Here is a 47,783-nt window from a genome sequence, read left to right on the forward strand (position 1 = left end):
CACAACGACGTCATCGAGATCAGCGACGAGATCGCGAAAATCTGTTGCCTCCACTGTGCATCCTGGAGTATCGGCTTTGGGGTAGAAGTAGAGGACCACCCGTAACCCCACAAAGTCCGACAGGCTGATCGTGACGCCTTCGTCGCTGGGGAGGGAAAAATCAGGAGCGAGGTCGCCTTCATTCAAACGGTTGTGGGTATCCATAGTTTTTAAGTTTACCTACTTCTCTGCAAAGCGAATAAGCTTAAAGCACGATATAGTGAGAATATAGTTATTAAATAGCAATAACCCCGATCAACGAGGAGTTTAGAAAAACCGTGGCTCGAAATATTGATGATATCCAGCGGGAAATCGAGCGTAGCCGGCGCCAGCTTGCCGCTACTCTTGACGAAATCGCCAACCGCACCAAGCCCGCCCACTTGGTCGAAGATGCAAAGCAGTCCCTGAGCGCGCGCCTCAATGATCCGCAAGTACAAAAAGTTCTCGGCGTTGCCGGTGCAGTTGTGTGCGGCATCGTCGTTGTGAGCTTTGTTGCAAAACGCCGGCGGAAAGCAGAAATTCGCGAGCTCAAGGAACTCCTTGCCACCCGCTAAAGATTAAAAACCCTGCCGGAACCGGCAGGGTTTTATTTCTTTGCCAGGGAGCACCCCAGGTGATGGCGATGTGCGGCAATAAAACGATATCCCGCCCCGGCGAAAGGGGTGTGGTCGACCACAGGGGCGAGATGCGGCCACGGGAAAACCATATGGCGCATCAACGCGGCGATAGCGTGGTTTTCTACTAGTTCGGCACCACCAGGCTCGGCTATATAAATGGCGGTCTGGCTGGGATCAGCGTTGAGGGGGTGGGGACACGTGGTAGCAGGGATGAGAGCCATATCGTTTCTTGCGATGCGCTGGCGGGCGAAGTGAGCGAGCCGAGTGCACAATCTGCAGTCGGGATCATATAAAAAGCTAGCGGTCATTACACTAACTGAGCCCCGCGCGAGAGCATTTCTTTATAGGCGGCTGCCCCAGATTCTTCGCTCACAGGGGCACAGAGATCACTCAGGACGCGCACCTCGAAGTCGTGCGATAGAGCATCTAAGACCGTCGCTTTAACGCAGTAATCGGTGGCAATGCCGCAAATATCGAGGATCTCAATATCACGCTCGCGCAACCACTGCGCTAATGGCTGAGAGGTATCATGAGATTGGCCCTCAAAACCGGAATAAGCAGGCTCATACTGGCCCTTGAGAAAAACCTCATGAAGGTAGATCAGTACCGAATCGAGAGCCGGGTGAAATTCCGCTCCCTCGGTACCAGCCAAGCAGTGCACCGGCCACGTTTGCTCAAAATCGGGCTCGGCGGCGAAGTGTCCCGCGGGTTCAATATGCCAATCTTTGGTGGCAACCACCGCATCGTAAGTGCGGTGGCGCTCAGCGAGATGATCTGCAATGGCTTCTGCTACCAGCTCCCCCCGGGCGGTAGCTAAACTACCACCGGGGCAGAAGTCATTTTGAACGTCAACAATAATGAGGGCTCGTTTCATATCCCCCACTCTAGGTCAAAAGTCCCAGCTGGGGGTAAAAAAAACTAAGGAAGTTGGCAGAGAGGGGTAGTATCGGCTCGCCCGTTGATCGTCGGGGTAGTCAGGAATGCACACGACCACCAACCACGCTGCTCAATCAATTGACGAACCTCACGCCACTTCTCATCACTGATATGGGGGGTGCGCGAAAGAACGAAGCCAGAACTACGGTTCGGGCTACCGACAATAGCCATAGAATAATCAGGGGCTAAATAGGTTATCCGGTAATTCCCGGGACGATTGGGCCGCTGGAAGGGGATGCCACGGAAATCCACCCGGAGGGTGGCGTCGCTACGAATTTCGGCAGAGCCATCAACAATCGAGGGCCCGAAAACGGTCGAGCAGCGATTAACCACACTGACGGCATCCTCACGGATACGCTCATATGTGGCCGTGGTATCAGTCAGGCACATGATCGTATACGGCTGTGGAATGGCGGCTAGCTGATACCACGTTCCCTGATAGCGGTCGAGATCTACAGTGCCTCCAAATTCCGGTAGCGGGGGGCCGGGTGCGGGGAAGAGCTGCGCATAGAGATCGGAGGAGCCACCGGCGAAACGGCCCCCATTAAAAATGTCTTGAGCATGAGTTGGTGTGATTAGACCTGCGCTCATCACGAGGGCGGCACAGATACTCGGTAGGCGACGCTTCATAGAAAATCCTTTCGAAGGGAAAAGCTTATAAACCTTAAGCTTACACAAGATATGAGAGAAGACTCGTGCGTTAAACTGGCCACATGACTGTGACAATAGCGAGTGTGAACGTCAACGGAATCCGTGCAGCGAGTAAAAAACGCAATGAGTCCAATCACGGCATCAACCCATGGTTGAATGACACTGAGGCCGATATCGTCCTCATCCAAGAAGTACGCGCAACCGAGGCTCAAACCCGTGCGGCTCTCGCCCCAGCCCTCGAATCGGGATGGAATCTAGTTATGGCGGAATCCCTCCTACCCGGCACCAAGGGGCGCGCTGGGGTGGGTATACTCTCCCGCGGCGAGCTTACTAATACCTCGATCGGATTCGGAAACTTTAGTGAGGCGGGTCGCTGGATCGAGGCCGATACTCTGGGCATTCATATTGCTTCGCTCTATCTCCCATCCGGCGAAACCAACTCCCCGAAATTAGATGAGAAATACACTTTCCTTGATGAGTTTGCCGATATTCTCAGCGAGCGGGCCAAGAGCCACCCAAATATGGTGATCGGTGGGGACTGGAATATCTGCCACCGTTCAGAAGATCTCAAAAATAATAAGCCCAATGAGAAAGTATCCGGCCACCTCCCCGAGGAGCGCGCTTTTCTTGATCATGTATTTGGTTCCTTCCCCGATGCCACCCCTCAAAATAAAGAGCGACTATGGCAATGGCAAGGAACTGTGAATTACAGCGCAAAAACTATGTGGCAACCAGCACAGGATCCGCAATGGTTTGATATCAGTCGCCGCCTGGCTCCTGAGGTGCCAGGCCCATATACCTGGTGGACATACCGCGGCCAAGCGTTTAATAACGACGCCGGGTGGCGCATCGACTACCAAGCAGCAACGAAGGCAATGCTCGACCGAGCAGAAAAATGTTGGGTAGAGAAGGCCCCCAGCGTTGAGCAACGTTGGTCCGATCACGCACCCTTGCTGGTGCGATACGCATAAGGGCGGCATAAAGAAGTCCGCTCGGGCTCCAACCCAGCGGACTGTTTCTTTGGTGCGCCATCAGGGACTTGAACCCCGAACCCACTGATTAAGAGTCAGTTGCTCTGCCAATTGAGCTAATGGCGCAAGAGTGCGTAATTAATCACGCAACGAAGAAAGACGCTACACCACATATTTTTAATTAGGCAAATCCTCAAGATCGTCTCGGGCTGAATATAATGAAGACCTCGTTGGATTCATATCCAACGAGGTCTTGACGTATCTGGTGCGCCATCAGGGACTTGAACCCCGAACCCACTGATTAAGAGTCAGTTGCTCTGCCAATTGAGCTAATGGCGCAAGGTTGCGCTAAGCAACGAAGAAAAATATAACAGTTTCTTCCATTCCGCGCAAAAGTGCTCGTCAGAGGAGGTATTAGAGATAAGAGCGATAGCGGCTGGAAATGGGCCAGGGACTTAGAAGCTGCTATCGCCTCAACCTCGGTGTGCTTGTCCATCTTCACACCAGAGTAGTGGATAATAATAAAGTGCAGTTCATTGTTTAGGATGTTTAGGATGGATATCTAAATCAATAATCCACCTATAAACGCACTCTATTCGTCCAGTAAGTCCCACGTCGTCGAAGGAATCCCGCATTTTTATGGCTTTTACGCGCGCAATTTCCACCCTCTTATTAGCAGGATTGGTGATGGTTCAGATCACTGCGTGCACCATTGATCAAAAGACCGATGGTGCAGCCCAGTCCGTCGCGCCCACCACGTCTGTCGTTGTCGCCCAAGCGCCCCAAGCGAGCGTTAAGGACGGAGCGAGTAAGGTCCCGCCCAATAAGCCCGTGTTAGTGAAATCACTCGGTGACGGACTCTCGTCGGTAACTATGACCAATGAAGAGGGGTATCAGGTCAAAGGCGAGATGGATGCAGATATGATGGGGTGGACCACAGCCGAAGATCTCGGATTCAATCGCGAATATACACTGGTTGCTACTGATAAAAATGGAGAAAAAACAACAGCTGCTTTCTCCACCATCAAACCCAACTCCCTGGTGAACACCTCTCTGGCCCCGCTCGACGGCGCCGAGGTGGGCGTGGGGCAAACAATCGCCGTCATTTTTGATTCCTACGTGGAAAACCGCAAGGCTGTGCAGGACGCTATTCGTATTACGACCGAGCCAAAGGTTGACGGGGCATTTTATTGGATCTCTAATCAACAAGTGCGCTGGCGACCCGAAACATTCTGGGAACCAGGAACCAAAGTGTCGGTGGATGCGAATCTCTACGGTATTGAGCTTGCCGATGGTGTCTATGCCAATAATGGCAATAAGGCTGACTTCACCATTGGTTCCCGAGTCGAAGCCATTGTCGATGATTCAACGAAGGCGATGACCATTTTCAAGGACGGTGAGGCTGTAAAGACGATGCCCGTCTCCTTGGGCTCCGATAAATGGCCGACCCCCAATGGCATCTATATCATCGGAGATCAGTATGAATCCTTGTTAATGGATTCATCAACGTTCGGATTATCAGTCGCAGACGGGGGATACCGCACCCCGGTATCCTATGCCACCCAAATGTCCTATTCGGGTATCTTCGTCCACGCCGCCCCCTGGTCACTTGGGGCTCAGGGAAATTCCAATGTTTCTCACGGCTGCGTGAATGTCAGTACCGAGAACGCTGCGTGGTTCCAGAACTTTGTTAAGCGTGGAGATATAGTCACGGTGAAAAATACCAAAGGCGGTATCCTCTCCGTCTACGACGGTCTGGGTGATTGGAATATCGAGTGGGAGCAGTGGAAGGCTGGCAACGCCTCCATCTCCTAGTACAAAACTCCCCCTTTAGAGATGAGGGGGAGTACAAAAGTGGCCCCCGTGCATATACGGAGGCCACTTCTATCTATTGGGGGTGGCTGACGGGGCTCGAACCCGCGACACCCAGGATCACAACCTGGTGCTCTACCAGCTGAACTACAGCCACCACGCTACCGTTTAAAGCAGCGAGGACTATATTAACCCGAGCCTTCTATTTTTCCAAAAATGACTGGTAGCGTGCGGTGGCAGCCTCCTGTGCGGCTGAGATATCCGGTGACGATAGATCGGTGCTCATCAAGCTGCGGCGGTAGTAATCTAGTTCTCGAATAGACTCCACGATATCGGCCAACGCGCGGTGCGCGAGCCCCTTTTTCGGCTGATGAAAATATACCGGCGGGGCCCAGCGACGGGAGAGCTCTTTGAGAGTTGAGACATCAATCATCCGGTAGTGCAGAGCTTTATCTAAGCGCGGCATATAGGCGCGAATAAAACTGCGATCGGTGGCAATCGAGTTTCCCGCAAGAGGTGCTGGGTGCTCTGGATCGCAGTGCTGAGCAATAAGGTCGAGGATGGCCTCCTCAGCTTCGGCCATCGTCACAGGGGAGTCCATGATGTCCTGAAGCAGCCCCGACTCGGTATGCATAGTGCGTACAAAATCATCCATATGCGCCAGTTGAGCGGAATCGGCGTGAACAACGATATCGACGCCGTCGCCGATGATATTGAGCTCGGCATCGGTGATGATCGCTCCAACTTCAACGATAGTGTGAAGGTTAGGGTCGAGCCCGGTCATCTCCAGATCGATCCACACCAAGCGGTTATTTTTCGCAGCTATTTCACTCATACTTTTCTACCTTAGTAACTTTGCCAGACAACAATGACATAGACAGCCGTTTCTTCGGCAACGAAGCAGGTAGGCTTAGGCAATGAGATTCCCATTGGCAAGAACCAAAAACCAAGAATCTAGAACCAAGAGCCAAGAACTCTGACACGTAGCGACACGTAGCTACACGTAGTGACAAATAGCCGAGACACCATATCAAGACCTCAAGGAGAATATAATGAGCTTACCTGCACCCACCTTAGAATCTCGGGCGCTCATCACCGGCGCAAGCCAAGGGATTGGGCGTCAGATGGCCAAAGATCTGGCCGCGCGGGGCTATAATCTCATCTTGGTTGCCCGGCGCTCAGATGTTCTGGAAGAACTAGCGGAATCTTTGCGTAAACAACACGCGATTACTGCAGAGGTCTATCCCTGCGATCTCTCCGATACCGCCCAGCGCGCCCAGATGATCGAAGACGTATTCACCCAGCCTATATCTATCGTGATTAACTCTGCTGGCATCGCCAGTTTTGGCCCTTTTATCTACCAGGATTGGGAATACGAGACTGCGCAATTTGAGCTCAACGCCCGAGCAGTATTCGAGATCACTAAGGCCGCCGTAGACAATATGCTCAAGCGCGGATCCGGAGCTATCTGCAATGTAGGCTCCGCGGCCGGCAATATCGCCATTCCCAATAATGCCACCTACGTATTCACTAAAGCGGGTGTGAATGCATTCACCGAGGCTCTTCACTATGAGCTTAAACCTCTTGGCATAAGCTGCACACTTCTTGCCCCTGGGCCGGTGCGGGAGGCCACTATTGATCCTAGTGAGCAGTCGATTGTGGACAAGGTCGTCCCCGATTTTCTGTGGACCACCTATGAATCGTGTTCGGAGGAGACCTTGGAGGCAATGGCGAACAATAAGCGTCGCGTTGTCCCGGGACCGCTATCTAAGGCTATGAATACGCTGTCTCAGATTATCCCGGGGGCAGTTCTTAGCCCCGTAATGGGATGGTTCTATTCCAAGATGGCTTAGCTTGAGACAAAAAATCCCGTGGGCTGAACCCACGGGATTTTTCTATGGTGCCCCCAGAGGGACTCGAACCCCCGACCAATCGGGTAGAAGCCGACCGCTCTAATCCACTGAGCTATGGAGGCAAACTCTGCTAGCTAGACTAACCCACAACCCGTGCGGAACAAAAACTTCCCAGCCCTAGATACCTAAAGCCACTCATTGAGATTAGGGTGTTAAGCATGCAGGAACAGAAATCGGGGGCACAGGTGCGCCCCATGTGGCCACTGTATGTGTTGTGCTTCTCTGTGGCGGGCCTCATTGGGGCGGTAATCGCTTGGGGTTTTCTTTCGGAATCGCTCGCGGCCCTCGGCATTCCGGATCCAGGCCCCGCCACCACAGCAGGATTTCCTTTCTTAAGGGCAGCGGCATGGTTTCTCGCGGCCCTAAGTTCTGGATCTTTCCTTTTCTCGGCCTTTTTACTCAGTCCCAGAAAGCACGATCTCTACCAAGCTCCGCTTACTGTAGACGGTGTAATCGCAGCCCGTACCGGCATGGTGGCGGCGTGGTGTTTTAGCGCTGTTGCTTTAGTGATGGTGCCCATGGTGCTCTCCGATATTTCGGGGCAACCCTTTATTGAGGCGCTGCGCCCTGCTAACTGGCCAGTGGCAATTTCCCAAGTAGCGGAATCCCAAGCGTGGTTGGGTTCAGCCGTTATTGCAGCGCTGGTGGGGATAGCAGCATTCTTCTCCAAGAATTGGCGCTCTCAACCGCTTTTATGCGCCGGAGCTCTCTTGATTGTCTTGCCACTCGGTTTGGAAGGGCACTCGGCCGCGGGCGGAGATCATGACTACGGTACTAACTCATTGCTGTGGCATTTGCTTTTTATGCAGCTCTGGGTGGGCGGGCTCATGGCACTCATAGCCCACGGCCGCAGACTGGGGCCCCAGATGGTCCAAGTAGTAGGTCGCTATTCCCATATCGCCCTCGTCTCGGTGATCATGTTGGCACTATCAGGCTTTATCAATGCCGCTATCCGGGTACGCCCTGAGCACCTTCTCACCACCGGCTATGGGCGTGTCATAGTAGCTAAGGCGGTATTAATAATCGCCCTCGCACTGTTCGGTTTCTGGCATCGTCAGCGCACCATACCTGCTTTAAGAAGTGGGGATCACACCCCGTTTCTGCGTGTGGCTATCGGTGAGGCAGTAGTCATGGCGGCCACCATCGGGGTGGCAATCTCACTAGGCCGAACGCCACCCCCGCCACCACGTGTTTTCGATCTCAGCCCTATGGCCTTGGAGATGGGCTACGACCTCACCGTCAAACCCACCATCATCTCCATCTGGACGGTCTGGCGTTTCGATATTATGTTCTCCTTCTTCGGCCTGGTGCTCATTGGCCTCTACCTCTGGGGTCTGGTTCGAGCCAAAAAGAAGCAGATTCGATGGTCAAAATTCCGCACCATGTGGTGGATGCTGGGCGCAGGAGCTCTGGTGATCTGCATGAGTTCTGGAATAGGGCTCTATATGCCGGCGCTCTTCTCCATGCATATGGTGACCCATATGTTGTTGTCCATGGTGATTCCTGTATGTCTAGTTCTGGGCGCTCCTTTGCGCCTGTTAATGAGTGTCACCGAGCCAGGGCACGGGGGAGTGCGAGAATGGGTTGAAGCGTTACTGCAATCACGTATTCTCACCGTAATCATGTACCCAGCCGTCAATACCATTCAGTTCACTGGATTCTTCTACGTGCTTTATATCACCCCGTGGTACGACTATGTGGTATCCGAACACGCCGGCCACCTGTTGATGAACTGGGTCTTTCTCATCTCTGGCTATATTTTCTACTGGGAGATGATCGGTGAGGATCCCAAGCCGCGTGAAAATTCTGTGCTCTCGCGGCTCTTGTGGCTGGTTTTTGCGATGCCCTTCGATCTCTACTTCGGGGTATACCTCATGCAGCTGTCGACCATTCTGGCCGAGGACTTTTATGCATCACTTAATCTTCCTTGGGGCGTGGACTTGATGCACGATCAGAATGTAGGTGGCGGTATCGCGTGGGGTTCCGGTGCCTTCCCGCTCATCATTGTTTTCGGAGCATTGTTTAGACAATGGCTCAAAGAAGACCGCAAGCAGCAGCATATCTACGACGAAAAGGCGGATCAAGATGATGACGCTGATTTAGAGGCCTATAACCAGATGCTGGCGTCGATACGCACGAACGACGGGAAACCCCAAGGCTAGGAAAATCTCAAGCTGGCATATTATCCACAGGATCCAGTCACACCTACTGACTCGCCGCGACGTGGGGATCACAATCAACGACACTGAGGGTATCGAAAACTCTGCTCAATCAGCAGCTCACGCAAGGGATGGCGCTGGGCAGTGTGGAAACGGGCAGGGACGGTGATCCACTATTCGTATCCCATGAAAGGGGATTAGATCCTTATGCTCAGCACAACCACTATCGTTGGAAATCTCACCAGCGATCCCACTGTCTATCATTTCCCGTCCGGCGCAATGCTCACCAAATTCCGCATTGCTTCCTCTCGGTATCGTCGCGACCCACACCACGCCGATACCGGCAACTCCGAGACCGCTAGAGATTCTGCTCAATCCGATCACAGCCGGGTCGAGAATTCTGGGTTTATCAGCTATAACCAGCTCTATATTGATGTAGAGTGCTGGGGAAACTTGGCCCATAACGCTCATCTCGCCCTAGGGGAGGGTGGTAAGGGCACTCAGGTGATTGTACTCGGGGACCTCATCCACAAAGAATGGGAGCGGGAAGGCAAGACCGAATCTCGGATTGTGGTTCGAGCAACACATATCGGGGTGGATATGCGCAAATATGCCTGTCGCTATCACCGCAGTGAGTTGGATAAAGCCCGGAGAGCCGAAACCGTGAGCATTGAGCCAGAGAGCGAACAGATTGTGCGCGACGTCATTCAGCTCGATGAGGTTAACGCTAAGGAAATCACAACCCCTACGAGTAAAGGGAGAGCTCATACGCCAACCGTTGTGAGTGCCTAGGCATTGCCCATCTATAAGACCGACATGAGGTATCGGTCTTATAGATGATGTGGTGCGCTTTTTTGGGTAGTGATGTACTGTTTTGGGTGATCTGATAGTTATAAAACGATTGACATATAAGGGGCAGATAACGTGGGTGAATTCATCTATACGATGAAGAATGTGCGCAAAGCCATTGGCGATAAAGTCATCTTGGACAATGTGACCATGGCTTTCTACCCAGGCGCAAAGATCGGTGTGGTAGGACCTAATGGTGCCGGTAAATCCTCCATCTTAAAAATCATGGCCGGGCTCGACCAGCCCTCCAATGGTGAGGCATTCCTCGACCCAGGTGCGACCGTTGGTATCCTCCTGCAGGAACCACCCCTGAACGAAGAAAAGACCGTCCGCGAGAATGTGGAAGAGGGTCTGGGCGAGATCTTTGAAAAGAAAAATCGTTTCGAGGCCATCGCCGAAGAAATGGCCACTAATTACACTGATGAGCTCATGGAAGAGATGGGTAAACTCCAGGAAGCTCTCGACGCTGCCGATGCCTGGGAAATCGATTCTAAAATCGAGCAAGCTATGGAAGCTCTGCGCTGTCCTCCCTCTGATGCGCCCGTCACCCACCTCTCCGGTGGTGAAAGGCGCCGTGTTGCTCTAGCCAAGCTGCTCCTCTCTGAGCCAGACCTGCTGCTTCTCGACGAGCCCACTAACCACCTCGACGCTGAATCCGTTCTGTGGCTCGAGCAGCATTTGGCCAAATACCCAGGGGCCGTTTTGGCGGTTACCCACGATCGGTACTTCCTAGATCACGTAGCTGGGTGGATTTGTGAGGTCGACCGCGGCAAGCTCTACCCCTATGAAGGTAACTATTCCACTTACCTCGAGAAGAAAGCTGAGCGCTTAGAAGTTGCTGGTCAAAAGGACCGTAAGCTGCAAAAGCGCCTGAAAGAAGAGCTTGCTTGGGTACGTTCCGGTGCGAAAGCTCGTCAGGCGAAGAATAAAGCGCGTTTGGCTCGCTATGAGGAAATGGCTGCTGAGGCCGAGCAATATAAGAAGCTCGACTTTGAAGAGATTCAGATTCCTACTCCACCCCGCCTGGGTGCCCAGGTGGTGGAGGTCAAGGACCTAGTCAAGGGCTTCGATGGTCGCACCTTGATTAAGGATCTCTCTTTCACGCTTCCGCGCAACGGTATCGTGGGTGTTATCGGCCCCAATGGTGTGGGTAAGACTACTCTCTTTAAAACTATCGTGGGCCTCGAGAGCCCCGATGCTGGTGAAGTAAACGTGGGCTCCACCGTGCAGCTGTCCTATGTGGACCAGGGACGTGAAAATATCGATCCAGAGAAAACCGTATGGGAAGTAGTCTCGGATGGTTTGGACTATATCCACGTAGGCCAAAACGAGATGCCCTCGCGAGCCTATCTCTCCGCATTTGGTTTCAAGGGCGCCGACCAGCAAAAACCTTCTAAGGTTCTCTCCGGCGGTGAGCGCAACCGTCTCAATCTAGCGTTGACTCTTAAGCAGGGCGGCAACCTGATTCTGCTCGACGAGCCCACCAACGACCTCGACGTTGAAACCCTGTCCTCTCTGGAAAATGCTCTCCAGCAATTCCCAGGCTGCGCCGTGGTGATTTCGCACGACCGCTGGTTCCTAGATCGCACCTGTACCCATATTCTTGCCTGGGAAGGCAATGTTGCCGAAGGCCAGTGGTTCTGGTTCGAAGGTAACTTCGAAGATTACGAAAAGAATAAGGTGGAACGCCTCGGCCCCGAGGCCGCCCGCCCTTCGCGGGTAACGCACCGCAAGCTTACCCGCTAATGGATAACCGCCGTGAACACCCACGGCGGTTCTTTTTAAACCCAATCAGCCTCAACACTGTTAGCCTAGAGAGAGATTAATAACAGATGAGAAAGGCTCCACCTACGTTATGACCAGTGATAGTCACCACGGTGTACATATTGAAAAAATACCCACAAGATGGGGCGATTTTGATCAATTCCACCACATCACAAACTCTGCCTATATTGAATTGGCTCAAGAGGCTCGCCTCATTTACGCACAACGCGAATTTGGCAAGCGCGGACTCGATATTCCAGCTGCATTTGTGCGCAAGATTGAAGCTGAATACCTCCGACCCATCCTTTCCAATACCAAAGAGGTGACAGTAGAAACTCAGGTCATCGAGATTGGGAATACCTCCTTTTGTACTCGGCAAGTCATTAGAGATGCCGATGGGACAGTGGCATGCACCATCGACGTTGTTCAAGTGGCCGTCGATATTGTCACGGGGAGCCCGCGTCAGCTTAAAGATAGCGAAGTTAAGGTTCTTTCTCTTGCATAACAGCAATATATCCCTCGTTGTTACCGGAGGTTTAGGGGGACTTCGGTCCCTCATTGAGCGAGCGATACTTTTTGATGAGCACACATTCGTACGTCTTCAGCAAGTTGAATCAGGTGTCGAAGCTTTTGTACCCACGGGTTTTGGGGTACTTATCTCCAGAAGGGTGTCGGGCAGTATTAGCCGGAGTGGGGCGGTGCTGCGCGCTGCTGACCTTTTCGGGCAAGGACCATACCCTACTCACGATGCCTCCTGGTCCGCGGGTGCGCTGCCTCGCGTCGAGGATTTTCAGCTGATCGACGAGATCCCCGCCGCTGCGGTTTATCAGCTCGCTACTCAAGGAAGCGCGCTGGCCCGACAATTCTCTGGTCCGCTTGGGCCGCCACAATCGCTGATGAATCAAACCGTTATCACTGTGAGCAATGCCCACACCCAGGTAGAGATACCAATGCGGATGATTTTTGCTCTCCAAGCATTCGGACTCATTCCCACTGATAGCGCACCTATTGATATTCCGCGACACCTTCGCGTCTCCGGCTTAGGGGTGTGGATACGAGTAGACGCCCCCTATGGGAGCGCCTACTATACCTCTGCCGCAAATCTTTTGGGCCTTTAACGTTGGTTGATCAGCATATATGCTACCCGTGTCATATGAGAGTCGATAGCTTCACGAAGAGTGGGATCCAGATTTTCTTCTTCGTTAAGAGCGTTCGTCATCATCTCTAACCAACGTTTAGCCTCGACCTCTCCTATAGCAAAAGGTGCGTGACGCATCCGCAGCCTGGGATGTCCGCGGTTATCGCTATAGGTAGTGGGCCCACCCCAGTATTGTGCAAGGAAGGTCCTCAGACGCTCCTCGGCGCCCTCGAAATCGTCTGCAGGATACATTGGTCCGATGAGATCGTCAGTGCGAACCTGATGGTAGAAGCGGCGCACGACGCGGGTGAAAAACTCATTCCCACCCACTGCCTCGTAGAGAGTGCGGGGGTCTGTGTGGCTTGAGGGAGTATCGAGAGGAGAGGACATATTATTCATCTTCGATCTGATAGAAGTGACGGTAGGGTAGGGCAATATTGGCGGACCTTAGATTATTGAGTACACGTTGGTGAATATAGCGTTCGACGGTCCACTGCTTATCGGGGAGGGTGCGTACCCGGATGCGTAACTGGATATAATCCGCACCAATTTCGTTGACACCATCGATAAGCGGCTTATCCAAAATGAAACCCTTTAATTTCTCGGACTCGATGGCCTCGAGGGTGGTAGCCGCGAAGATCTCCATAGCACGCTCGATATCGGCGCGGTAGCTTATCGGCGCTGTGAGGTGAGCGATGGAATAATCTTGGCTGTAATTACCTATTCTCTGAATTTCACCGTTACGGATAAACCACAGTGTACCTTTGACATCGCGCACGGTAGTAAGGCGTAAAGATACCGCCTCGACTGTTCCGATTACTTCACCAGCATCGATAAAATCGCCCACCCCATACTGGTCCTCAATGAGCATGAAGATACCGGAAATAAAATCCTTCACCAATGTTTGGGCGCCAAAACCTAAGGCAACACCCGCGATGCCTGCAGAGGCAATAAGCGGGGCCACATTAACCCCGAGGATCCCTAAAATCGAAAGAGCCGCCCATGTCCACACGACAATACTCACTGCGCTTCGTGCGACGGAACTGAGAGTGCGGATCCGTGACTCACGCTGAGCCTGCTTCGTGACTTCCAGGGAGCTAAGAGCTTTGGTGAGCGCAGCGTATTCGTGCTGCGGTCTCGTCGAGCGGCTTAAGTGTACTTTCGCAGCTTTTTGGATGGCAAAGCGTAGTCCAGCGTGGAGAGCAACAGCTGCCACCAAGGTCAATATGATCTTGAGGGGAGCATTGACGAGCCAGTGCCAGATCACCGGGTGATCGGCTATAAATTGAGAAATTGTGTCCATGATTTACGCCATAGTAGTAAATATTCCCCGCCGCTTCTTAATAAGAGCAGCGACGGGGGAGTACGAGCTAGGCGGCATCGACAGCGCGATTTCTTATGGCGCGCTCCACCAGAGCCTGCTGCTCGGTAAGAATACGCCGGATACCGGCACTGATCGTATGTGAGTCGAGGAAGTTCTGGGTGCGCTTGACCCCTTCGGGGCTGATATCCCACGCGGGATACAGACCTGCGAGCACACCCTGGGCCACCTCGGAGGTGAGGTTATCCCATAACCATGGCACCTTTTCGAAGTATCGGTCATTGAGTTGCTGGAGCAGTTCTGGGCGGGCAAGACCCGTGAGTCCGGCCATTTTATAGCGCAGGGTGGTATTACTCAGCCGGTGGCCCTCTTCGGTGATTTCAGTAAAAACTGCAGCTTTATTAGTGGCTGTATTTTCAGATGCCCGCACTAAATGCGCATATAGTTTGCCCGTCGCCGAGGGATCAATGGTGCTCAGGGAAAGGATCTCTGCCTCCAGATCTGCCACTGCACCCGCCGCAACAAGCGCACGCAAGGCGCGCCACTGGAGTTGGTGATCGGCTACGAGCCCATTTAGTTCTGGTTCACCGTCGACGATGCTGCGCATGAGAGCCCGCCCCCTATCGTCTAAGGGGTTGGCGCACAGCTCTTGAACGAAGGCGAGTTGGGTATCAGATCCCGCTTCAGCGGCAGCAGCGGCGTCGATCAGTGCATTGCTGAAACGCTGTGCACCGGTGTCCTTAACCCACTGTGGATCGGCATAGACTTCGAGTGCCTGGGTGGCTTGGCCGAGAACGCGCTGGAGGACCGAGATTTCCGTTTCAATGGGAGCGCCGGTGATCACCAGGTCGACAAAGTCGCGGGCGCGCATGTCGCCTGCTCGTACCATTTCCCAGCACGCCGACCAGATAAGGGTGCGTGCCATGGGATCTGCAATTCGGTCGATATTTTTGGCAGCAAAGTCTCGAGAGTCCGCATCGAGCTTCATGAGACAGTAGGTGAGATCGTCGTCGTTAACGAGGACGAGATCGGCAGCTTGGTGGCCTATTAATTGGTCGAGTTCGACGCGCTCGCTGTCGATATCGACCTCGAGACGATCGGTGCGTACTACCTGCCCGTCGATCAACGAATAGAAGCCAATGGCAACGCGGTGTGTACGATATTCGCCGGCCCCTGGGTGCGCCCCGGACTGGGTAAGGGCGAAAGAGGTATAGCGATTATCCTGGACACTAAAATCCGCGCGCAGTTCATTAATTCCGGTAGTTTTGAGCCACTGCGCGGCCCAATCAGAGAGATCGCGTCCGGAACTGGCACTAAGAGCGTGTAAAAGATCAGCGAAAGTAGCATTACCGAAGGCATGATTGGCAAAGTGTTGGCGTACTCCAGCGAAGAACGCCTCACGGCCTACGTAGGCTTGGAGCTGCTTGAGGACGGATGCGCCCTTGGCATAAGTTATGCCGTCAAAATTCTGTTCGGCGGTTTCCATATCGCTGGCATCGGTGGATATAGGGTGGGTTGACGGCAGCATATCCTGCTTATAGGCCCAGGCCTTGGTGTCGGTGGCAAAGGTGACCCACGCGGTATCGTATTGGGTGGCTTCCGACTGGGACACGCACGCGGCCCAGGTAGCAAAGGACTCGTTGAGCCAGAGGTCGTCCCACCACCGCATAGTAACCAAATCCCCAAACCACATATGAGCCATCTCATGCAGAATAGTTTCGCAACGTCGTTCGTAGGCGGTTCGTGTATTCTTCGAGGTGAAAATATACTCGTCGCGGAATGTGACAGCTCCGGCATTCTCCATGGCTCCCGCGTTGAATTCGGGGACAAAAAGCTGGTCGTATTTGCCGAAGGGGTACGCCATCCCAAAATTCTCATGGTAGAAGTCGAAGCCTTGCTTGGTCTCGAGGAAGATAGCGTCGGCGTCCAGGTGATCACTTAAAGATTTCCGGCAGTAGATGGCCAACGGTATCTCTAACTCGGTGTGCTCAGCAGCAGGTGTCTCTGGGTGGTGGGTGAGAGTGCCGTGCCAGAGATCGGAGGCCATATGATAATCACCAGAGCATATGGCGACGAGGTAGGTAGACAGCGGGTAATCAATCTCGGAGGAGAAGGTTGCTACGCCCTTATCCGCTTCACTCATGACTTGCGGTGCATTGGTGATCACCTTCCAGTGCGCTGGGGCCGTGACATGGATGGAGTAGGTGGCTTTTAGATCGGGTTGATCGAAACACGCGAAGACGCGCTTGGCATCGGCTGGCTCAAACTGGGTATAGAAATATACTTCCTCGTCAACGGGATCAACAAAGCGGTGCAGACCTTGACCGGTATGGGAAAACTCCATGGTGGATACCACTGTGAGCTGATGGCTGCCCACCGAGAGATTATCGAGGGAGAGCCCGTTGGTAGCGTCGTACACGTTATTGTTGCGCACAGCTTGGCGAGTGATATCCTCCCCATCCAACGTTACGCTGGACACCTCGGAGGCAACCAGATCGATGAAGGTAGATCCTTCCTCTTTGACCTCGAAATCAACAGTGGTGGTGGCGGGGAAGTGGGTATCACCAGTGATATCAATGTGGAAATCATAGTGCTTAATATGCAGCATTCGTGAGCGTTGAGCTGCTTCTACTTGAGTGAGATTGATAGAGGACATGATTCCTTCCACGTGGCTGATTATTAGTAGTCATTCTATTCTCCTCTAGGCGGGGTGCAAAGACTCGACGATCATCGCTCGCCTGAGGCAAAAGGTCACTAGAGTGGTGATATACCAAGAAAATATAGAAAATACAGAAAATACAAGGATCAGAAAGGTCCCCTATGTCTACTCAATCGCTAAGTTTTTGGTTCGATGTCTCGTGCCCCTTCTGCTGGATCACCTCGCGATGGATCAAGGAAGTGGAAAAGGTTCGAGATATCGAGGTGACCTGGATTCCTATGTCGCTCTCGGTTCTCAATGAGGGCCGCGATCTCGACCCCGCATATATGCGCAAAATGGAGGCCAATTGGGGTCCTGCGCGCGTTTTTGCACAGGTTGCTGATACTCAACCTGAGAAAGTCGATGCCCTTTATACGGCACTCGGCACACTGATCCACCCAGGAGGTGAGGGTGCTAAGGAAGGTGACGGTGCCTACGATGAGCTCATTGTCAAAGCCTTGGAAGACGTTGGCTTAGATATATCTCTCGCCGATATTGCCCATTCCACCAAGGCTGATGAGAAATTGCGCGCCTACCATCAGTCGGCGATGGATGAGGTGGGCAATGATGTAGGGACCCCAGTAATCAAGTTGGGCGAGACTGCATTCTTTGGGCCAGTGTTGACGCGAATTCCACACGGGGAGGAAGCTGGCAGGGTTTTCGACGGTGCAATGGCGTTAGCGAATTACCCCCACTTTTTCGAACTGAAGCGCTCGCGGACAGAGTTCCCCGATTTTGATGAACGAAGAGGTTAGACTCATCGATATGCGTATTTATCTCGGAGCAGACCATGCTGGTTTCGCTATGAAAACACTCATCATTGACCATCTTAAGAATAATGGGCACGACGTCGTCGACTGTGGCGCCTTCGAATATGATGCCCTAGACGATTACCCTGCCTTTTGTCTCGCTGCGGCTAAGGCTGTGGTGGATGATCCAGGTTCCCTCGGCATTGTCCTTGGGGGGTCTGGAAATGGGGAGCAAATTGCTGCTAATAAGGTACCGGGTGCGCGCTGTGCTTTAGCGTGGAGTGTGGAGACGGCTAAGCTTGCCCGCGAGCATAATAATGCGCAACTCATTGGCATCGGCGGCCGGATGCATAGTGAACAAGAGGTTCTAGCCATCGTAGATGCTTTCCTAGCCCAATCATGGAGCGAGGAGCCCCGACATCAGCGCCGTATTGATATCCTGAGCGAATTTGAAGCAACCGGGCATTACCCAGAAGTGCCAGGAGCATAATAAAAAACCTCGAAGAGTAGTTCTTCGAGGTTTTTATTAAAAATCGAATCCGCCGCCGTCGAAAAATCCGCCGCCCATATCTCCGTCGAAAAATCCGCCACCGCCATCGTCGGGGAGAATATCGCCGTTACCTACAGTATCGCCACCAATATCGTGGCCGCCGTCGTAGGCGGCAGCGTCGGCGGCAGCGTCGGCGCCTGCCATTCCCCCAAACATGGATGAGAAGAGGACAGCCGAGCCCACGGCCCACATGCCCGTGTGTAGTGCACCCGCCCACCATGCGGTGGAGTACCAGCCGGCGGGAACCGGGCGCCCAGCCACCACACCACCTGGATAGTAATTGGGGGTGCGGTGCGTCGGGCGTGGGGAGGCGGTAATAGCCTGCCCCTCAAAGGTAATGGTACGCTCCTCGGTCACGCGACCGGCCTTTTGTTGCCCTTCGAGCAATGGGAGCGCGGGTCCAGCCGGTAGTTCCATGATCTCTCGAGCAGCTTGTATATAGTACAGACCCTCGAGGGCGGCCTCGCGAGCTAATGCTGCCTGTCTGGGAGTTTGGGCGGATTGAATTTGAGCGCTAGAGGCAGTGTGGCGCTCGGAGGCATCTGCAAGTGCTTGGGTGGAAGCCTTATCGGTACCAGATAGGGTCAGTATCTGGGAGCCCAGACGCTCATTCCAGTGCCGAGCTTCTGCGATGGCGTCGGAAAAGTCGGTAGCACTCAGTTTTGTGCTAGCGCTATTGCTGCGTAGGAGGACAACGATGAGAGCAATTATGAAGCCTAAGAGAATGGCGAATAACACAAATAATTCCTTGGATTGGTGTGAAAATCGTCTATTAATAAGAAGAACGTTTAACAGATAAAAAAGTTCCCCAAACGCGCCCAGTAGCACCGTTCGGGGATCGGATCAATTATAGGTTCGTCCTAAGAAACGCTATCCTTAGAGGGCTTCGCCGATTGTCGTTGATCGGTCCACTGCCTGATCTCCTCAGAGTCCCAGAGTGTGAGGCCGTGGTGCTTAGTCACTGGTTTGGGTGCGCGACCGCGACCGGCATAGCTTGTGAAGGTGCCCCTGGCGGTACCAGAAAACTGGGCGCACTCGATTGCGGTCCAGAGTTCGCGACCCGTATCAGCGTCAATGATGGTTGGCTTCATAGGAATAAATAATAATCCATCAAGGTCAAAAATAATAATACTTTACTAATTTATTATTTACTTCCCAGCTCAGCGAGATATATTCAGCATCGAGTGGTCTTTTTAGTGATTTTGCAGCGGTAGTAGCGGCAATGAGCAGTGCACGCCTGTGATGTAAAACGCCTTTATATGTGCCTACGTGTGCGCGTGGGCGTTAACTCGGCGGATACTGGGAAGGGTGGATGTGGCCGGTCGTGGGTCGCCCACCTTTACTCGGTCTTGTCGCGCGTGCTGCGTCCTCGAATTTTGCAAAATTTTCCGCTGTCGTTTAGGCTATTTCTGTGTTGCACAGAAGCGCAGCAAATATATAGCAGAATATGGGAATGTCGTATAGTGGCTATTACCCCAGTCTTCCAAACTGGTGACGCGGGTTCGATTCCCGTCATTCCCTCCATAACTTAAGCCGCCTACAAGTAGACCACCGTCTTAGTAGTCGGCTTTTTTCTTTGCGCAACCCTCTTGGGCTATGAGGAAATAGCCCGCGTCAACGCCTGCAGTGTCGTCGAGATTGTCAGGTCGAGAGGGACTATCCACAGGGTGGTTAGTGTATCAGCGGCCAAATATCACCGTCTGCGGCTTATCCCTATCTGTGTATTTAGGTGCGAGTCGTGGAGGCGGAAAGTACGGCGCGGCACGACATGCAATTCTCAAGTCTAAAATCTTCAAACCACTCCAGAAACTGTGGAGAAGTGGATCAAAACTAAAGTGCACGATGAACAGCGGTTTTGGTTTTTAATCTAATCCGTGGCACAATTCTTTACGTCGCTCAAAGCGGCTTGTCTGTTTAGGCAATCGGGACGTGGCGCAGCTTGGTAGCGCACCTGTTTTGGGTACAGGGGGTCGCAGGTTCAAATCCTGTCGTCCCGACCATAACCCCCGAGGAGCATATTTAACGAAATGCACCTCGGGGGTTTATAGTCAATATGCCCATATAATCTATATATAACAGGAGAGATCGCTCGTGAAGAGTTCCGTCGAAAAGCTGAACGATACCCGAGTCAAGCTGACTGTCGAGGTTCCGTTCGAGGAACTAAACAACGAGATCGACAAAGCTTATAAGGCTCTGGCCGCTCAGGTGAATATTCCCGGTTTCCGTAAAGGCAAGGCGCCACGCAAGCTTATCGACGCTCGCTTTGGACGCGGCCCAGTTTTGGAGCAGGTCATCAACGATATGCTGCCCGTACGCTACCAGCAAGCTGTAGCAGACAATGATCTGGCTGTTATCGGTCAACCCGACGTAGACGTTACCAAGATGGAAGACGGCGAACTCATCGAGTTCACTGCTGAGGTTGATATCCGCCCAGAGATCTCCCTCCCAGACTTCTCCGCTATGTCTGTTGAAGTACCAGCATTGAGCGATAACGCAGCCGAAGAGGCTGTGGAGGCGGAAATTGATCGTTTGCGCGAGCGCTTCGGCGAGCTTAGCGATACCCGACGCAAGCTCAAGACCAACGACTTCGCGATCATCAACCTGGTAGCTAGCGTTGACGGTAAGGAGATCGAGGAGTCCAAGGCTGATGACCTCACCTACCAGGTAGGCCAAGGCGATCTCATCGACGGCCTCGATACCGCTCTGCGCGGACTGAAGACCGGCGAAGAAGCCGAGTTCACCACAACACTCAATATCGCCGAGTATAAAGACCAAGAGGCCACCGTGAAGGTGACTGTCGTACAGACCAAGGAGCGCAAGCTGCCTGAACTCAATGACGAGTTCGTGCAAGAAGCCTCCGAATTTGACACGGTCGATGAGTTGCGCGAATCAACCGCTTCCCAGGTAGACGATCGCCTGAAGGCAGAGCAAGCCTCCGCCATCCGCGACGCTGTCTTAGAAGCAGCACTCAAGCAGTCAGAGTTCCCATTGCCTGAGTCCTTGGTTAAGGAGCAAGCCGAGAACGCTCTGCGCGGTACCTTCGGAGAAGCTGCTTCCAACGAGGCTGTTATCGATGAATACCTCAAGTCACAAGGTTCTTCCCTGGAGCAGTTCAAGGCAGAGGCTCATGAGAACGCCGAGAAGAATGTTCGCAACCAGCTCTTCCTAGACGTGTTGGCCGAGCAAGAAAATCCTGAAGTATCTCAGTCCGAGCTCACCGATCATATTCTGTTCACTGCGCAGGCCTATGGCATGGACCCGAACCAGTTCGTGCAGTCCTTACAGCAGGCTGGCCAGATCGGAGCGCTCTTTGCTGACGTCAAACGCGGTAAGGCCCTTGCGGCTGCTATCTGTCGTGTCACCGTCACCGACGACTCCGGCGCCAGCATTAACCCCGAAGACTACTTTGGTCTCGAGGACGAGCCCGAGGAAGAAGAAAACTAAAGCTCTCCCCATAGCCCGGAAGATTTCCCATTACCAGTAGCTGGGAAATCTTCTGGGCTTTTTCCTTAGCTATCCGCTTATAGCGAACAAGGAGGTGTATTACCCTTCTTGGGCGGTAAGGTGGAAGAAACTAGAGAAATTTCACGATACAAGGAGTTTAATCATGAGCGAGCAGTTAACGACGATGTCCGCCCAGCCGGGTTTAAATTTAGGCGATTCCGTATTCGAGCGTCTCTTACGCGAGCGGATTATTTTCCTCGGTACCGAGGTGAACGACGAGATTGCCAATAAGCTCTGTGCGCAAATTCTGCTGCTCTCCGCAGAAGATCCCACGCGCGATATTTCGCTCTATATCAACTCCCCTGGTGGCTCCGTCACTGCGGGTATGGCCATCTATGACACCATGAAATATTCGCCGTGTGATATCGCAACCTATGGCATGGGGCTTGCAGCTTCGATGGGTCAATTCCTGCTGTCCGGTGGAACCCCAGGCAAGCGCTATGCGCTGCCCCATGCGCGTATCATGATGCACCAGCCATCGGCAGGTGTTGGTGGTACCGCTGCTGATATCGCTATTCAAGCCGAACAGTTCGCCCAAACTAAGCGCGAAATGGCAGAACTGATTGCTGAGCACACGGGCCAGTCCTTTGAGCAAATCACCAAGGACTCGGATCGTGACCGTTGGTTTACTGCCACAGAGGCTAAAGAGTACGGCCTCGTGGACCACGTCATCACTCTGGCACAGGGCCCGATTGCTAACTAGAAGCACACCGTAAAAGGAAATTGGAGAAATGAATTCTATGAAACACGGCCTCGAGATGCCTTCCGCCCGTTACGTGCTTCCCAGCTTCGTGGAGCAGTCGGCCTATGGGACAAAAGAAACCAACCCCTATGCCAAACTGTTCGAGGAACGCATTATCTTCCTGGGCTCGCAGGTGGACGATACTTCAGCTAATGATATTATGGCGCAGCTCCTCGTCCTTGAAGGTATGGATCCGGACCGAGATATCACCATGTACATCAATTCGCCCGGCGGTTCTTTTACCTCGCTGATGGCCATTTATGACACCATGCAGTATATCCGACCCGATGTGCGGACCGTGTGCCTCGGCCAGGCAGCATCCGCAGCCGCGGTACTACTCGGTGCCGGCGCCCCAGGTAAGCGTGCAGCCCTACCAAATGCCCGTATCCTCATTCACCAGCCCGCTACCGAGGGCTCACGCGGCCAAGTTTCTGATTTGGAAATTCAGGCTGCCGAGATCGAGCGCATTCGAACCCAAATGGAGCAGACGCTAGCCCGTCACACCGGACGCACACCGGAACAGATTCGCATCGATACAGACCGAGATAAAATTCTCACCGCAGCAGAGGCCAAGGATTATGGTCTTATTGATGAAGTCTTCGACTATCGCAAGCTCAATCCGTAGACTCTTGCTAGAGCCAGCCCGCCACGTGGATATTCCCGTGGCGGGTTGTTTCGATGCTGCCTCATCCAGGTAGCATCGACTAAAGTAAGTAGAGCACCCTTCAACGATGTGAAAGCGAAATCTTTATCTCTTATGACAACGCACAAGCACAGTAGCTCTGACCTCCTCAAGTGCTCTTTCTGTGGAAAGAGCCAAAAGCAAGTGAGAAAACTCATTGCTGGCGGTGGCGTATTCATTTGTGATGAATGTGTGGAGCTGTGTAATGAAATCATGGAGGAGGAGCTAGGATCCGGCCATGAGAGCGAGGAAAAGGATTCCAGTCTACCTAAGCCCTCGCAAATCTCTGCCTTCCTCGACGAATTTGTGATTGGACAAACCGCTGCCAAGCGCACATTGAGTGTGGCAGTGTATAACCACTACAAGCGAATCAAAGCAGAGGAAACCCGCTCGCTGTCTTCGCGCAAGGCTGAAGAAGAGACGGAGCTCGAGAAGTCGAATATTCTCCTGCTTGGCCCCACCGGATCCGGTAAGACATATTTGGCGCAAACCCTGGCGCGCAAACTCGATGTGCCCTTTGCTATCGCCGATGCCACAAGCCTGACAGAGGCTGGCTACGTGGGCGAAGACGTTGAGAATATTTTGCTGAAATTACTGCAAGCGGCTGATTTCGATGTGGAGCGGGCTCAACGCGGAATCATCTACGTTGACGAGATTGATAAGATTTCACGCAAATCCGAAAACCCCTCAATCACCAGGGATGTGTCCGGTGAAGGCGTCCAGCAGGCATTGCTAAAAATTCTCGAAGGAACGGTGGCTGCCATTCCGCCCCAAGGTGGACGCAAGCACCCCAATCATGAACTTATTCACATGGATACGTCGAAGATTCTCTTTATCGTGGCAGGTGCTTTTGCCGGCCTCGACAAGGTCATTGAGGAACGAGTATCTAAGCGCAGCCTAGGCTTCGGCGCTGATATTAAGAGCCGGGAGGAACGGGAGAACTCTGATATTCTGCGCCAGGTTCAGCCAGAAGATCTGGTTAAATTCGGCCTCATCCCAGAATTTATTGGCCGCTTGCCCATCGTGGCTTGGGTCGATCACCTTGATAAGCAATCATTGGTAGATATCCTTACCAAGCCGCGCAATGCTTTAGTTAATCAGTACCGTCGTCTCTTCGAGATGGATGGTGTCAATCTTGAATTTGAGCCGGAAGCCTTAGAAGTTGTGGCTGAGCAGGCTCTAGAGCGTAAAACCGGAGCTCGTGGCCTGCGCGCCATCATGGAGGAGATCCTCGGGGAAACTATGTTTGAAATTCCCGACTCCTCAGATATCTCTCAAGTTGTGATCACAGCAGAGGCGGCCCGCAAAGAGGGCTCACCGAAGATCGTCAACGCCGATCCCTATCAGTTCATCGCCTAAAAGAGATCAGATCCGAAGTTGTAGTTTTCGCTCCCAGTGTCATAGTGAGGAAAATCCAATACCTCGCCGGTCTCCAAATTGGCACTGGAGCTTAAATAAGAGGTTTGCTCTGGGGTTTTGAGATGTGAGGTGAGGAAGGCCAACACGCTGTCAGCGGCCATGCGCGCCATTCCTTGAGTATTAGCTTCGTTGAGCAGATCCACGTTATACAGATTAATGGTGGTCTCATGGGTGATCACGCGGAAAACGGCGAGCGAAGAAATGAGCGTAAATACGTCCTGGGCTGAGATACCGGGGCGGAATGCTCCGGCGTCCTGACCGAGCATCAGGAGTTTGTCCAATTGGAGAGTGATCGCTGATTGGTCCATGAGTGGGGGGAGTTCATGGATATGGAGGTAGTGCATGATATTTTCCAGGCACAGAAGGCGAATTGCCTCCGGGTGCTGACAGAAGCGAGTAAATACTGCTTCTACCACCTTGCGAACGCCGTCGACTGGCACCTGAGAATCTAACTCGAGCTCCTCAACGGGAGGTCGGAGGTAGTGGATGCAGAGGGCGAGGCTGCGGTGGTAGAGCCCCTTTTTATCGCCGAAGTGATAGTGGATCATGCGCTTGGACATGCCAGATTCTTTAGCAATAGCTTCGAGTTTCGTATCGGTAAACCCCAGTTCGGAGAATTTCTTTAGAGCGATATCGAGAACGAGTTCAGGTGTAGCTTCGGAGACGGAAGAATCTGAGGCCGCCTGGGGCTCCGAGGGATGAGTGATGGCCTTGTCCTTGGACACTCCGGATCTCCTTGGGTTGAATGGGATATAGATGATAGTCAGAGAGAAGCGCAATAATCGTGGATTATCCCTGATAATGCGGTGACATAAGTCGATGCGATCGTCGAAGCGATCGCGAAAGAGATCACCGTAAAAACTAGGCTTCTGCCCTAAATGTAATTTAGCTGATGAGTCTTCTTTTGTACTTATGGGAACCGTTGCGTCCTATTATAGGACGTCTTTCGGGGGTGATTTTCAACTTTTCGGCCGGTAGTTAAGAAATTTTTGGGAAATAGTTCTTCGTTTCTCAGATAGCATGTTTTATTGACAATGGGGTGTGAGCAATCTCTTAGCGGCAATAGCTGGCATTCGGGGCTTCTTCTAGTTTTTCCCTCACCACACTATTAGGCTGAAAGTTGTCATGTGCGCGCCAACTATGCGCCGACGCCTTATTGCCTAAGACAGGTAGATCAACCAGTCTTTAACTATTTTCCCAAGGAGTATCCATGAGTCATCAGACTAAGAAGATCGCCGTTACTGGTGGAGCAGGCCAAATTTCCTATTCGCTTCTGTGGCGCATTGCCAACGGCGATGTCTACGGCCCCAACACCCCTATTGAGCTGAACCTTCTGGAGATCCCACAGGCAGTCGGTGCCGCTGAGGGCGTAGCTATGGAGCTCAACGACTCAGCCTTCCCACTACTGAAGAAAGTGACTGTCACTGATAAAGCCGACGTGGCCTTCGACGGCGTCAGCGCAGCCTTCCTGGTTGGTGCTAAGCCACGTGGTGCCGGAGAAGAGCGCGCTGATTTGCTCGCTGCCAACGGCAAGATATTTGGACCACAGGGCAAGGCCATTAACGACCATGCTGCCGATGATATTCGCGTTCTGGTCGTGGGTAACCCCGCCAATACCAATGCGCTCATCGCTATGCATTCCGCCCCTGATGTCCCCAATGACCGCTTCAATGCCATGATGCGCCTCGACCATAACCGCGCTATTTCTCAGCTTGCTGAGAAGCTCGACTGCGATAAGACCGAACTCGAAAAGGTCGTTGTGTGGGGTAACCACTCCGCTACTCAGTTCCCGGATATCACCTATGCCACCATGGGAGATAAGAAGCTCACCGATCTCATCGACCACGAGTGGTACGTTGACCAGTTCATCCCACGAGTAGCTAAGCGCGGCGCTGAGATCATCGAGGTTCGCGGCAAATCCTCAGCCGCCTCTGCTGCATCATCCGCCATCGACCATATGCACGATTGGATTAACGGCTCCAAGGGTTGGGCTACCGCCGCAATTCCATCCGATGGCTCCTATGGTGTGCCCGAGGGCATTATCTACGGTTTCCCCACAATCTCCCACAATGGACAGTGGGAGATTGTGCAGGATCTCGAGCTGTCCGAGTTCCAAAAAGAGCGCATTGCTGCCAATGCCAAGGAGCTGCAAGAAGAACGCGACGCTGTCGCTGACCTGCTCAAGTCCTAGCGAGTAGATGAGATGGTGCCCAGGGTTTTCCTCCTGGGCACCTTTTCTTTGTCCCCCATAGGGAATTATCTAAGATGGTGGGCATGGCTGAAAATAATCGTGCAGATAAGTTGCCCAAAAATTGGGACCCGCAAGCGGTCGAATCCGAGTTATATGAGAATTGGGTCAACAAGGGATATTTCACCCCTGATGCCCACTCTTCAAAGCCCGGCTACTCCATTATGATTCCGCCGCCCAATGTCACCGGCCAACTGCATATGGGCCATGCCCTCGACCACACCCTGATCGATGTGGTCGCTCGCCGCAAGCGCATGCAAGGCTATGAGGTCCTCTGGATGACAGGTATGGACCACGCTGGTATTGCCACCCAGTCCAAGGTGGAGGCCAAACTCTTCGAGGAGGAGGGGAAGAAGCGCTGGGATTATGAGCGCGATGAGTTTATCGCCAAGGTCTGGGAGTGGAAAGAGCAATTCGGCGGAACCATTGGCACCCAGATGCGCGCCTTGGGTGACTCAGTTGACTGGTCGCGCGAACGCTTCACCCTAGATGCGGGGCTATCGCGCGCTGTGCAGACTATTTTCAAAAGCCTTTTCGATCGTGGCTTGATTTACCAAGCTAATCGCCTCGTCAACTGGTCTCCAGTACTGGAAACAGCTATCTCCGATATCGAGGTCGTGTACAAGGACGTCGAGGGTGAATTAGTGTCCATCCGTTATGGCTCACTCAACGATGATGAACCCCACGTTATCGTGGCCACCACGCGGGTAGAAACAATGCTTGGCGACGTCGCCGTGGCCGTACACCCCGAAGACGAGCGATACCGAGAGTTGGTGGGCACCACTTTGCCTCACCCATTTCTCAACGATCGCCAATTGATCGTTATCGCCGATGACTACGTCGATCCTGAATTTGGCACCGGCGCTGTCAAGATCACCCCCGCTCACGATCCCAACGACTACGCCATGGGTCAGCGGCATGATCTGGAGATGCCCAATATTTTCGACTCCACGGGGCATATTGCTCATACTGGCACTGAGTTTGATGGCTTGGATCGTTTTGAGGCGCGGGTAAAAATCCGTGAGGCACTTGCCGCACAAGGGCGCATTGTCAAGGAGCAACGCCCCTATATTCACTCGGTAGGTCACTCCGAACGCTCCGGAGAACCCATCGAGCCGAGGCTGTCACTGCAGTGGTACGTCAAGGTTGATGAACTTGCTCTCATGGCGGGCGATGCAATTCGAGAGGGCGATACCGTTATTCACCCGAAGTCAGCGGAGCCGCGCTATTTCGAGTGGGTCGATGATATGCACGACTGGTGCATTTCCCGCCAATTGTGGTGGGGCCACCGTATTCCCATCTGGTACGGCCCGAATGATGAGATTGTCTGTGTTGGTCCCGATGAGCAACCCCCAGCAGGCTACACACAGGACCCCGATGTTTTGGATACCTGGTTCAGTTCGGCACTGTGGCCGTTTTCCACCCTAGGTTGGCCGGAAAATACCCCAGAATTGCAGAAATTCTATCCCACCTCGGTGCTCATGACCGGTTACGATATTCTTTTCTTCTGGGTCGCCAGAATGATGATGTTCGCGACCTTCGCATCGTCGATAAGTGAAGAGACCCTCAATGGTGGGGCAGCGGGGCGCCCGCAGATACCATTTACCGATATCTTCTTACACGGACTGGTGCGCGACGAGCACGGCCGCAAGATGAGTAAATCGCTCGGTAATGGCATCGACCCCATGGACTGGGTGCGCGATTACGGCGCCGATGCACTGCGCTTTACCCTAGCTCGTGGTGCCAACCCTGGCGTAGATTTGCCTGTTGGAGCCGATTCCGCTCAAAGCTCGCGAAACTTCGCCACCAAACTCTTCAACGCCACCAAATTTGCACTCCTCAACGGTGCTCGCATTGGTGACCTTCCCGCCCGCGAGGAGCTGACAGACGCCGATCGATGGATCCTAGACCGCCTCGAAGACGTGCGCGACCACGTTGATTCCTATCTTGACCGCTATCAATTCGCCAAAGCTCACGAGCTGCTGTACCAGTTCACGTGGGGAGAGTTCTGCGACTGGTATCTCGAGATCGCCAAGGTGCAGATTCCGCGCGATTTCTCCCAGGCAAGTCCTAGCGAGCAGCAGCGTGGCAAGAATACCCAGGTAGTTTTAGGTCGCGTGCTCGATGCCGTGCTGCGATTGCTCCACCCAGCTATGCCGTTCGTGACTGAAACCTTGTGGAAGGCTCTTAGCGATGAGGAATCACTGGTTATCAGTGCCTGGCCCACCACAGAGCTCACCAATGGGGGAGCACCGCGGGATGATATCGCAGCTCGTCGGATCGCAGATATAGAAAAACTCGTCACCGAAATTCGCCGCTTCCGTTCTGATCAAGGCGTTAAACCGAGCCAAAAGGTGCCCGCTGCTGTCGATTTCGCCGCCGCTGACCTGATTGATCAAGAAACCGTGGTGCGTACCCTCGCTAAACTCGATCACCCGAATGAGGATTTCCAGGCCTCCGCCACCCTCGAGGTGCGCTTAGAGGCGGGAACAATAACGGTCTCCCTCGATACCTCTGGAACCGTGGACAAGGAAGCAGAGTGCAAGCGCTTAGAGAAGGATCTCGCCTCAGCTACCAAGGAATTGGAAGGAACCACGAAGAAACTCTCCAACGAGGCCTTCCTCGCTAAGGCTCCAGATGCTGTGGTGGAGAAGATTCGCACTCGCCAGCACCTCGCTGCGGAAGAAGTAGCTAGGATCAGCCGCAAACTGGAAGAGCTACGCTCATGAGTTCACCTTCCGACCAGCCAGATACCAGCCAAGAAGCGGACTATGCGCACCTTGCAGAAGCAGATTTAGGGGGTGAGGATTTCCAGGTCAGTGCCGCGCTTGCCGGTGAGGAAGGCGAGCCTGTGACCTTAGGTGATCTCACCCTTAAGGAGTCGGGCCTCGAGTTGCCATTGACGATCGCAGCGAAACCCGAGCCGCCAGCCCTCGAGATCACTCATGAGGATATGCGCGCGCTTAAAGAGGTCGAAGCCGAGCTTGACCAGCGTTTCAATGAAACAATAATCGATCCGACCTTAGATCGGATCGAATTCCTCATGGATCTCCTCGGACACCCAGAGCGCAGTTTTCCAGCTATCCACATCGCTGGCACTAACGGAAAAACCTCCACAGTTCGAATGGTGGAATCACTACTTCGGGCTTTCCACCGGCGCACTGGGCGCACCACGAGTCCGCATTTGCAGTTGGTTACTGAACGCATTGCTATCGATGGACGCCCGATCCACCCCCGCGATTATGTGCGTATTTTCGAAGAAATCCGCCCCTACGTGGAGATGGCTGATGCCCACAGCGAGGCAGCTGGAGGGCCAAAGCTCTCCAAATTTGAGGTCCTCACAGCCATGGCCTATGCAGCCTTTGCTGATGCTCCGGTGGATGTGGGGGTAGTAGAAGTCGGTTTGGGGGGTCGGTGGGATGCCACCAATGTGATCAATGCTGAGGTGGCCGTGATCATGCCCATAGGCATCGATCACACAGAATACTTAGGGGACACCATCGCCAATATCGCCCAGGAGAAAGCGGGGATTATTAAAACTCGATGGGATCTCGACGATCTACTCGCCCCTAAAGAAAACGTTGCTATTATCGCTGAACAAGAGCCCGAAGCGATGCGGGCGATCTTGGAGTATGCCGTAGATATCGACGCATCAGTCGCTCGGGCAGGGCAGGAATTTTCGGTCATAGAATCCCGCGTTGCTGTCGGAGGTCAGCAACTCACCCTACGCGGACTGGCGGGAGACTATGAGGACATTTTTCTACCACTCTCAGGTGAGCACCAAGCTCGCAATGCAGCTGTAGCCCTCGCCGCGGTGGAGGCCTTCTTTGGGGCCGGCCCTGGCCGCAGCCTCGATCTCAACACGGTAAAGGAAGGCTTCGCCACAGTTCAAAGTCCGGGTCGGCTGGAGCGGGTTCGATCGGCCCCCACAGTATTTATCGACGCCGCCCATAATCCCCACGGGGCGCGTGCACTCGCAACCGCTCTCGAGCGAGACTTTGACTTCCAGCGTCTTATCGGAGTGCTAGCGATCTTAGGCGACAAGGACGCCCGAGGAATTCTTGCAGCTCTAGAGCCCCACCTCGATGAGATCGTCGTCACCCAAAACTCCAGCCCAAGGGCCCTTGATATGAGGGATCTTTACGACCTCGCGGTGGGAATTTTCGGCGAAGAGCGAGTCCATACGGCTCGCGGTCTCGATGGTGCCATTGAATTAGCCGTAGGATTAGCTGAAGACGCCGATATCCAATCTGGTTCAGGGGTTCTTATTACTGGATCAGTTGTAACCGCCGGTGAGGCACGTACCCTGTTTGCAAAGGAGCCTATCTAATATGGCAGAAAACCCCGCCCCCGTTGGCCCCTTAGGAATGGGGCACAAGCCCGTCAACGATCCCCTCAAAGGCCTTCGCGGCGTGATGGCGGGGGCCATGGGGATGGAATCTATTACGTTCTACCTCGTCCTCACCGTCATTCTACGGGTGGATAACGGGGCCTACTGGACCACCTTTAACTGGGTATCGGTTGTGGTTGTCGCCACGGCGATGCTGGTCATGAGCTTCTTGCAGGGGAAGACATGGGCAATTCCAGTCAATATTGGGCTTCAGGTGCTGGGCATTCTCGGATTCTTTATCCACCCATCAATGGGCATTATTGGTATCTTCTTCGCTCTCGTGTGGTGGTATATTCTGCACCTGCGCAAGAATCTACTTGAACGTATGAAGCGCGGACTCTTGACCACCCAGCACCTTTAGCATTCCCTAGAATAGTGTTTCCTAGAAGCGGAGAAGCTGGGGGTTCCGCTGAATAAAAGCGATGATGCCACCTATCAACCCCAGCCCCGACAGAACGCTCAAAATGATGCCGATAATGCTCGAGGTTGAGGAAGTCTGGGCTCCAGGCTTCTCACCACGTCCATCGTCTTCATTCTTGTCCTCCGGCTCCGACTCCGGGCGCCTATCCAGAGTGAAGGCATCAACGAGCGAAGCGTCTGCACTGTTATAGGTGCTCAAAGTCAGCGTCTGAGAATCCACCTCAAGATGGGAGAAATCCGGGGTGGAATCTTGATTGCTGATCGCAACAAATTCCTCGCTTCCTTTCGGCTGCGCAAAATTCGCACCAGTAGGGGAATTTAGCGTCACATAGATGACCTCATTAGCCTCACCAGGTTCAGCGTTTTTGGCAACTCGCAGTGTCTGTCCGGGCCGTGGGGCAAAGCCAGGAGCTGGAGGAACCACCTCAGCACCCTTTAAAAGATGTGTGCGGGTATAGATATCCGCACCGCCAGAAAGCACGAGATCCACGTTGAGCTCCTCGAAGAGAGGACCAAGCTCGGCGCGAACCCGAGTATCAGAGGTTGCGGCCGAATATGGGGGACGCTGGAGCCCAATAATGATCCACTCATGCCCAAACCCGTGGGCTGTGACGGTTTGGCGCAGCCACCCCTTCAGCGTTGCCCAGTCATTGCCAGTCAGAGGTTGATTGCTTAGGTTGAGGCCGATATAGAGGGCGGGGCCGGCGGAGAAATAATAATTTCGAGTGGAGCGCCCCACGCCATTAAAGCTTTCATGAGGGAGCGAAAAATAATAATCAAAATCGGTATTAGGGCTAGACGTGTCGTCGGCAAGCGGCGCAGTTTGCAGACGTGGCATTACCGAGTTGTCGAGAAAGGCTGGGTATTGGGTGCGCGCATAATTCGGATTATTAACTTGGTTACCCAGTGTGAGCAAGGTCGTGGCATTCTCAGCAAAGCCCTCCGCGCGGGCTAATGCCTGCTGCCATTTAGTTCGATCAACGTCGATATCCCGGGCTCCGATTTTAACGTCGCCGAAAACGAGAGCATTAAATTGATCGGCTGAGCCCGTCGTGAAGTAGCGCACCTCGGTCCACTTCGTAGCGCCAAAACCAATGCGATAGGCGTAGCGGGTATCAGGCTGCAGTCCCTCAAAAGTGAAATAGGACTGCGCGCCCAAGAGCTTTTTCTGCGCGTCGCCGTACGCTGCACTGGGGCGAAAATACCCGTTATATAAGTTTGAGGCTTTATCCCACTGAACCTGGATGCGGCCGGTTTCGCCATGTTGGAAACTCAGGCGTGCTGAGGAAGCATTAGTGCCAGGTAGTAAAACCAAGGACGATACCTCGGGGGCTGGTGCCGCCTGGACGGGGGTGAGCAGGGAAGAGCTGAGCGCAAAGCTCGTGAGCGTTGCGGTGAAAAGACGCGTGCGCATAATTCCTTCATATTCGCTATGGGTGGCTGGACGAGGTGAAATAAGGATATCTTAATTGCGCTGGAAAAGACCAGGAAATACCCCATCCTACGATTCTCGAACTCACCATTAAAAAAGGCTAAAATCAGAACGCATGAACGAACGTACACTCATTCTCATTAAGCCCGACGGCGTCGCCCATGGCCATATCGGTGAGATCATCAGTCGCATCGAGCGCAAAGGGCTAAAGATTATAGCTTTGGATTTGCGCTTGGCCAGCGAGGACACCGCCAAGCAGCACTATGCAGAGCATGCGGATAAGCCCTTCTTTACCGAGCTTGTCGATTTCATTACCTCCGGCCCCCTGGTTGCTGGTGTCATTGAGGGGCCGCGAGCAGTGAGCGCCTGGCGACAATTAGCCGGTGGCACCGATCCTGTGGCCAAGGCAACGCCCGGTACAATCCGCGGTGACTTTGCCCTCGAGGTGAATTCCAATGTCGTTCACGGCTCCGACTCGGTTGAATCGGCAGCCAGAGAGATCAAGATTTGGTTCCCCCACCTCTAGAAAGATAAAGCCCAGGATTACCCTGGGCTTTATCTCTTCTTGAATATCGAAGTTAGCTGAGAATAACCTCTGCGAGCATAGTACCTGTAGGTTGTTCCGAACCCGTCATGGGTTCCTCCGTGAGGATCACTTTGACCGTGTGACCATCAAGGGGCATCCACACAGACTGGTGGTCTTCCGGACCAATGACTCCGGCGCTGATCATTTCACCGGCCTGGGTTTGGCTCCACACCTGAATACCCATACCGGGTTGTGTCGCCGCCGCCCCCTGCACCATGGCGCCGGCTTTTTCCATCTGCTTCGAGGCCACAATATCGAGCTGAGCACCGGCCGCATTGACGGTAACCTTCGCCATATCTTCAGATTTCATGATTTCATGCATCTCTGCATGTGGATCTCGGTAGTCCACGGGGGCGGTGGATGGGTTTGTCGACTGGGTTATAGTCGGCACGATCAGCGAGCCGCCGATCACCAGCACGCTCACGGCTGCTAACGAACCCGCGATCATGCCAGAACGATAACGTAGTCCGCCAGGCTTTAGCGTCCGAGGAAGGGGGAGAGGGGCAGCAGGTCTGGTCTCTCGGATCACCGATATATCGGTATCGGCTGGTTCTGAGGCATCCTCACGTGCCAGTTCCGCAAAAATAGCAGCTTTTAGCGAATCGCTCGGCATATGCGGAGGAACCGCTTCAAGAAGAGTTTCGTCTAGAAATTCCTCGTCTGAAGATCGGAGATCTTTATCGCACATAGTGTCCTCCTTCCGGGGTTGAAAGCAGTGCTTGACGGAGTTTCTTAAGGCCATCGCGCACTCGGGTCTTAGCAGTCCCCAAGGGGATATTGGTATGGGCGGCTAGTTCGGGATTGGAAAGGCCACCGAAATAAGATAGGAGCAGAGCGCTACGGTGGGGCTCGCCCACCCGATCGATTGCCCTCCTCAAACGTACAGCTTCGACGCTTGCCAAAGCGGCATCCTCGACACTGTCGAAACGAGTAACGGCATTAAGAGTGGCATCTTTGTGATCTCGTGACATCTCAGCAGTCATGGAACGCAAACGATCAATCGCGCGGGACCGAGCCATTCTGAGTACCCACGTGCGGGCTGCCGCTTTTGCTGGTTCGAAGCTACCGGCTTTCCGCCATATTTCGATAAAGACCTCTTGAGCGACTTCTTCAGCTAACTGCGGGTTGCGCAATATATGCATACAGACACCCATGACATTCGGCGAAAGTTCGTCATAAAGATCACTGAAGGCACGTTTATCGCCTGCAGCAACGCGCTTAAGCACATCGTCATGGGTGGGGTGCATAGTTTCTGATTGTAAACTCAGATCTGCTAACTCGCCTATCGACGCGCGCACAGACCTGAGATCCTCGCTGGCTGGAGGGGTATAGATCTATTTTTCTTTATCGATTTTGTCGGACTCCATCTTATCCATTTTGTCCATCTTGTCGGACTCCATCTTATCCATTTTGTCCATTTTGTTGGAGTCCATTTTGTCCATCTTCTCCATGGTATCTGACTCTGTAGTGACGGCGGGTGTGCTGGTTGCATCATCACCACAGGCGACGAGCCCAGTGGAAGTGATGGCCATGGCGATGGTGGTTGCTGCAAATTTACGTGAAATCATGAAAACTCCTTAGAGAGCTAACGAGGTGGGAATAGTGGTACGAAGTTTTCTCTCAGCCTGTACGTGCAGAGCAAGGACTTTCTAAGAGAACAAGCACAGCACGGAAAGTGCTTGCCTTTTAGGTAACTTCATATCTATAGGTACGGAGAGCTCGGCACAACGGATTGCGCTTGTGTTAAAAAAAGTTCTTCGCTTTCGCACTTAGGCTCCCATAGGAATGATTGAACAGCGGTGGAGCATATATTTTCTCGTCTTCTATTCGTCCTATAAGTGCACGTCAATAAGGTTCTTCCGAAGGGGGCCTGGAAGGGGTCTTGCAACGAGAAGCAATCTCTTTCCTTTTGTTCTCCGAATATATGGGTAACGGCCTTTCACAACGATTCTCGTTATTTGGGTGAAAGCTACGTTGAACCATCATCTTCACCATATAAAAGGACACCCTATGATTTTCTCCATGGTCTTTATTGGCCTCCTCGGCGGTATTCTCACCAGCCTGTCGCCATGTATTTTGCCCGTGTTGCCTTTGATCCTTGCTGTCAGTGGCGGCAATAGATGGCGTCCTTACCTCGTTCTCAGTGGGTTGGCCACGAGTTTCGCAGCGCTCACCTTAGTGGGGTCCGTAGCACTCAACGCCTTAAGTTTGCCAGGGTCCACGGTGCGTTGGGTTGGTATCAGCCTGCTCGTTCTTGTTGGTATCGGTATGCTCATCCCTCGTCTTGGCGAGTTGATTCAGGCTCCTTTTGATAAAATCCCGAAGCCGTATTTCCTGCAAAATAAGGTGCGCAACCGCGGCGGCTTCGCTGTTGGTCTTGTTCTTGGAGCTGTGTATGTGCCATGTGCAGGCCCCGTACTGGCAGCGATAACAGTAGCCGCTGCCACAGGGGAGCTCGATGCTCGCATCTTCGTTCTCACTATTTCCTTCGCAATCGGTGCGGCACTCCCTCTTCTAGCTTTCGCGATCGGTGGCAATAAAGTAGGGGAGCGCGTGGATTGGTTCCAGCGTCACCAGGCGGGGATCCGTCGCGGCTCTGGCTTATTAATCATCCTGCTCGCTGTTGCACTGATCTTCAACGCCCCCGCCGCTATTCAACGCGCCCTCCCGGATTGGACCTCTTCAGCACAGCACGCTCTCGGGGAGCAGGTTGATAAGGTTCGAGAATCAGGCAATACACCGCGCCAGAAGGGTGACCTTGAGTACTGCCGTCGACAAGAAGACGCGACCCACGCTCACGACTGCGGCAAGTTACCCGCCTTCGAGGGGCTAGAGAACTGGTTCAACACTCCCGGTCCGATCGACCCGCACACATCCGGCAAAGTCACCTTCGTCGACTTCTGGGCCTATGCATGTATCAACTGCCAACGCGCAAACGAGCACATAACGAAACTCTATGACACCTATAAGGACTATGGCCTCGACGTGATTGGCATTCACGCCCCCGAATACTCCTTCGAGGAAGATATCAACAATGTTAAGGCCGCGGCTCGCGATACTGGCATCAACTACCCCGTCGTACAAGATAATGATTTCCGTACGTGGAAGAATTTTAATAACAGGTACTGGCCAGCCCACTACCTCACCGACCACACGGGTACTGTGGTGCAGATCCACGAAGGCGAAGGCAAGTATGCCGAGACTGAAACCCTGATTCGCCAGCTCCTTGTGGATCGTGACCCCACCATCACACTGCCAGAACCAGTAGAGAATAACGTGGTGGAGGCTCTACGCGAGCCGAGAAGCCCAGAAACCTATCTCGGTGCCCGCCGGTCGAAGTACCAAGCTAACCCGAGTGCTGGAACTGGGCTCATCGACTATGGGTCTGCTCAGACGCCGCAGCTTGGCTTTTATTCCCTCGCAGGGACATGGGACATAGGGCCAACGAGTATCAAGCCCGCATCACCCGAGGCAGCAATCAAGTTGAACTTCCAGGCCAAGTGGGTCCAGCTGGTGCTCTCTGGCACCGGAACAGTAACGGTCGAGCGCGAAGACGGCACAGTTAAAACCTTCACTATCACAAGCGATGGCAGCCTCGATATAGTCCGGGATCCTAATAACCACACGGAGCTCATCACTATTACCCCCACCGCAGGTCTGGAGCTCTACTCGTTCACTTTCGGTTAGATAAAAAATTTTAGGGGCGTGGCGTGGATACGATCACATCACGCCCTCTTGTGGTCTCTAGACACGTGCGCATGAGGTGTAGTTTCTCTCAGGAAGAGTGTTAGCTGCACAAAATTTTTGGTTCTATGGAACAATAGGCACTGGCGCATCACCACTGCCACTTTCTAATTAAGGAAAGGGACGAGCCTGATGGAAATAATCATCAGGGATTCCGAGGAGATCGCTTTTATAACTGAATATGACCACAACGACCGTGTAGTAGCCGAGGTGACAGAATTGCTCGGATGAGCACAGCGTTGGAAAAAACTTATAAAAATATAGGCTTCGAAGTGTGCAAGCTGCTCTGCGATGGCTGCAGATTCTGAGATAACTAGCAGGATTTGCGCCCGGGGAATTTAAGGCGGCACATTCATTCCTAGCACTCAAGAATACGGTGCCGGGCTATGGGCGCGAGAATCATCGCGCTAGTTGGATGAGTTTTTGCTCCCGCGCGCACCAGTTGCTCAATCCCCGCTAAGGCTACTCCCACACAATTAATTTCGGGAGAACGTCAATCGTGATTGACCTAAAACATATTAACGAATCTGCACTGCCAGAAAAGATTCGAGTCTACGCACTTGCCCAAGAACTAGGATTAAAATCCGGCGAGCTCATCAAGGAGCTCAAGGCCGTGGGCGTGAACAAGGCTGCTCAGTCTAACCTGTCACGTGCTGAGTACACGCAGCTTTTCGCTGCCCTGCGCTCGGGCGGAAACCAGGGCGAAAGCTCAAAGGACAAGACCGACGATTATACCGACGAGGAAAAACTGCGCTACCGCGTTGAGAAGAATGTAGAAAATGAGATCCACCAGATCGAAGAGAAGGTGGATAAGGAACTGCAAGAATCGCTACCGGCCACCGAGGAAGATGATCTCAGCACCATACTCGCCGATATCGACTCCGAGGTTAATTCCGGGGTTGATCTAGAACCGATTATCACCCCGCCACCAGCGCGTGTGGAGTTCCAGGTTCCGCAGTTCCTAGCACCCGCTGTCGAAGTAGACGCTGAGGTAGAAGATGTAAGTACCGCTGACACCGAGGACGACGAGGATGCAACCTTATCGAAGAAGCGTCGCCGTGGTAAGCGAGGTACCGGCCGTGGGCGCAAAAATGCCAGCCCAGAATCAGTAGAGGTCGATGACGATGATGTGGAATTACCGGATGAACCGACAGCCCTGAGAGGATCTACACGTCTCGAGGCGCAGCGCCGCCGACGCGTGGAAATGCGCGAAGAATCCCGCAAGAAGCGACATATTGTGTCCGAGGCTGAATTTCTAGCGCGCCGGGAATCCGTCAAGCGAACCATGGTGGTGCGTGAACGTGAACGCTTCGATGCCGTGGGTATGGTAACTCAGGTAGGCGTACTAGAAGACGAGCTGCTCGTGGAGCATTTTGTGACCTCTGATGCGCAGGCCTCCATGATCGGGAATATTTATCTAGGACGTGTTCAAAATGTCCTACCATCAATGGAAGCGGCATTTATAGATATCGGACGAGGCCGCAACGGAGTGCTCTATGCAGGCGAAGTAGACTGGCGCTCGGCTGGACTTGGGGGGCGTCAACGCAAAATCGAGCAAGCCCTCAAATCCGGCGACCAGGTGCTCGTGCAAGTGGTCAAAGACCCTGTGGGCCACAAGGGTGCGAGGTTAAGCACTCAAATTTCGCTCGCCGGACGCTATTTGGTCTATGTTCCAGGCGGACGCTCAGCAGGAATTTCGCGTAAACTTCCAGCACCGGAGCGCAAACGTTTGAAGCATATCCTGCGCAAGGTGGTCCCTGGTGACGGAGGTGTCATTATTCGCACGGCCGCCGAGGGAGTATCCGAAGAGGCAATCTCAGCCGATGTGAAACGTCTGCACCAACTCTGGGAGCAGATTGAGCACACCACACAGGCTGAAAAAGACTCGAAGGGAGCCAAACCGGTAACGCTCTATGAAGAGCCAAATATGCTGGTCAAGGTAGTCCGAGATCTCTTCAACGAGGATTTTTCCACGCTGGTGGTCGACGGTGCGAAGGCATGGAATACCGTTCACGCTTATATTAAATCCGTAGCCCCTGATCTACTGGATCGGCTAGAAAAATTTGATCGCAATGCTCATGACGGTAACGATGCTTTCGAAGCTTTCCGTATTAATGAACAGATTCACAAGGCCCTCTCTCGCAAGGTGTGGCTGCCTTCTGGCGGCACTCTCGTCATTGACCGCACCGAGGCGATGACTGTCATCGACGTGAATACCGGTAAGTTCACCGGTCAGGGGGGCAATCTTGAAGAAACCGTAACGAAGAATAATCTGGAAGCCGCTGAAGAGATTGTGCGCCAGATGCGGCTGCGTGACCTCGGCGGCATGATTGTGGTTGATTTCATCGATATGGTGCTTCCTGAAAACCAGGATTTAGTCCTCCGACGCCTTACTGAGGCACTCGGGCGTGATAGGACGCGCCACCAAGTCTCCGAGGTAACCTCGCTTGGCTTGGTGCAGATGACGCGTAAGCGGCTTGGCACCGGTTTGTTGGAAACCTTTGCTACAGACTGTGAGCACTGCGAAGGTCGTGGTGTCATTGTCCACGATGACCCAATTGAACACCGCGAATCGGTTCACGAATCCCGCGGCTCTCGCAGCCCTAAACAGCAGGATCCGAAGCAACACCCCGCAGTGGTCGCAATGGACCACCACGAGGAGACGGAAGATCACGCGCCAACTATCGAGGAGCTAGCTGCCGCGGTAGTGGCTGTGCCCATGGAGGACGAAAAGCCTGCAAAGACCAGGCGTCGTCGGGGCGTTAAAAAGCATGCTGAGCCGGAGATCGAAGAATTCGAGGCCATTATCGAAAGCGCCATCGATATAGCTGATGCCGAAGATCCCGATCAGCCGACGGGCGCAGACTACCTGCCGCACACTTACGAGGAAGCGATCGCTGATTTTGAGAAATCGCCGCGCCGGAAGCGCAAGGTGCGTGGGAACTCTACCAGCGACACTCCGCCGCAGCGTAGTGACTTCGCCAGTGAGCTCGCAGCCCAGGCCGAAGAACGAGACCCCAAGGAAGTAGTCCAAGAAAAATCCACACCTCAGCCTTCGCGCGGTCGGCGCCGGGTGAAGAAAACCCACCTAAATCCGAGCGCAGAGAACTCATCGGTAGCCGCAAAGACGACGCAATCTGCGGAGACCGCTGAGTCGCATGACGCCACCCAGGCACCAGACTCACATCATGATGATGCAGTGGTGAGGCGGCGGAAAACGAAGCGAAGAGTTGTCAAAACCCAGCGGCCTCAAGAGTCCCTGCGCGAGGAGTCCAGTTCCACCCGCGAGGAGACCAACTCCAGCCAAGACAAGTCTCAGGCAATGGTGGCGGATGAAAGTGAGGTGCCAACTCACACCAAGCGTCGCGGGAAACGTCGCGTGGTGCGAAAGAAAGCAGAGATGAGTACTCCTCCAAGCCCAGGTGTGAAGGAAGAAGAAACGGTGACAAAGAGCGCCCATACCCGCGGCCGCCGACGCGCTGTGCGTCGTGGGAAGCGCTAGAGTGCTATTTGTCTTTTACTGCCTCTAAAGGGTAGTCTTTGACAGTCGCTGTTTTGAGAATACAATACGACTTGCAAGACCCTCACCTTTGCGGTGTAAGTCCTGTTAAGTAGTGAAAAATCGAAACAGATAAATAAAACGTTAAGTTCACTAGGGGATCTTATCCTCTAGTCCGAGAGAGATAAGGGGTAGCCCTCGTATGTACGCGATCGTCAAGACCGGCGGCAAGCAGTACAAGGTTGCTGAAGGTGACCTCGTCAAGGTCGAGAAGATCGAGGGTGAGCCAGGTTCGTCCGTGGCTCTTACCCCGATTCTGCTCGTCGATGGCGCATCTGTTGTGTCTAAGCCCGAGGAGCTCGCTAAGGTGAGCGTTAATGCTGAGATTGTGGACCTGGTTAAGGGTCCAAAGATCAAGATCCTCAAGTACAAGAACAAGACTGGTTATAAGAAACGTCAGGGTCACCGTCAAAAGTTGACCGTGTTGAAAGTAACCGGCATTAAATAAGGCTCACCGGCCTTTCTAGATTCCTAAAGGAGGGAAACCACATGGCACATAAGAAGGGTGCATCTAGCTCCAGTAACGGTCGCGATTCAGAGGCAAAACGCCTTGGTGTTAAGCGATTCGGTGGCCAGCGGGTCAACGCCGGCGAGATCCTCGTTCGCCAGCGCGGAACCAAATTCCACCCCGGCGAGAATGTCGGACGTGGTGGAGACGATACCTTGTTTGCTTTGGCAGCAGGCTCCGTCGAATTCTCTATCAAGCGTAACCGCCGCACTGTGAATATTGTTCCTGCGGCTGAGACTGTCAGCGCGTAGTATATTTTCTTCATAAAAGCCAAGATCGCCGTTAACCGCGGAGATCTTGGCTTTTATCCTTGCTAGACTATGGGGCGCGCATAGTTATGGATAGTTAAAGGAAGATACCGCCTAGGCCCCTCGTAAGATAGGGGAGCAGGCGATTAGAACGCGCGCAGCCGATAATGCGTTCGCAAACGAAAAGGATGAGAGTTTTTCCATGAAGATCAACCGTGTGGTTCTCAGCACGCTCAGTGCCATTGCCCTCGCTTTGCCGATCTCTACCACTCCCGTTACCGCTGAGTCTATAACCACTTATGCCGCGCAGGCTTCAGGTAGCCACAAGGCTGGCAGTAGCGATAGGCCCCGTACCGACAACGGTAAAACCTTAGAAACTGTTCTTGTAGCACTGGGGGGAACCGTCGGTGTCTTAGCCTTCCTCGCTCTTTTTGCTGCCCCCATTCTCAGGATTATCGGCGTTCGCATTTAAATCGTAGAACGCGAAATAACCAGCCTAGCGCTGGTTCCTCCTCGTATTTGGCGCTTGACTCACTCTAACTTTGTCTGACCTCGCCTGAGCAGGGACTAGTTTTATGTGCCAGCCCTGTATCCGTCACGTTCTCATGCTCGGCTAGGGGAGAAAGTAGCTGAGCCGTGGATAGCTGAAGTGTGGGAATTCATGGGCCTATCAGGCAACCCTCAGTTGTCGTCCATGTAACATAGTAGGTATATACCTCGACTTATTAGTTAATCCACTATGGAATTATCTTCCAAGAAAAGACGTGATGCCCTATGCATTCAGCTCGATCTCTCTTCACGGCTATAGTTTCGGTGAGCGCAGTAGCTGCCACTCTCTCCATTCCAGGAGCGAGCGCGGCTGTGCGTACATCGACAGTACCCGTGACTTTCCACTGCGATGCTCGTCCGAGTAACGGAGGTCTCTATTTCCCCGTCATGGGCAATTATCCTAGCGATGATTATCAATTAGAACTGCAAGCTACAGTGACTGCTCCCAGTGCTGTGCGTGTGGGGGAAAGCTTCGAGTACACCATCGACCCTACCGTGGCTGGCATCCCCGATCCGCTATATATTCCCTATTTGGGAAGCAATGAAACTCTTGAATTGACCAAGATTTCTCGCGGTAAGATGAATATCACGGTACCCTCTGAGACATCGCTTGAATCAGTAGCTCTCGGGGTGAGCCCCATTGGAACAGTGTCTAAGTTCGATCAGTCTTCGCATACGGTCTCTATCCAAGGCGACAGCGATATTGATGGGATCAATTTCGATCGCCCAGCAGCCTTGATCACCTCGTATGCGGTGAGCAAGTTGAAGCACGCTGGCTTTGAAGGCGCATCCAACGGGAGTCACTCCGGTGTAGATTTCCCAGCCGTAAGCTTGCGGCTTACCGCCAATTCAGCCGGCACGATCGCACCCGCCTTCCCGGTGGGGACGAGAGTCATGAATGGGTACACGAGCGATAATTTCTTTTCTTTCTTCGCTTCAGCGTCGTTGCGCAGTCCTAATGATCGTCGAAGCGTGGGAACTGTCGCAGTTCGCTGTGGCGTAGCCCAGGGAGAACTCCCCGCGGTAGAAGTAGTAGAAACCCCTGCTAGGCAAGTTGTTCAGCTCCAGGTGGATGCTAAGGAAAAGGCTGTTAAAGGGGAAACTCTTGCCATGTCGGTGCTTGCTACCGACGCTGAGTCCAACCCCCTAGCCGGTCAAGACGTTTCCCTTATGGTCGGGGACGTAATACTCACTGGAGTTACAGGTAGTGATGGGCGTAGTACCTTCGATTACCGCGCAGATGCGGTCGGTTCCTTCCGCGTTATTGCTACCAGCGATAAAGTAACGTCTGCTGCCCGTACCTTGAATGTTGAAAAGCCTGTTCTCACATTGAGTGTTCCCACCAATTCGGCAACAGTGACTGATTTTATTCCGGTAACCGCGAATGTCTACCAGGCTGACGGTTCGACACCAGCACACCTAGATTCTCTGGATTTATGGGTCAATGATCAGAAAATAACGCTTTATCGTGCGCCTGATGGCTCCTTTAAGCATCCTATTTCGTCTCGCACTCCGGGTCGGGTTATCCTTCGTGCTCAATCAGGTGACTCCTCCAGCGAAGAGTTGGCGCTCTATTTCGATCCACGCAGTGGGATCGTAGCTACTAAGCTCATCCTCGAGGTACGGCCCGACGTTCTCTTCGCAGGTCAGCCCGCTACGTTTATCGCGCGTGCAACCGATGATTACGGTCGTCCGGCGACCCCTCGGAGCGTTAGCTTCTATATAGATGGTGATGAAATCGCGGAAGTAACGCCCAATAGTGATGGAGAGTATCGGTATATTTACTCCACCTTGCCCGCCCGTAGTTTCGAGCTCATTGCTCGAAGCGGCGATCTAGCATCAGCACCGTATTCGGTCGTACCAACGATCCCGCGGCGAGATCCGAATATCCCCCTCGACGAGGCGAGCGAGGTTGAAGTAACGCAACAGACCGGTACCAACTACCTTTCCTATCGAGGAACTGTGCTAGGTCCGAACGGAACTCCCTTGAGCGGATACCGCGTCGATGCCTATGTAAACGGGGCAATTGTCGATAGCTTTAATACCTCCGCAAGCGGTACCTTTAGATATCGTGTGCCGATCGTCGCAGGGGAGCAGTACACCGTGAAATTTGTATCCGGAACAGTCTCATCGAAGGAATTTACCTACCCAGATTCTCAGGCTAGCGATCCCTCTGACTCTTCATCGCAGGAGTCCTCCACAATATGGGCGATTCTCGGTTCCCTTCTGGGGGCTGGGGGATTGTTAGCAGCGATCTACGCTGTGGCACGTCACTTCGGATTAGTAAACTAATGAATAGGAAGGTTATCCACGAGTGAAAAGGATCCTAAGCGCGAGTATCTCATCTTTGCTCGCCGGCCTCTTGATCGCGGCCCCACAGGCTCAGGCCGTAGAGAGTACCACCGATATAGATTTTGGGTGCCACTTATACAATCCTTCAACCTTATTGCTTAACGGATTCTGGGGCGAGAAATACGGCTTTATATTTCGAGCAAAGGTCTCAGCCCCACAGACCGTCGCAGTAGGAGTACCCTTCACCTATACGGTTGAGCCTGGACGGATAGAATTACCGGCTACGTGGTCCTATTTAGCCGAGCGGCCTCAGGTCACAGAGTTTTCTCGAATTTCTCTAAAGATAACAGCCCCCTCCCAAGCAGAGCTCGTCAGTGTGGAAAAATCTGCGGGCGGAACAAAAGGCTTAGGGATCACCACCGAGCAAAGAGAAATAACAATTGGAGGCGACCTGACTGTTGCCGACGACGATGCCTTTTCTCGTCTCGATAGCTACGAATCGGGGGGAGTATATGCTAGTGACACCGGTTCGGGCTTTGCCGTGGACATCCCCCCGATTTCCCTGACAATGAAAGCTACTCAGCCGGGTGATCTCGCTCCGGCATTCCCCAAGGCCGCCGACAACCGAAATATCGGACCGGGAAGCTTTTTCAGCGGTTTAGCCAGAATGAATTACCAGGGTCGCCAACAGAATTTCCTAGTCCGCTGCACTCCGATAGCAGCTAATCTTCCGGCGGTAACCGCGGTCGAGCAAGATACCCGCCGCGCGGTTGCCGCAATTTCCTTGGAGTCATCCCTCGATACCCTCGAGGCTGGAAACGAGCTCATGCTCCGTTCGCGGGTGACAGATGCCGCGGGTGGCGGAATACCCGGGCGCTCGGTTGAGTTTCATATCGGGGGGCGTATATTTACCGAAACCACCGATGCCTTAGGGTACGCCCAGTACCAGTTCCGACCCCTCATCCCAGAAGACTACCGCGTGCTCGCTCGCGCTGGCGGTAAAGAGGCGTCGGTAACCGTGAAAGTTCTGCCCAACAACGCAGTAAAACCCAAAGCTGCTCAGCCCGCACGCCTCCACCTAGACCCTCCACAATCCAGTTACGAATTTGGAACTCGCATCGAGCTCTCTGCCGACCTAACCTCAGCAGATAATCAGCCAGTTACCAACTATCCCGTCTATTTCAATATCTACCGCGCAGAAAGCGGGGCGGTGTATAGAAGCTTTGTGTCCCGCTCGGACACGTTCGGGATGATTTCTCAAGCCATTGAACTCGGTATACCTGGAGCCTTCGAAGTTCAGGCAGTAGCGGGCCTGCAGGGCGAAACCACTTCTCAGGTACTCAGCGATAGGTACGCCTTTACCATTCGCAGCGGAGAAGCCCCCGCACCACCCGCGGTTGAAGGCTCTCGCGAGCCTAGCGCGAGATATACCTCACCACTGGGAAAGATCCTTATTAGTATTGGGTCAATTCTGGGAATTTTAGGAGTGGGAGGAGTGCTATTTGCTATCGCGCGTCACTTCAACCTCGCTCTGCCTAATTTCCCACAGTTGCCGCCTCTGCCACCATTATTCCCCTAGGCAAAAATCAGCGGAAAGAGGGGTACAACTACGATGAAAGTTGTACCCCTCTTTCCGCTTTTTCTTTGACTATTCAAAGGAAGTTTCTGCTGTTTAAGCCTATAATAAGCGCAAGAATCGTCCAGTAGAAAATGTGATGAAATAAAATTCTTCAGCAGTGTAATAAAAATGCCCAATCTAGTGATTAATGTATATGAGGGAGCTTAAGAATTTTGCCCCCGAAATTATCTACGAGAAAGCTAGGTTGTGGCCTCATTGAATACCCCCAAAAAAATTCTCGCCGCACTGCTGGGACCGGTTCTAGCAGCCGGAGTAACCGCGGTACCTGTTCACGCTGATAGTGTCAGCTCCTCACTCGAGATTCCTTTGCGATGTCAAATGAAAGCCGACGCGACGGGTCGTAACCTGAACTCTGGACTTTCCGGCAACTACTCTTCAAGTATCATTTCTTCGGCCACGGTTGATATCGAAGCTCCAGAAACGGCACGTGTAGGTGTGCCTTTCGAGTACAAGTACACCGTCAAAGATCTTGCGGTGACTAAAGAGTATAAATTTGCTGGGTCATTCTGGACCACCAAGTTTGACCTGATTCCAACGGAGATCTCGCGAGCCAGCATCAATATTCATAATCCTTCTGATACGTCTGCGAGTGCGGTTGTGGCCCAAAATGCAGATGATATTAGCGCCACGGTCACCCCTACTGCGGTACGGGTAGCGGCCTATGTCGCTAATGAAAACAACAGTGTCGACGGCCTCACGAGCGCCCCACTGCGCGGGACTCGCAACAGCGACGGCGCTTTGCAGCTTGACTTCCCTGAGACAACTGTCACCTACACCGCCGCGGAAGCTGGAGATGCTACCCCATCTCTACAGCCTTCGTCAGCGTCCTATGACAATGCTTTCTTTACCGCAATGCTGAGTGCCGATGTGAAAAATGGTGGAGCCGATGCGGTACCCATCAATTTCCTCCTGTGGTGTACCCCCGGAAGCGGGGCCCCAGCGCTGCCGAGCGTCAGTATCCAAGCGGCAGCAACCCCTGAGAAGATCACCCTCGAGGCTCCAGAGTCAGTGGTGACGGACGATCCATTTACGGTCAATGGCCAACTCTTCGATGCGGCTGATCAGGCCGTGGCTGGAGCTGGGGTTACCATCCGCTACGGCACAGAGGAACAGCAAGTACGCAGTAACGATCAAGGTGAGTACACCGCCGAGTTCACAGCGCAAGGTGAAGGTGCTCAGCAAATAGAAGCCGTTGTCACCGATCACCCCACCGTAACCGAGCAAGCGACGATCACCGTCAAAGCTAAAGCTGCTGTGGAGTCGGTTTCAGTGACGGCAACACCAGACCAAGTGGAATCTGGTTCTCCCGTAACGCTACGCGCCGAAGTGACTTATACCCCTGGCCACATCGTCCCAGCGGACAATGTCAGCTTCCATATTGGTAGCACGAAAGTTTCTGCCACCCGCGCGGGCTCCGTGTACACCGCTACCTGGACTCCTCCGCGCGCTGGCACATTTGACGTTAAAACTACTATCGGCGGTGTCGAATCGAACACGGTGTCGTTAGTAGTAACTGGAGGGCAGACTCCTGTTGTTCCTGCGAGTGTTGTGGGGTCTCAGGTGGAGTCTGCGGATTCGTCGGTTGTGACTTTTGTGGTGGCGGATAAAGATGGTGCGCCGCTTGCGGATCAAGAGGTTGTTGTGACTGTTGGTT

At 53.3% G+C, this 47,783-nt stretch carries 43 protein-coding genes and 6 tRNA genes (1 of these 49 only partly in view); 30 read left to right on the plus strand and 19 right to left on the minus strand.

Translation table 11 applies throughout. The features are described 5' to 3' along the window. Positions 1-204: the start of a thioredoxin-dependent thiol peroxidase gene (gene bcp, locus NXT01_RS08755; RefSeq protein WP_259080184.1), read on the minus strand. The gene continues 267 nt to the left of window position 1, outside the view; only the first 204 of its 471 coding nucleotides appear in the window; its start codon is at positions 202-204; the stop codon falls past the left edge of the window. Positions 205-317: 113 nt separating this feature from the next. On the opposite strand from bcp, the gene NXT01_RS08760 reads away from it, so the two are divergent. Beyond that, positions 318-593 (plus strand): DUF3618 domain-containing protein, encoded by a 276-nt coding sequence (locus NXT01_RS08760; protein WP_259080186.1) that lies wholly within the window; start codon positions 318-320, stop codon positions 591-593. A 32-nt stretch (positions 594-625) separates the two neighbouring features. Here NXT01_RS08760 and NXT01_RS08765 read toward each other — a convergent pair whose 3' ends face one another. The 3 genes from NXT01_RS08765 to NXT01_RS08775 are packed head-to-tail and all read right to left on the minus strand — an operon-like array spanning position 626 to position 2,222. Next, positions 626-964, minus strand: coding sequence for a DUF393 domain-containing protein (locus tag NXT01_RS08765; RefSeq protein WP_259080188.1), 339 nt, complete (start codon positions 962-964; stop codon positions 626-628). Continuing rightward, a complete protein-coding gene (locus NXT01_RS08770) occupies positions 964-1,530 on the minus strand; it encodes a nicotinamidase (protein WP_259080190.1) in 567 nt (188 codons plus the stop codon). Before NXT01_RS08770 ends, NXT01_RS08765 begins: the two co-directional genes overlap by 1 nt. Before the next feature lie 44 nt (positions 1,531-1,574). Continuing rightward, positions 1,575-2,222: a lipocalin family protein gene (locus NXT01_RS08775; RefSeq protein WP_259080192.1), complete on the minus strand. Its 648-nt coding sequence runs from the start codon at positions 2,220-2,222 to the stop codon at positions 1,575-1,577. Positions 2,223-2,305: 83 nt separating this feature from the next. Here NXT01_RS08775 and NXT01_RS08780 point away from each other — a divergent pair, with 83 nt between their 5' ends. Next, on the plus strand, positions 2,306-3,214 hold the full coding sequence (locus NXT01_RS08780) for an exodeoxyribonuclease III (protein WP_259080193.1): 909 nt from the start codon (positions 2,306-2,308) through the stop codon (positions 3,212-3,214). A gap of 50 nt (positions 3,215-3,264) precedes the next feature. Here NXT01_RS08780 and NXT01_RS08785 read toward each other — a convergent pair. Both NXT01_RS08785 and NXT01_RS08790 read right to left on the minus strand, forming a co-directional pair. Next, positions 3,265-3,340, minus strand: a tRNA-Lys gene (locus NXT01_RS08785). 137 nt (positions 3,341-3,477) lie between these two features. Continuing rightward, positions 3,478-3,553 (minus strand) — tRNA-Lys (locus tag NXT01_RS08790). Positions 3,554-3,853: 300 nt separating this feature from the next. Here NXT01_RS08790 and NXT01_RS08795 point away from each other — a divergent pair. Beyond that, on the plus strand, positions 3,854-5,029 hold the full coding sequence (locus NXT01_RS08795) for an Ig-like domain-containing protein (protein ID WP_259080194.1): 1,176 nt from the start codon (positions 3,854-3,856) through the stop codon (positions 5,027-5,029). Between the two features lie 81 nt (positions 5,030-5,110). Here the strand turns inward: NXT01_RS08795 and NXT01_RS08800 are convergent. Together NXT01_RS08800 and orn are read right to left on the minus strand one after the other, a co-directional pair. After that, a tRNA-His gene (locus NXT01_RS08800) sits at positions 5,111-5,183 on the minus strand. A gap of 45 nt (positions 5,184-5,228) precedes the next feature. Further along, positions 5,229-5,861: an oligoribonuclease gene (gene orn / locus NXT01_RS08805; protein WP_259080198.1), complete on the minus strand. Its 633-nt coding sequence runs from the start codon at positions 5,859-5,861 to the stop codon at positions 5,229-5,231. A gap of 217 nt (positions 5,862-6,078) precedes the next feature. Here orn and cmrA point away from each other — a divergent pair, with 217 nt between their 5' ends. Continuing rightward, the gene (cmrA, locus tag NXT01_RS08810; RefSeq protein ID WP_259080200.1) at positions 6,079-6,879 is read left to right on the plus strand and encodes a mycolate reductase; all 801 of its coding nucleotides are present in this window, start codon (positions 6,079-6,081) and stop codon (positions 6,877-6,879) included. 45 nt (positions 6,880-6,924) lie between these two features. Here the strand turns inward: cmrA and NXT01_RS08815 are convergent. Continuing rightward, positions 6,925-7,001: transfer RNA gene (locus NXT01_RS08815), tRNA-Arg, on the minus strand. A gap of 96 nt (positions 7,002-7,097) precedes the next feature. Between NXT01_RS08815 and NXT01_RS08820 the strand changes: the two genes are divergently transcribed. From NXT01_RS08820 to NXT01_RS08840, 5 genes are all read left to right on the plus strand, one after another. Continuing rightward, on the plus strand, positions 7,098-9,101 hold the full coding sequence (locus tag NXT01_RS08820; RefSeq protein ID WP_259080202.1) for a bifunctional copper resistance protein CopD/cytochrome c oxidase assembly protein: 2,004 nt from the start codon (positions 7,098-7,100) through the stop codon (positions 9,099-9,101). A gap of 204 nt (positions 9,102-9,305) precedes the next feature. Then, complete coding sequence (locus NXT01_RS08825; protein ID WP_259080203.1) at positions 9,306-9,890, plus strand: single-stranded DNA-binding protein; 585 nt, start codon at positions 9,306-9,308, stop codon at positions 9,888-9,890. Between the two features lie 132 nt (positions 9,891-10,022). Next, positions 10,023-11,693 (plus strand): energy-dependent translational throttle protein EttA, encoded by a 1,671-nt coding sequence (gene ettA / locus NXT01_RS08830; RefSeq protein WP_259080204.1) that lies wholly within the window; start codon positions 10,023-10,025, stop codon positions 11,691-11,693. 109 nt (positions 11,694-11,802) lie between these two features. Beyond that, positions 11,803-12,216 (plus strand): thioesterase family protein, encoded by a 414-nt coding sequence (locus NXT01_RS08835; protein WP_259080205.1) that lies wholly within the window; start codon positions 11,803-11,805, stop codon positions 12,214-12,216. Then, positions 12,209-12,829, plus strand: coding sequence for a hypothetical protein (locus NXT01_RS08840; RefSeq protein WP_259080206.1), 621 nt, complete (start codon positions 12,209-12,211; stop codon positions 12,827-12,829). The genes NXT01_RS08835 and NXT01_RS08840 overlap by 8 nt, the downstream gene beginning before the upstream one ends. Here the strand turns inward: NXT01_RS08840 and NXT01_RS08845 are convergent. From NXT01_RS08845 to pepN, 3 genes are all read right to left on the minus strand, one after another. Continuing rightward, positions 12,826-13,239 (minus strand): globin, encoded by a 414-nt coding sequence (locus tag NXT01_RS08845; RefSeq protein ID WP_259080207.1) that lies wholly within the window; start codon positions 13,237-13,239, stop codon positions 12,826-12,828. The two genes, NXT01_RS08840 and NXT01_RS08845, sit on opposite strands and share 4 nt — an antisense overlap. Position 13,240: 1 nt before the next feature. After that, positions 13,241-14,152: a mechanosensitive ion channel family protein gene (locus NXT01_RS08850; protein WP_259080209.1), complete on the minus strand. Its 912-nt coding sequence runs from the start codon at positions 14,150-14,152 to the stop codon at positions 13,241-13,243. A gap of 67 nt (positions 14,153-14,219) precedes the next feature. After that, entirely contained in the window at positions 14,220-16,826 is a 2,607-nt protein-coding gene (gene pepN, locus NXT01_RS08855) for an aminopeptidase N (protein WP_259080213.1), read from the minus strand. Between the two features lie 164 nt (positions 16,827-16,990). Here pepN and NXT01_RS08860 point away from each other — a divergent pair, with 164 nt between their 5' ends. Both NXT01_RS08860 and NXT01_RS08865 read left to right on the plus strand, forming a co-directional pair. Further along, positions 16,991-17,623, plus strand: coding sequence for a DsbA family protein (locus NXT01_RS08860; RefSeq protein WP_259080215.1), 633 nt, complete (start codon positions 16,991-16,993; stop codon positions 17,621-17,623). A gap of 10 nt (positions 17,624-17,633) precedes the next feature. Next, positions 17,634-18,107: a ribose-5-phosphate isomerase gene (locus NXT01_RS08865; RefSeq protein ID WP_259080216.1), complete on the plus strand. Its 474-nt coding sequence runs from the start codon at positions 17,634-17,636 to the stop codon at positions 18,105-18,107. A gap of 36 nt (positions 18,108-18,143) precedes the next feature. Here NXT01_RS08865 and NXT01_RS08870 read toward each other — a convergent pair whose 3' ends face one another. Both NXT01_RS08870 and NXT01_RS08875 read right to left on the minus strand, forming a co-directional pair. Then, on the minus strand, positions 18,144-18,866 hold the full coding sequence (locus tag NXT01_RS08870) for a DUF1542 domain-containing protein (RefSeq protein WP_396124774.1): 723 nt from the start codon (positions 18,864-18,866) through the stop codon (positions 18,144-18,146). A 161-nt stretch (positions 18,867-19,027) separates the two neighbouring features. Then, positions 19,028-19,258, minus strand: coding sequence for an AlpA family transcriptional regulator (locus tag NXT01_RS08875; protein WP_259080218.1), 231 nt, complete (start codon positions 19,256-19,258; stop codon positions 19,028-19,030). Positions 19,259-19,616: 358 nt separating this feature from the next. Between NXT01_RS08875 and NXT01_RS08880 the strand changes: the two genes are divergently transcribed. From NXT01_RS08880 to clpX, 6 genes are all read left to right on the plus strand, one after another. After that, a tRNA-Gly gene (locus NXT01_RS08880) sits at positions 19,617-19,691 on the plus strand. Positions 19,692-20,090: 399 nt separating this feature from the next. Next, a tRNA-Pro gene (locus NXT01_RS08885) sits at positions 20,091-20,167 on the plus strand. Between the two features lie 91 nt (positions 20,168-20,258). Then, positions 20,259-21,611, plus strand: coding sequence for a trigger factor (gene tig / locus NXT01_RS08890; protein ID WP_259080221.1), 1,353 nt, complete (start codon positions 20,259-20,261; stop codon positions 21,609-21,611). 163 nt (positions 21,612-21,774) lie between these two features. Next, positions 21,775-22,374, plus strand: a complete 600-nt coding sequence (locus NXT01_RS08895; protein WP_259080223.1) for an ATP-dependent Clp protease proteolytic subunit — start codon at positions 21,775-21,777, stop codon at positions 22,372-22,374. Between the two features lie 37 nt (positions 22,375-22,411). Further along, on the plus strand, positions 22,412-23,038 hold the full coding sequence (locus NXT01_RS08900; RefSeq protein WP_259080261.1) for an ATP-dependent Clp protease proteolytic subunit: 627 nt from the start codon (positions 22,412-22,414) through the stop codon (positions 23,036-23,038). A 132-nt stretch (positions 23,039-23,170) separates the two neighbouring features. After that, positions 23,171-24,454, plus strand: a complete 1,284-nt coding sequence (gene clpX, locus NXT01_RS08905) for an ATP-dependent Clp protease ATP-binding subunit ClpX (RefSeq protein ID WP_259080225.1) — start codon at positions 23,171-23,173, stop codon at positions 24,452-24,454. On the opposite strand, the gene NXT01_RS08910 is transcribed toward clpX, so the two are convergent. Next, on the minus strand, positions 24,451-25,221 hold the full coding sequence (locus tag NXT01_RS08910) for a TetR family transcriptional regulator (RefSeq protein WP_259080262.1): 771 nt from the start codon (positions 25,219-25,221) through the stop codon (positions 24,451-24,453). The two genes, clpX and NXT01_RS08910, sit on opposite strands and share 4 nt — an antisense overlap. 503 nt (positions 25,222-25,724) lie before the next feature. On the opposite strand from NXT01_RS08910, the gene NXT01_RS08915 reads away from it, so the two are divergent. The 4 genes from NXT01_RS08915 (at position 25,725) to NXT01_RS08930 (ending at position 31,513) form a co-directional block, all read left to right on the plus strand. After that, complete coding sequence (locus NXT01_RS08915; RefSeq protein WP_259080228.1) at positions 25,725-26,705, plus strand: malate dehydrogenase; 981 nt, start codon at positions 25,725-25,727, stop codon at positions 26,703-26,705. Positions 26,706-26,788: 83 nt separating this feature from the next. Next, positions 26,789-29,491: a valine--tRNA ligase gene (locus tag NXT01_RS08920; RefSeq protein WP_259080230.1), complete on the plus strand. Its 2,703-nt coding sequence runs from the start codon at positions 26,789-26,791 to the stop codon at positions 29,489-29,491. After that, entirely contained in the window at positions 29,488-31,092 is a 1,605-nt protein-coding gene (locus tag NXT01_RS08925; protein WP_259080231.1) for a folylpolyglutamate synthase/dihydrofolate synthase family protein, read from the plus strand. Before NXT01_RS08920 ends, NXT01_RS08925 begins: the two co-directional genes overlap by 4 nt. Before the next feature lies 1 nt (position 31,093). Further along, positions 31,094-31,513 carry a DUF4233 domain-containing protein gene (locus tag NXT01_RS08930; protein ID WP_259080233.1) on the plus strand — a complete coding sequence of 140 codons (420 nt, stop codon included), beginning with the start codon at positions 31,094-31,096 and terminating at the stop codon, positions 31,511-31,513. 21 nt (positions 31,514-31,534) lie between these two features. Here the strand turns inward: NXT01_RS08930 and NXT01_RS08935 are convergent, their stop codons facing one another. After that, positions 31,535-32,986 (minus strand): metallophosphoesterase family protein, encoded by a 1,452-nt coding sequence (locus tag NXT01_RS08935; RefSeq protein WP_259080235.1) that lies wholly within the window; start codon positions 32,984-32,986, stop codon positions 31,535-31,537. Between the two features lie 133 nt (positions 32,987-33,119). Here NXT01_RS08935 and ndk point away from each other — a divergent pair, with 133 nt between their 5' ends. After that, positions 33,120-33,530, plus strand: a complete 411-nt coding sequence (gene ndk, locus NXT01_RS08940) for a nucleoside-diphosphate kinase (protein ID WP_259080237.1) — start codon at positions 33,120-33,122, stop codon at positions 33,528-33,530. 52 nt (positions 33,531-33,582) lie between these two features. Here the strand turns inward: ndk and NXT01_RS08945 are convergent, their stop codons facing one another. From NXT01_RS08945 to NXT01_RS08955, 3 genes are all read right to left on the minus strand, one after another. Further along, the gene (locus tag NXT01_RS08945; RefSeq protein WP_259080239.1) at positions 33,583-34,278 is read right to left on the minus strand and encodes an anti-sigma factor; all 696 of its coding nucleotides are present in this window, start codon (positions 34,276-34,278) and stop codon (positions 33,583-33,585) included. Continuing rightward, on the minus strand, positions 34,268-34,837 hold the full coding sequence (locus NXT01_RS08950) for a sigma-70 family RNA polymerase sigma factor (protein ID WP_259080243.1): 570 nt from the start codon (positions 34,835-34,837) through the stop codon (positions 34,268-34,270). The genes NXT01_RS08945 and NXT01_RS08950 overlap by 11 nt, the downstream gene beginning before the upstream one ends. 87 nt (positions 34,838-34,924) lie before the next feature. Further along, positions 34,925-35,158: a hypothetical protein gene (locus NXT01_RS08955; RefSeq protein WP_259080244.1), complete on the minus strand. Its 234-nt coding sequence runs from the start codon at positions 35,156-35,158 to the stop codon at positions 34,925-34,927. Positions 35,159-35,603: 445 nt separating this feature from the next. On the opposite strand from NXT01_RS08955, the gene NXT01_RS08960 reads away from it, so the two are divergent. The 8 genes from NXT01_RS08960 to NXT01_RS08995 form a co-directional block, all read left to right on the plus strand. Beyond that, positions 35,604-37,277 (plus strand): cytochrome c biogenesis protein CcdA, encoded by a 1,674-nt coding sequence (locus tag NXT01_RS08960; protein ID WP_259080263.1) that lies wholly within the window; start codon positions 35,604-35,606, stop codon positions 37,275-37,277. Positions 37,278-37,833: 556 nt separating this feature from the next. After that, a complete protein-coding gene (locus tag NXT01_RS08965; protein ID WP_259080245.1) occupies positions 37,834-40,836 on the plus strand; it encodes a translation initiation factor IF-2 N-terminal domain-containing protein in 3,003 nt (1,000 codons plus the stop codon). A gap of 199 nt (positions 40,837-41,035) precedes the next feature. Beyond that, positions 41,036-41,341, plus strand: a complete 306-nt coding sequence (gene rplU / locus NXT01_RS08970; protein WP_259080247.1) for a 50S ribosomal protein L21 — start codon at positions 41,036-41,038, stop codon at positions 41,339-41,341. A 41-nt stretch (positions 41,342-41,382) separates the two neighbouring features. Next, on the plus strand, positions 41,383-41,652 hold the full coding sequence (gene rpmA, locus NXT01_RS08975; protein WP_259080249.1) for a 50S ribosomal protein L27: 270 nt from the start codon (positions 41,383-41,385) through the stop codon (positions 41,650-41,652). Between the two features lie 199 nt (positions 41,653-41,851). After that, a complete protein-coding gene (locus NXT01_RS08980; RefSeq protein WP_259080251.1) occupies positions 41,852-42,121 on the plus strand; it encodes a hypothetical protein in 270 nt (89 codons plus the stop codon). Between the two features lie 302 nt (positions 42,122-42,423). Beyond that, on the plus strand, positions 42,424-44,490 hold the full coding sequence (locus tag NXT01_RS08985; RefSeq protein WP_259080252.1) for a hypothetical protein: 2,067 nt from the start codon (positions 42,424-42,426) through the stop codon (positions 44,488-44,490). Positions 44,491-44,512: 22 nt separating this feature from the next. Beyond that, a complete protein-coding gene (locus NXT01_RS08990) occupies positions 44,513-46,069 on the plus strand; it encodes a carboxypeptidase-like regulatory domain-containing protein (RefSeq protein ID WP_259080254.1) in 1,557 nt (518 codons plus the stop codon). Between the two features lie 246 nt (positions 46,070-46,315). Next, the coding region (locus NXT01_RS08995; RefSeq protein ID WP_259080256.1) for a hypothetical protein at positions 46,316-47,783 on the plus strand (1,468 nt) is incomplete at its 3' end.

Source organism: Corynebacterium sp. ES2775-CONJ, from assembly GCF_024814515.1.
GTDB lineage: Bacteria > Actinomycetota > Actinomycetes > Mycobacteriales > Mycobacteriaceae > Corynebacterium.

Excerpts from the sequence above, each read along its gene's own strand:
- NXT01_RS08860 (WP_259080215.1), top strand. The coding sequence starts at position 16,991 with ATGTCTACTCAATCGCTAAGTTTTTGGTTCGATGTCTCGTGCCCCTTC.
- NXT01_RS08955 (WP_259080244.1), bottom strand. The coding sequence starts at position 35,158 with ATGATTTCACGTAAATTTGCAGCAACCACCATCGCCATGGCCATCACT.
- NXT01_RS08925 (WP_259080231.1), top strand. The coding sequence starts at position 29,488 with ATGAGTTCACCTTCCGACCAGCCAGATACCAGCCAAGAAGCGGACTAT.
- NXT01_RS08935 (WP_259080235.1), bottom strand. The coding sequence starts at position 32,986 with ATGCGCACGCGTCTTTTCACCGCAACGCTCACGAGCTTTGCGCTCAGC.
- NXT01_RS08945 (WP_259080239.1), bottom strand. The coding sequence starts at position 34,278 with ATGTGCGATAAAGATCTCCGATCTTCAGACGAGGAATTTCTAGACGAA.
- NXT01_RS08920 (WP_259080230.1), top strand. The coding sequence starts at position 26,789 with ATGGCTGAAAATAATCGTGCAGATAAGTTGCCCAAAAATTGGGACCCG.
- NXT01_RS08985 (WP_259080252.1), top strand. The coding sequence starts at position 42,424 with ATGCATTCAGCTCGATCTCTCTTCACGGCTATAGTTTCGGTGAGCGCA.
- NXT01_RS08980 (WP_259080251.1), top strand. The coding sequence starts at position 41,852 with ATGAAGATCAACCGTGTGGTTCTCAGCACGCTCAGTGCCATTGCCCTC.
- NXT01_RS08765 (WP_259080188.1), bottom strand. The coding sequence starts at position 964 with ATGACCGCTAGCTTTTTATATGATCCCGACTGCAGATTGTGCACTCGG.
- NXT01_RS08900 (WP_259080261.1), top strand. The coding sequence starts at position 22,412 with ATGAAACACGGCCTCGAGATGCCTTCCGCCCGTTACGTGCTTCCCAGC.
- clpX (WP_259080225.1), top strand. The coding sequence starts at position 23,171 with ATGACAACGCACAAGCACAGTAGCTCTGACCTCCTCAAGTGCTCTTTC.
- NXT01_RS08825 (WP_259080203.1), top strand. The coding sequence starts at position 9,306 with ATGCTCAGCACAACCACTATCGTTGGAAATCTCACCAGCGATCCCACT.
- rplU (WP_259080247.1), top strand. The coding sequence starts at position 41,036 with ATGTACGCGATCGTCAAGACCGGCGGCAAGCAGTACAAGGTTGCTGAA.
- ndk (WP_259080237.1), top strand. The coding sequence starts at position 33,120 with ATGAACGAACGTACACTCATTCTCATTAAGCCCGACGGCGTCGCCCAT.
- NXT01_RS08820 (WP_259080202.1), top strand. The coding sequence starts at position 7,098 with ATGCAGGAACAGAAATCGGGGGCACAGGTGCGCCCCATGTGGCCACTG.
- rpmA (WP_259080249.1), top strand. The coding sequence starts at position 41,383 with ATGGCACATAAGAAGGGTGCATCTAGCTCCAGTAACGGTCGCGATTCA.
- NXT01_RS08845 (WP_259080207.1), bottom strand. The coding sequence starts at position 13,239 with ATGTCCTCTCCTCTCGATACTCCCTCAAGCCACACAGACCCCCGCACT.
- NXT01_RS08930 (WP_259080233.1), top strand. The coding sequence starts at position 31,094 with ATGGCAGAAAACCCCGCCCCCGTTGGCCCCTTAGGAATGGGGCACAAG.
- NXT01_RS08770 (WP_259080190.1), bottom strand. The coding sequence starts at position 1,530 with ATGAAACGAGCCCTCATTATTGTTGACGTTCAAAATGACTTCTGCCCC.
- NXT01_RS08775 (WP_259080192.1), bottom strand. The coding sequence starts at position 2,222 with ATGAAGCGTCGCCTACCGAGTATCTGTGCCGCCCTCGTGATGAGCGCA.
- NXT01_RS08780 (WP_259080193.1), top strand. The coding sequence starts at position 2,306 with ATGACTGTGACAATAGCGAGTGTGAACGTCAACGGAATCCGTGCAGCG.
- NXT01_RS08875 (WP_259080218.1), bottom strand. The coding sequence starts at position 19,258 with ATGAAGCCAACCATCATTGACGCTGATACGGGTCGCGAACTCTGGACC.
- NXT01_RS08850 (WP_259080209.1), bottom strand. The coding sequence starts at position 14,152 with ATGGACACAATTTCTCAATTTATAGCCGATCACCCGGTGATCTGGCAC.
- orn (WP_259080198.1), bottom strand. The coding sequence starts at position 5,861 with ATGAGTGAAATAGCTGCGAAAAATAACCGCTTGGTGTGGATCGATCTG.
- NXT01_RS08915 (WP_259080228.1), top strand. The coding sequence starts at position 25,725 with ATGAGTCATCAGACTAAGAAGATCGCCGTTACTGGTGGAGCAGGCCAA.
- cmrA (WP_259080200.1), top strand. The coding sequence starts at position 6,079 with ATGAGCTTACCTGCACCCACCTTAGAATCTCGGGCGCTCATCACCGGC.
- NXT01_RS08865 (WP_259080216.1), top strand. The coding sequence starts at position 17,634 with ATGCGTATTTATCTCGGAGCAGACCATGCTGGTTTCGCTATGAAAACA.
- NXT01_RS08835 (WP_259080205.1), top strand. The coding sequence starts at position 11,803 with ATGACCAGTGATAGTCACCACGGTGTACATATTGAAAAAATACCCACA.
- NXT01_RS08895 (WP_259080223.1), top strand. The coding sequence starts at position 21,775 with ATGAGCGAGCAGTTAACGACGATGTCCGCCCAGCCGGGTTTAAATTTA.
- pepN (WP_259080213.1), bottom strand. The coding sequence starts at position 16,826 with ATGTCCTCTATCAATCTCACTCAAGTAGAAGCAGCTCAACGCTCACGA.
- NXT01_RS08950 (WP_259080243.1), bottom strand. The coding sequence starts at position 34,837 with ATGCACCCCACCCATGACGATGTGCTTAAGCGCGTTGCTGCAGGCGAT.
- NXT01_RS08795 (WP_259080194.1), top strand. The coding sequence starts at position 3,854 with ATGGCTTTTACGCGCGCAATTTCCACCCTCTTATTAGCAGGATTGGTG.